Annotated in this window: 56 protein-coding genes (2 of these 56 running past the window's edge); 18 read left to right on the forward strand and 38 right to left on the reverse strand. The window is 57.5% G+C overall.

The features are described from left to right. On the forward strand, window positions 1–231 hold the 3' portion of the coding sequence (locus tag B3527_RS02395; RefSeq protein ID WP_290479560.1) for a hypothetical protein. It extends 375 nt beyond the left edge of the window; the window shows 231 of its 606 coding nt (coding positions 376–606); the start codon falls outside the window, past its left edge; its stop codon occupies window positions 229–231. A 59-nt stretch (window positions 232–290) separates the two neighbouring features. Beyond that, window positions 291–935, forward strand: coding sequence for a hypothetical protein (locus B3527_RS02400; protein WP_290479561.1), 645 nt, complete (start codon window positions 291–293; stop codon window positions 933–935). Window positions 936–957: 22 nt separating this feature from the next. Here the strand turns inward: B3527_RS02400 and B3527_RS02405 are convergent, their stop codons facing one another. The 9 genes from B3527_RS02405 to B3527_RS02445 all read right to left on the reverse strand — a co-directional run bounded on the left by B3527_RS02405 (window position 958) and on the right by B3527_RS02445 (window position 8914). Continuing rightward, window positions 958–1446 carry a DNA-deoxyinosine glycosylase gene (locus B3527_RS02405; RefSeq protein ID WP_206990636.1) on the reverse strand — a complete coding sequence of 163 codons (489 nt, stop codon included), beginning with the start codon at window positions 1444–1446 and terminating at the stop codon, window positions 958–960. 21 nt (window positions 1447–1467) lie between these two features. Continuing rightward, complete coding sequence (locus B3527_RS02410; protein WP_206990637.1) at window positions 1468–1824, reverse strand: HesB/IscA family protein; 357 nt, start codon at window positions 1822–1824, stop codon at window positions 1468–1470. A 35-nt stretch (window positions 1825–1859) separates the two neighbouring features. Next, entirely contained in the window at window positions 1860–2243 is a 384-nt protein-coding gene (locus B3527_RS02415; RefSeq protein WP_206990638.1) for an SUF system Fe-S cluster assembly protein, read from the reverse strand. 8 nt (window positions 2244–2251) lie between these two features. Next, the gene (locus B3527_RS02420; RefSeq protein WP_290479562.1) at window positions 2252–3475 is read right to left on the reverse strand and encodes an aminotransferase class V-fold PLP-dependent enzyme; all 1224 of its coding nucleotides are present in this window, start codon (window positions 3473–3475) and stop codon (window positions 2252–2254) included. Continuing rightward, the gene (locus tag B3527_RS02425; RefSeq protein ID WP_290479563.1) at window positions 3472–4698 is read right to left on the reverse strand and encodes a SufB/SufD family protein; all 1227 of its coding nucleotides are present in this window, start codon (window positions 4696–4698) and stop codon (window positions 3472–3474) included. Before B3527_RS02425 ends, B3527_RS02420 begins: the two co-directional genes overlap by 4 nt. Beyond that, on the reverse strand, window positions 4695–5456 hold the full coding sequence (gene sufC, locus B3527_RS02430) for a Fe-S cluster assembly ATPase SufC (protein WP_034815776.1): 762 nt from the start codon (window positions 5454–5456) through the stop codon (window positions 4695–4697). The genes B3527_RS02425 and sufC overlap by 4 nt, the downstream gene beginning before the upstream one ends. Before the next feature lie 125 nt (window positions 5457–5581). Next, entirely contained in the window at window positions 5582–5977 is a 396-nt protein-coding gene (locus B3527_RS02435; RefSeq protein ID WP_290479564.1) for a nuclear transport factor 2 family protein, read from the reverse strand. Beyond that, entirely contained in the window at window positions 5970–7514 is a 1545-nt protein-coding gene (gene sufB / locus B3527_RS02440) for a Fe-S cluster assembly protein SufB (RefSeq protein ID WP_290479565.1), read from the reverse strand. The genes B3527_RS02435 and sufB overlap by 8 nt, the downstream gene beginning before the upstream one ends. A gap of 254 nt (window positions 7515–7768) precedes the next feature. Then, window positions 7769–8914, reverse strand: coding sequence for a cysteine desulfurase family protein (locus tag B3527_RS02445; RefSeq protein WP_290479566.1), 1146 nt, complete (start codon window positions 8912–8914; stop codon window positions 7769–7771). Window positions 8915–9024: 110 nt separating this feature from the next. Here B3527_RS02445 and B3527_RS02450 point away from each other — a divergent pair, with 110 nt between their 5' ends. Further along, window positions 9025–9702 carry an alpha/beta hydrolase gene (locus tag B3527_RS02450; protein ID WP_034815576.1) on the forward strand — a complete coding sequence of 226 codons (678 nt, stop codon included), beginning with the start codon at window positions 9025–9027 and terminating at the stop codon, window positions 9700–9702. Here the strand turns inward: B3527_RS02450 and B3527_RS02455 are convergent. Beyond that, window positions 9699–10817: an anhydro-N-acetylmuramic acid kinase gene (locus B3527_RS02455; RefSeq protein ID WP_290479567.1), complete on the reverse strand. Its 1119-nt coding sequence runs from the start codon at window positions 10815–10817 to the stop codon at window positions 9699–9701. The genes B3527_RS02450 and B3527_RS02455 overlap by 4 nt on opposite strands. A gap of 59 nt (window positions 10818–10876) precedes the next feature. Between B3527_RS02455 and tyrS the strand changes: the two genes are divergently transcribed. Continuing rightward, entirely contained in the window at window positions 10877–12127 is a 1251-nt protein-coding gene (gene tyrS / locus B3527_RS02460; RefSeq protein ID WP_290479568.1) for a tyrosine--tRNA ligase, read from the forward strand. On the opposite strand, the gene B3527_RS02465 is transcribed toward tyrS, so the two are convergent. After that, window positions 12124–15504 (reverse strand): DUF3971 domain-containing protein, encoded by a 3381-nt coding sequence (locus B3527_RS02465; RefSeq protein WP_290479569.1) that lies wholly within the window; start codon window positions 15502–15504, stop codon window positions 12124–12126. The genes tyrS and B3527_RS02465 overlap by 4 nt on opposite strands. Before the next feature lie 86 nt (window positions 15505–15590). Between B3527_RS02465 and B3527_RS02470 the strand changes: the two genes are divergently transcribed. The 3 genes from B3527_RS02470 to B3527_RS02480 all read left to right on the forward strand — a co-directional run bounded on the left by B3527_RS02470 (window position 15591) and on the right by B3527_RS02480 (window position 17991). Then, window positions 15591–16082, forward strand: coding sequence for a peroxiredoxin (locus tag B3527_RS02470; protein ID WP_290479570.1), 492 nt, complete (start codon window positions 15591–15593; stop codon window positions 16080–16082). Between the two features lie 180 nt (window positions 16083–16262). Then, window positions 16263–17486, forward strand: a complete 1224-nt coding sequence (locus B3527_RS02475; RefSeq protein WP_034815582.1) for a peptidoglycan DD-metalloendopeptidase family protein — start codon at window positions 16263–16265, stop codon at window positions 17484–17486. Continuing rightward, the gene (locus tag B3527_RS02480; protein ID WP_034815584.1) at window positions 17470–17991 is read left to right on the forward strand and encodes a bactofilin family protein; all 522 of its coding nucleotides are present in this window, start codon (window positions 17470–17472) and stop codon (window positions 17989–17991) included. Before B3527_RS02475 ends, B3527_RS02480 begins: the two co-directional genes overlap by 17 nt. Before the next feature lie 75 nt (window positions 17992–18066). Here the strand turns inward: B3527_RS02480 and B3527_RS02485 are convergent, their stop codons facing one another. The 3 genes from B3527_RS02485 to B3527_RS02495 form a co-directional block, all read right to left on the reverse strand. Beyond that, window positions 18067–18537 (reverse strand): NfeD family protein, encoded by a 471-nt coding sequence (locus B3527_RS02485; RefSeq protein ID WP_290479572.1) that lies wholly within the window; start codon window positions 18535–18537, stop codon window positions 18067–18069. 4 nt (window positions 18538–18541) lie between these two features. Further along, window positions 18542–19453 (reverse strand): SPFH domain-containing protein, encoded by a 912-nt coding sequence (locus tag B3527_RS02490; protein WP_034815589.1) that lies wholly within the window; start codon window positions 19451–19453, stop codon window positions 18542–18544. A gap of 140 nt (window positions 19454–19593) precedes the next feature. Continuing rightward, window positions 19594–20076: a peroxiredoxin gene (locus B3527_RS02495; RefSeq protein WP_034815591.1), complete on the reverse strand. Its 483-nt coding sequence runs from the start codon at window positions 20074–20076 to the stop codon at window positions 19594–19596. A 119-nt stretch (window positions 20077–20195) separates the two neighbouring features. On the opposite strand from B3527_RS02495, the gene B3527_RS02500 reads away from it, so the two are divergent. Then, a complete protein-coding gene (locus B3527_RS02500) occupies window positions 20196–20756 on the forward strand; it encodes a YqgE/AlgH family protein (protein ID WP_206990649.1) in 561 nt (186 codons plus the stop codon). Here B3527_RS02500 and B3527_RS02505 read toward each other — a convergent pair whose 3' ends face one another. The 11 genes from B3527_RS02505 to coxB all read right to left on the reverse strand — a co-directional run bounded on the left by B3527_RS02505 (window position 20757) and on the right by coxB (window position 30711). After that, window positions 20757–21785, reverse strand: a complete 1029-nt coding sequence (locus B3527_RS02505) for an EAL domain-containing protein (RefSeq protein ID WP_206990650.1) — start codon at window positions 21783–21785, stop codon at window positions 20757–20759. A gap of 10 nt (window positions 21786–21795) precedes the next feature. Beyond that, the gene (locus B3527_RS02510) at window positions 21796–22365 is read right to left on the reverse strand and encodes a GNAT family N-acetyltransferase (RefSeq protein WP_290479573.1); all 570 of its coding nucleotides are present in this window, start codon (window positions 22363–22365) and stop codon (window positions 21796–21798) included. Window positions 22366–22368: 3 nt separating this feature from the next. Further along, the gene (gene thrC / locus B3527_RS02515; RefSeq protein WP_290479574.1) at window positions 22369–23748 is read right to left on the reverse strand and encodes a threonine synthase; all 1380 of its coding nucleotides are present in this window, start codon (window positions 23746–23748) and stop codon (window positions 22369–22371) included. After that, window positions 23745–24437, reverse strand: a complete 693-nt coding sequence (locus B3527_RS02520; protein ID WP_206990653.1) for an SURF1 family cytochrome oxidase biogenesis protein — start codon at window positions 24435–24437, stop codon at window positions 23745–23747. Before B3527_RS02520 ends, thrC begins: the two co-directional genes overlap by 4 nt. An 86-nt stretch (window positions 24438–24523) precedes the next feature. Then, window positions 24524–25396: a cytochrome c oxidase subunit 3 gene (locus tag B3527_RS02525; protein ID WP_206990654.1), complete on the reverse strand. Its 873-nt coding sequence runs from the start codon at window positions 25394–25396 to the stop codon at window positions 24524–24526. 77 nt (window positions 25397–25473) lie between these two features. Beyond that, window positions 25474–26052, reverse strand: coding sequence for a cytochrome c oxidase assembly protein (locus B3527_RS02530; RefSeq protein WP_206990655.1), 579 nt, complete (start codon window positions 26050–26052; stop codon window positions 25474–25476). Next, window positions 26049–26363, reverse strand: a complete 315-nt coding sequence (locus B3527_RS02535; RefSeq protein ID WP_290479575.1) for a hypothetical protein — start codon at window positions 26361–26363, stop codon at window positions 26049–26051. The genes B3527_RS02530 and B3527_RS02535 overlap by 4 nt, the downstream gene beginning before the upstream one ends. 1 nt (window position 26364) lies before the next feature. Then, complete coding sequence (locus B3527_RS02540; RefSeq protein WP_290479576.1) at window positions 26365–27327, reverse strand: heme o synthase; 963 nt, start codon at window positions 27325–27327, stop codon at window positions 26365–26367. Further along, window positions 27324–27926 (reverse strand): hypothetical protein, encoded by a 603-nt coding sequence (locus B3527_RS02545; RefSeq protein WP_290479577.1) that lies wholly within the window; start codon window positions 27924–27926, stop codon window positions 27324–27326. The genes B3527_RS02540 and B3527_RS02545 overlap by 4 nt, the downstream gene beginning before the upstream one ends. 101 nt (window positions 27927–28027) lie before the next feature. Further along, on the reverse strand, window positions 28028–29692 hold the full coding sequence (gene ctaD / locus B3527_RS02550; RefSeq protein ID WP_206990659.1) for a cytochrome c oxidase subunit I: 1665 nt from the start codon (window positions 29690–29692) through the stop codon (window positions 28028–28030). 20 nt (window positions 29693–29712) lie between these two features. Further along, window positions 29713–30711, reverse strand: a complete 999-nt coding sequence (gene coxB, locus B3527_RS02555) for a cytochrome c oxidase subunit II (RefSeq protein ID WP_206990660.1) — start codon at window positions 30709–30711, stop codon at window positions 29713–29715. Window positions 30712–30876: 165 nt separating this feature from the next. On the opposite strand from coxB, the gene B3527_RS02560 reads away from it, so the two are divergent. The 3 genes from B3527_RS02560 to B3527_RS02570 all read left to right on the forward strand — a co-directional run bounded on the left by B3527_RS02560 (window position 30877) and on the right by B3527_RS02570 (window position 33448). Continuing rightward, window positions 30877–31431: a tetratricopeptide repeat protein gene (locus B3527_RS02560; RefSeq protein WP_206990661.1), complete on the forward strand. Its 555-nt coding sequence runs from the start codon at window positions 30877–30879 to the stop codon at window positions 31429–31431. Between the two features lie 63 nt (window positions 31432–31494). Then, window positions 31495–32898, forward strand: coding sequence for a metalloprotease TldD (gene tldD / locus B3527_RS02565; protein ID WP_206990662.1), 1404 nt, complete (start codon window positions 31495–31497; stop codon window positions 32896–32898). Window positions 32899–33007: 109 nt separating this feature from the next. Further along, the gene (locus B3527_RS02570; protein WP_290479578.1) at window positions 33008–33448 is read left to right on the forward strand and encodes a rhodanese-like domain-containing protein; all 441 of its coding nucleotides are present in this window, start codon (window positions 33008–33010) and stop codon (window positions 33446–33448) included. A gap of 77 nt (window positions 33449–33525) precedes the next feature. On the opposite strand, the gene B3527_RS02575 is transcribed toward B3527_RS02570, so the two are convergent. Together B3527_RS02575 and B3527_RS02580 are read right to left on the reverse strand one after the other, a co-directional pair. Then, window positions 33526–35226: a peptide MFS transporter gene (locus tag B3527_RS02575; RefSeq protein ID WP_349677852.1), complete on the reverse strand. Its 1701-nt coding sequence runs from the start codon at window positions 35224–35226 to the stop codon at window positions 33526–33528. Between the two features lie 206 nt (window positions 35227–35432). Beyond that, the gene (locus B3527_RS02580; RefSeq protein ID WP_206990664.1) at window positions 35433–36812 is read right to left on the reverse strand and encodes a glutamate--cysteine ligase; all 1380 of its coding nucleotides are present in this window, start codon (window positions 36810–36812) and stop codon (window positions 35433–35435) included. A gap of 108 nt (window positions 36813–36920) precedes the next feature. On the opposite strand from B3527_RS02580, the gene B3527_RS02585 reads away from it, so the two are divergent. Then, the gene (locus B3527_RS02585; protein WP_206990665.1) at window positions 36921–37553 is read left to right on the forward strand and encodes a DUF6891 domain-containing protein; all 633 of its coding nucleotides are present in this window, start codon (window positions 36921–36923) and stop codon (window positions 37551–37553) included. Here B3527_RS02585 and B3527_RS02590 read toward each other — a convergent pair. Further along, window positions 37550–38320, reverse strand: coding sequence for a 16S rRNA (uracil(1498)-N(3))-methyltransferase (locus B3527_RS02590; protein WP_290479580.1), 771 nt, complete (start codon window positions 38318–38320; stop codon window positions 37550–37552). The genes B3527_RS02585 and B3527_RS02590 overlap by 4 nt on opposite strands. A 47-nt stretch (window positions 38321–38367) precedes the next feature. Here B3527_RS02590 and B3527_RS02595 point away from each other — a divergent pair, with 47 nt between their 5' ends. From B3527_RS02595 to B3527_RS02610, 4 genes are all read left to right on the forward strand, one after another. Beyond that, window positions 38368–39741 carry an NAD-dependent succinate-semialdehyde dehydrogenase gene (locus tag B3527_RS02595; RefSeq protein ID WP_290479581.1) on the forward strand — a complete coding sequence of 458 codons (1374 nt, stop codon included), beginning with the start codon at window positions 38368–38370 and terminating at the stop codon, window positions 39739–39741. Between the two features lie 98 nt (window positions 39742–39839). After that, window positions 39840–40970 (forward strand): 4-hydroxybenzoate octaprenyltransferase, encoded by a 1131-nt coding sequence (gene ubiA / locus B3527_RS02600; protein ID WP_206990668.1) that lies wholly within the window; start codon window positions 39840–39842, stop codon window positions 40968–40970. A 78-nt stretch (window positions 40971–41048) separates the two neighbouring features. After that, a complete protein-coding gene (locus B3527_RS02605; RefSeq protein WP_290479582.1) occupies window positions 41049–42515 on the forward strand; it encodes a pyridoxal phosphate-dependent decarboxylase family protein in 1467 nt (488 codons plus the stop codon). 43 nt (window positions 42516–42558) lie between these two features. Then, window positions 42559–43227 carry a DsbA family oxidoreductase gene (locus B3527_RS02610; protein ID WP_206990670.1) on the forward strand — a complete coding sequence of 223 codons (669 nt, stop codon included), beginning with the start codon at window positions 42559–42561 and terminating at the stop codon, window positions 43225–43227. 79 nt (window positions 43228–43306) lie between these two features. Here B3527_RS02610 and B3527_RS02615 read toward each other — a convergent pair whose 3' ends face one another. The 8 genes from B3527_RS02615 to B3527_RS02650 form a co-directional block, all read right to left on the reverse strand. Beyond that, window positions 43307–43714, reverse strand: a complete 408-nt coding sequence (locus B3527_RS02615) for a F0F1 ATP synthase subunit epsilon (RefSeq protein ID WP_206990671.1) — start codon at window positions 43712–43714, stop codon at window positions 43307–43309. 20 nt (window positions 43715–43734) lie between these two features. Next, on the reverse strand, window positions 43735–45159 hold the full coding sequence (gene atpD / locus B3527_RS02620) for a F0F1 ATP synthase subunit beta (protein ID WP_290479583.1): 1425 nt from the start codon (window positions 45157–45159) through the stop codon (window positions 43735–43737). A gap of 47 nt (window positions 45160–45206) precedes the next feature. After that, window positions 45207–46085, reverse strand: a complete 879-nt coding sequence (locus B3527_RS02625; protein WP_290479584.1) for a F0F1 ATP synthase subunit gamma — start codon at window positions 46083–46085, stop codon at window positions 45207–45209. A gap of 41 nt (window positions 46086–46126) precedes the next feature. Then, window positions 46127–47662 carry a F0F1 ATP synthase subunit alpha gene (gene atpA / locus B3527_RS02630; protein WP_206993225.1) on the reverse strand — a complete coding sequence of 512 codons (1536 nt, stop codon included), beginning with the start codon at window positions 47660–47662 and terminating at the stop codon, window positions 46127–46129. 8 nt (window positions 47663–47670) lie between these two features. Continuing rightward, the gene (gene atpH / locus B3527_RS02635; protein WP_034815795.1) at window positions 47671–48231 is read right to left on the reverse strand and encodes an ATP synthase F1 subunit delta; all 561 of its coding nucleotides are present in this window, start codon (window positions 48229–48231) and stop codon (window positions 47671–47673) included. A gap of 178 nt (window positions 48232–48409) precedes the next feature. Beyond that, the gene (locus B3527_RS02640; protein ID WP_290479585.1) at window positions 48410–50578 is read right to left on the reverse strand and encodes a primosomal protein N'; all 2169 of its coding nucleotides are present in this window, start codon (window positions 50576–50578) and stop codon (window positions 48410–48412) included. 59 nt (window positions 50579–50637) lie between these two features. Further along, entirely contained in the window at window positions 50638–52428 is a 1791-nt protein-coding gene (locus tag B3527_RS02645) for a flavin-containing monooxygenase (RefSeq protein WP_290479586.1), read from the reverse strand. Window positions 52429–52498: 70 nt separating this feature from the next. Next, a complete protein-coding gene (locus tag B3527_RS02650) occupies window positions 52499–53470 on the reverse strand; it encodes a hypothetical protein (protein WP_290479587.1) in 972 nt (323 codons plus the stop codon). Window positions 53471–53610: 140 nt separating this feature from the next. Here B3527_RS02650 and B3527_RS02655 point away from each other — a divergent pair, with 140 nt between their 5' ends. Together B3527_RS02655 and B3527_RS02660 are read left to right on the forward strand one after the other, a co-directional pair. Further along, complete coding sequence (locus B3527_RS02655; protein ID WP_206990677.1) at window positions 53611–54591, forward strand: AAA family ATPase; 981 nt, start codon at window positions 53611–53613, stop codon at window positions 54589–54591. Window positions 54592–54603: 12 nt separating this feature from the next. After that, window positions 54604–55941: a vWA domain-containing protein gene (locus tag B3527_RS02660; RefSeq protein WP_206990678.1), complete on the forward strand. Its 1338-nt coding sequence runs from the start codon at window positions 54604–54606 to the stop codon at window positions 55939–55941. A gap of 54 nt (window positions 55942–55995) precedes the next feature. On the opposite strand, the gene B3527_RS02665 is transcribed toward B3527_RS02660, so the two are convergent. Next, on the reverse strand, window positions 55996–57399 hold the full coding sequence (locus tag B3527_RS02665; RefSeq protein ID WP_206990679.1) for a tetratricopeptide repeat protein: 1404 nt from the start codon (window positions 57397–57399) through the stop codon (window positions 55996–55998). A 199-nt stretch (window positions 57400–57598) separates the two neighbouring features. After that, window positions 57599–57671, reverse strand: partial view of a TonB family protein gene (locus tag B3527_RS02670; RefSeq protein ID WP_290488424.1) — the end only. It continues 626 nt past the right edge of the window; 73 of the gene's 699 nt are visible here — the last part of the coding sequence; its start codon lies off the right edge, out of view — the gene reads right to left on this strand; its stop codon occupies window positions 57599–57601.

The following is a 57671-nucleotide window of genomic DNA, read 5'->3' on the forward strand; positions in this document are numbered from 1 at the left end:
ACCAAGCTGATCCCGCTTAGCCGTGAGGTGCCTTCGCGCATCTACAATTCCGTCGTGCGCGGAGACCAGGTGCAGCTGAAGGTAAAGGGCAAGAAGCGCGATCTTGCCTTGCCGGAAAAGAACGACGTATTCGTCGCCTTTGCCAAATTCTGCCCGGTGACCAATGGTGGCAAGTTTGATGTCTCGGTCTTTGAAATCCTGAAGGGCATGGATCTGAGTCCAAATCTCTGAGCGTGTAACTGTAACCTGCGCCTCACATTACTACGCTCCTTTCTGACGAGATAGATTCCATGACCCTGTCTTTGCCCAGGCTTTTTGCCTTGCTTTTTCTGAACGTTTTGTTGGTACAATCCGTGATGGCTGATGAGCCAAGAACCGCGGAACCCTCGGCAACACCCTCATGGGTGCCAGCATCTACGCTTAGTATTGAATATGATAGCAAAGATCCCGGTCGGTCACCTGACTTCACGATGACTACGCGGGCGATCCGCTCATCCGGCTCGGAAAACTCGCCGATTGTATTTTCATGTGCGGTTTTCTTGGATGGCCGGTCTCGGTTATACGCATCAATTCAGCTGAATCCGGGAGAACCCATACATAAGGACGTCAAACGTTTCGGGCAGGGTCGCACTCGCTTTGCGAAAATTGAAATCGATGGTGAGCGGTTTTCAACGTTGCTGATCTATCGCCGTCGGTCAAATACGGTTCATGTTAGTCCGCTCACTTCCACAGCACCGAAATTATACAATGCCGTTTTGAAGGATGCTGAAGCGACACTGATCATGGGTTCAAAAACCTATATGATCAATCTACCATCAAGGGATGATGTCTTCACTTATTTCGCAACGTCCTGTCCTGTCACGAACGGCGGAAACGTTGAGCGTTGGAACAGCGAACTCCTCAGAAAACCGCCGGTTCAATTACAAGCACGATAGTACATTTCAGAGCGGCCTTCATTCAGACCGCAGTCAATGCATCTCTCCAGCGTTCGCATTTCGCTTCGTATCGTATCGCCGCATAGGCCGGGCTGGTAGAAGGTGCGCTTCTGACAACTAGTTCTTGGAAAACTGGCGCAACATATCTCTCAAAGCTGCTTGACGCCTTTCCCCCATTAAGGACCACGCGCTGAATATGGGGATGATGCGCAAAGAACCTCTCGAAGTCGTTTGGCACCTCGTCCTTTATGTTTGAATCCAGACTGCCTTCGCGATGGCAAAGCTTCAGCACATCCCAGACTGCCACGCCCTGCTCTTTCAGGATCGTCGTGCGCTCGGCATAGGGCCGCTCCAACCCGGCCCCATAGACATCTCCCATTATGCGCCAGAAAGCGTTCCTGGGGTGTCCGTAATACTGATTGGCTTCCAGTGAGGCGATGCCTGGCATGCTGCCCAGGATCAGGATACGCGCATCTGAATCGGCTATGGGATCAAAGCCCTGAACAATCATCGGCCTTACCTGCCCCGCAGGCTATACCGTCGCCGGGATAATCGTCACGCTCTCTCCACAACCACAGGCATCGGTCTGGTTCGGGTTACGAAAGACAAATTTCTCATGCAGCGGCGTGACTTCATAGTCCACTTCGCTGCCGAGCAAAAACAGCACAGCCTTGGCGTCGATCAGGATGGTGACCCCATTATCCTCGACCACTTCGTCCAGCGGCTCGGGCGCCATGGCATAGTCCATGACATATTCCATGCCCGCACAGCCGCCATTCTTGACGCCGACACGCAGGAATCCTGCGCCGCGTTCCTGCATGATCTCCTTCACGCGCATTGCAGCAGCGTCGGAAAGCTTCACGGGCTTGGGTCTGGGTCTTCTGGCCATGACAATCACATAGGAACGAAAGCGTTCCGGTTCAATTAAAGCATGTTTAGCGCAAGACGGGCTTCGTCCGACATGCGCGACGGGTCCCAGGGCGGATCGAAGGTAAGGCGAACCTCCACATCCTGCACACCATCAACGGTGCGCGCGGCAGTTTCGATCCAGCCCGGCATATCGCCGGCAACTGGACAGCCCGGCGCCGTCAATGTCATGTCGATATCGACCTTGTAGTCGTCATCTATGTCGACCTTGTAGATCAGGCCGAGTTCGTAGATGTCGACTGGAATTTCCGGATCGAACACCGTTTTGAACGCTGTGATCAGATCATCGGTGATCCGGTTCAGCTCATCTTGCGGAATCTTCGACCCTGCTTCCTCGGAGGAAACATCAACCATGTCGCGAGATGTCATATCGTCTGCCATGCCGTCACCTATACCAGCATTTCCCGCGCCTTGGCGAGCGCTTCAATGAACGCGTCCACTTCGGCGAGAGTGTTGTAAACTGCGAAACTCGCCCGCGCCGTTGCGCTGACCCCCAGATGCTCCATCAGGGGCTGGGCGCAATGGTGGCCGGCGCGGACAGCGATACCGTACCGGTCGAGAATTTGAGCAATGTCATGAGGGTGCGCCCCTTCGAGGCTAAACGCCAGCACGGCACCCTTGTGCGGCGTCTCACCATGGATGGTCAGGCCATTTACGCCCCTGAGTCCCTCATAAGCGCGCGCGTACAGCGCATCTTCATGCGCCTTCACATCTGCATGATCGAACGCCGTCATCCAGTCCAGCGCTGCTCCCAGGCCGATAGCCTCGAGGATTGGCGGTGTACCTGCCTCGAATTTGTGAGGCGCCGTATTGTAGGTCACCCGGTCGCGGGACACGATTTCGATCATCTCGCCGCCCCCCTGATAGGGCCGCGCACGATCCAGCGCTTCTGCTGTCCCATAGAGCGCGCCGATGCCCGTCGGGCCATAGAGTTTGTGCCCGGTCATGACATACCAGTCACACCCGAGCGCCTGAACATCGACCTGCAAATGGACCGCAGCCTGGCTGCCATCGGCCAACACTTCAGCGCCAACTTCATGCGCGAGGCGGCAAATCTCGGCCATGTCCGTCACGCTGCCGAGCACATTGCTCATATGGGTAATCGCGACCATACGCGTTTTCGGACCAATTGCTTCCGCCAGGTCTGTCATGTCCAGCGAACCATCTTCGTTCAGGCCCACCCATTTCAGGACAGCGCCATGGCGCTCCCGCAAGAAATGCCACGGAACGATGTTGGAATGATGCTCCATGATGGAGAGGACAATCTCGTCGCCAGGCTCAATCCGGGCGGCGAGCGCAGAGGCGACAAGGTTGATGCCTTCCGTCGACCCCTTGGTGTATACGATATTTTCTGTCGACGGCGCGTTGAGGAATGCTCGGACTTTCTCACGCGCGGCCTCATAGGCCTCGGTGGTCTCGTTCGACAGGGTGTGAATGCCACGATGCACATTGGCATATGCCGTGCGCGACTGGTTTGCGATCTTGTCGATCACCGCATTCGGTTTTTGCGCACTGGCAGCATTGTCCAGATACACCAGCGGCTTGCCATTCACTTCACGTGACAGGATCGGGAATTCCGCGCGGATCGCATCGATGTCGAAGTAACGGCTCATACAGCGGCCAGCCAGGATTCGGCTTCCGCGCGCAGCACTTCCTCTAGCGCGCCAGCTTCAGCAAATGCTTCGGCGACGAAGGCTTGTGTCAGCAGGGCGCGGGCCGTCTTCTCCGGCAAGCCGCGCTGGCGCATGTAGAATAATTGGTCATCATCAAGCGCGCCGCTCGTATTGCCATGCGCGCACTCGACATCGTCCGCATAGATCTCAAGCTCGGGCTTCGCGAAGACAACCGCGCCGTCTTCCAGCAACAACGCCTTGTGCTGCATGTCGGCATCCGTGTACTGGCCTGCCGTACGGGGAACAAAGAATTTCCCCTGGAACACGCCGGTGCCGCCATTCAGGACAGCGCCCTTTGTCAGCTGCCGGGTTACACAGGAGTTGGCCCCGTGACGCACATGGGTGGTAAAGTCCGTATGCAGATCCTTTCCGACAAGATAGGCGGCATTCAGCGTCGCCTTTGCACTTGGCTCTTGGTGCGTAACGCGCGTTTCGAGCCGCGCAACCTTGGCGCCAAAGGCGAGTGAGGTCTGTGTATAGTGCGAATCCGCATCGAGATGGACGAGCGCCGTTGAAGCAATCGTCTCTTCTGACGTACCGCGCTGATAGACCGTCCGGTTGACCGCGCTGCCTTTCTGGAGACCAAACTCGATTACGGAGGATGTCAGCCCCGCCCCGCCCAGATGGCTCTCCGATACGGTGAGCGCCATATCGGAGCGAACCACGACAACAACACGCGCGAAATTCGCTTCTCCTTCGCCGCTGAACTGGAAATGGAGACGCGGAAGTTCTTTCGAGGTCACTTCCAGCAACAGGGTTGCGGGTCTGGCCTTGCCGCCAGACAGGGATGCTGCCAACGCACCGAGCGGCACGTCTTCGGCCGCTCCCAAGGCCTGAGCTTCGTCTTTCTCGAAAACGTTCAGCCCGTCCGGAATATGGTCTGGCGGGAAATAGCCATTTGGCGAGAACCGGAAGACCAGTGCGCCAGCATGCGGAATCGGATCGTGCGAGGGCGGCGTGGAGGGACGGTCGAGCCCCTGCAGCGCCACCTTGAAGTCGGTCCATTTCCACGCTTCCAGCCGGCGATGCGGCAATCCCGTCCTGGAGAACGCCTCAAACAGCCGCTCGCGGCGGGAATCTTCCGGTTGCATGCCATAGCGCGCGACCAGCTCCAGCTCCGCCGTCGTCGGATTGGCAATCATGTCCCGCAGGGCTGTGGTCACGCCACCTCCCCGAGGATGCCTTCATATCCTTCTTTTTCCAACCGATGCGCCAGTTCCGGGCCACCGGTTGCCACGATACGGCCTTTGGAGAGGACGTGCACCTTGTCCGGCTGGATGTGGTCCAGCAGGCGCTGGTAGTGCGTGATGACCAGCATGCCGCGATCTGGCGAGCGCATCGCATTCACGCCGTCAGCCACCGTCTTCAGCGCATCAATGTCGAGCCCGGAATCCGTTTCATCCAGGATCAGGAAGTTCGGTTCCAGCATCATCATCTGGTAGATTTCCAGGCGCTTCTTCTCGCCGCCAGAGAAACCGACATTGAGCGAGCGCTTCAGCATTTCTGCATCCAGCTTCAAGGCCTTGCCGATTTCGCGGGACTGTTTGATAAAGTCCGGCGCAGATATCTCGTCTTCGCCACGCGCCTTGCGCTGTGAATTCATGGCCGCCCGCACAAAGGTCATGACGGGGACGCCGGGAATCTCGACGGGATACTGGAAAGACAGGAAAAGGCCCTTGGCCGCCCGCTCTTCCGGATCCATATCCAGAATGTCTTCACCATTCAGCGTCGCGCTTCCGCCCGTCACCTCATAGCCGTCGCGACCGGTCAGCACATAGGACAGGGTCGATTTGCCGGCGCCATTCGGCCCCATGATTGCGTGGACCTCGCCTTTCGGCACGTCCAGCGTCAAGCCATTGATGATCGTCTTGGCGTCATCGTCTTCACCGACAGTCGCGGTCAGGTTTTCAATCTTCAACATGGTGCGCATGTAAGCTCCCTAGCCCGGTGCGAAAAGCCCCGGATGCAGGAAATGGCCCGTATAACCGCTTGAAACAGGCCTGGCGGTCCGATTCTTCGGTTTTGCCGCACCTGGCCTCGGGTTTTTCAGGCGTCACGCTGGGACAACATGTCAGATTCGCGGACCGAAAGGGTTTCGGTCCAGAGCGTCAGTGACGTGCATAGACCTGCGGCGTTCAGTTCGGCCTTGAGAATACCGTCAGTGCGGTACGGTTCATCCAGGGCCTCAATCAGTCCCCCGGCCTTCCAATGGGCCCAGTTATCCGCAATTTTTTCCACCTTGAACGACACGTCCACGATCCGCGCCCAATTCTCGGTAAACACAGCAACGATCTTCTCTACGCCGGTTACCGGAGCATTGAACGGCGTTTCGAACAATTTTGCGTCTTCACTCAACAGGGACTTGAGAAGCGCGACATCTCCGCCCTCCTGCGCCCGTGCATAGGCATTGAGCCAGTCTCCGAATGCGTCCGGATCAGCCAACGCTGCCCTCCAGGCTCACCTTGAGCAGGCTCTGGGCCTCGACCGCAAACTCCATTGGCAATTCCTGCAGCACTTCGCGGACAAAACCGTTCACCAGGAGCGCAACCGCCTCTTCTTCCCCGATGCCACGCTGGCGGACATAGAACATCTGGTCATCAGACAGTTTGGTCGTCGTCGCTTCGTGCTCCAGCTGGGCATCAGCCCGGCGGTTCTCGACGTAGGGCACAGTATGCGCGCCGCAGCGATCCCCGATCAGCAAACTGTCGCACTGGGTGAAGTTGCGCGCCTTGTCGGCCTTGCGGTTGATCGAGACGAGGCCGCGATACGTGTTGTTGGATTTGCCAGCCGAGATGCCCTTGGAGATGATTCGGCTGCGCGTGCGCTTGCCGAGATGGATCATTTTGGTGCCAGTATCGGCCTGCTGACGGCCATTTGTGACAGCGATGGAGTAGAATTCGCCCACACTGTCATCGCCGCGCAGAATACAGCTCGGATACTTCCAGGTCACAGCAGAGCCCGTCTCGACCTGCGTCCAGCTGATTTTGGAGCGATCGCCCCGGCAATCGCCGCGCTTGGTCACGAAATTGTAGATCCCGCCCTTGCCGTTCTCGTCACCCGGCCACCAGTTCTGGACCGTTGAATACTTGATCTCGGCGTCTTCCAGCGCGACCAGCTCGACCACGGCGGCATGAAGCTGGTTCTCGTCGCGCATCGGCGCGGTACACCCTTCGAGATAAGAGACGTAGGCACCCTCATCGCACACGATGAGCGTTCGCTCGAACTGGCCGGTGTTTTCGGCGTTCATGCGGAAATAGGTCGACAGTTCCATCGGGCAGCGGACGCCCTTGGGCACATAGACAAATGTTCCATCAGAAAAGACGGCGCTGTTCAGCGTCGCAAAGAAATTATCCGACTGGGGCACGACAGTGCCGAGATACTTCTTCACAAGATCTGGATATTCGTGAACCGCCTCGGAAATCGACATGAAGATCACGCCGGCCTTTTCCAGCTCCTTGCGGAAGGTCGTGGCAACAGAGACAGAATCGAACACCGCATCGACGGCAACGCGGGGCGTTTCGCGTGCGGTGGCTGCGGTTTCTGCCGCGCCTTCGACACCGAGCAGAACTTCAGCTTCGCGCAACGGGATACCGAGCTTTTCGTAGGTTTCGAGAATTTCCTTCGGAACGTCGTCAATCGACTCATACTTCGCGCCGGATTTGGGGGCGGCGTAGTAGTAGTAATCCTGATAATTGATGGTCGGATAATTGACCATCGCCCAGGTCGGCTCTTCCATGGTCAGCCAGCGCCGATAGGCCGCTAGGCGCCACTCGAGCAGCCATTCCGGCTCTTCCTTCTTGGCTGAGATGAAACGGATCGTATCTTCGGACAGGCCTTTTGGCGCCATGTCCATTTCGATGTCTGTGACAAACCCCGCAGAGTAATTCTCCGACTCGAGCGCCTTCGCGGCGTCGACCGTGCCCTGGTCAATGCTGTCCTTCACCTTCACTTCGGTGCAGTCCTCATCATGATCTTCCATACCGCCGCAGCAATCCATCCTATCCTACCTTCCCGGGTCCCGGAGCGCGATGCCCGCATCATACGGCCGGTTCGGTTCCTCAAGCCCGCGATGGCACATGCTGCGCGCGTCAACCGAACGAGCCTCCGCACAATCGCGGTGTGCGGCGCTACCAAGAGTGAATTTTCCGATCGGCTTGATCATCGCGCAGCCGGACAAGCCTACTGCGCAAGCCAGTATGCCAAAGGGAAGAGCGTGTCGTTTGAGTGAGACCATCAGGCCGTTTCCTTCAATACCGTCCGCCGGGCTGCGTCGAGCCAGGCATCTGCCACACCGGTGAAATCCTCCGGTGTGCTGTTCCATCCAAAGCTGGTGCGGATTGCCGATTCCGCAAGGGCGTCAGATGCGCCCATCGCCAGCAATACGAGCGAGCGCTTCACCTTGCCAGACGAACATGCAGATCCGGCCGAAATGCACACACCTGCCAGATCCATCGCCATGACCTGTGTTTCCGCCGCAAAGCCGGGCTTCGCGAAGTTCGATGTCCCAGCCAGCCGCTCGGCGGTCTTGCCCATAATCGTCACGCCTGCTTCGCGTTCCAATCGCGCTTCCATATCGTTTCGATACGAAGACAGCATAGCATATTTCGGCAGATCTCTCACGGCAGCCTCCACCGCCGCGCCAAAGCCCGCTTGCGCAGCAACATTCTCAGTGCCGGACCGCAATCCACGCTCCTGCCCGCCGCCATGGGTCACGGCCTTCAGCGGCGCACCCGCCCGGTGCCACAGCGCGCCTGCGCCCTGCGGGCCGCCAATCTTGTGCGCCGACAGGCTGAGATAGTCGACGCCGAGCAGGCCGACATTGACCGAACTCTTACCGAGCCCCTGCACCGCATCGCAAATCGTCAGACCGCCTGCCTCGCGCACGATACGAGCAGCTTCTCCCACTGGCTGGATCACGCCGGTCTCATTATTGGCGAGCATCAGGCACAGAACCGGTGTGCCCAATTTGGCGTGATCCCAATCCGAAAGCTGATCTTGCAACTGGTTCAGGTCCAACGTCCCGTCGGGCCTCACATAGGCGGTCCGCACTTGCACCCCAGAATGGGCGGCAGCCTTGGTGACGGCCTCATGCTCAATCGCTGAAACCAGGAAGGTGCAATGTCCATCGAGCGCTACGGCAACACCATGAATCGCCAAATTGTCCGCTTCGGTGCCACCACCCGTCAGAATGACGTCTTCCGCCCGGCTACCGATCGCGCCCCCAATGGCCAAGCGGGCCCGCTCCAATACGCCGCGCGCCGCCCTTCCGGCCGTATGGACGGACGACGGATTGGTCGCGCCCATGCCCCATACATCCAGCATCGCCTGGCGCGCTTCAGGCCTCAAAGGCGAGGTCGCATTGTGATCTGCATATATCATAGGACTGGATATACTCACTTATCGGCGATTTTGCAGGTGTAGAAAAATTTGCATTTCGCAGTTCAAATGGCTTATGACCGCGCCCTTCCCCCGAGACCAGCGAGTATAACATGGCAGAACTCATCATTCCGGGCCCTCAGGGCCGCATCGAAGCCCGTTACACCGAGCCGCCGCTTCCCGGCGCGCCGATTGCGCTAATCCTCCATCCTCACCCGAAAGCGGGCGGCACGATGCAGGATCCTATCTCCATCATGCTGTATCAAATGTTCGAGCGTCATGGGTTCGGCGTGCTTCGCTACAATTCGCGTGGCGTAGGCCGCAGCCAGGGTCAGTATGATCAGGGCATTGGTGAACTCGAAGATGCCGCCTTCGTTCTGGACTATGTCGAAAACCTCGCAGAGAGCCCGCGTTTTGTCTGGTGTGCCGGCTACAGCTTCGGGGCGTGGATCACGTTGCAGTTGCTGATGCGCCGCCCGGAGATTGACGGCTTCCTCGCCATCTCTCCCCCGGCCAACCACTATGACCTTTCCTTCCTGGCACCATGTCCGGCATCCGGCCTGATTGTATCCGGCGATTCCGATTCAATCTCATCGCCTGAAGATGTTGAGCGTGCGCTGACCAAAGTGCGCGTTCAGAAGGGCGAACAGATCGACCGCACGACGGTCAAAGGTGCGAACCACTTCTATCAGGACAAGCGCGACGAACTGATCGGGCTCTGCGAAGATTACCTGCTACAGCGCCTTGCCGCCGCAGAAGAAAAGCTCCGCCTCGAAGCCGAGGAAGACTAGAAAATCAGCTTCCCGCCCCGCGTCGGGGCGGGAACACCAGTGGTCGATGGCCAACTGATCGGCAATCCGCGCGCAGTTCGCGCGGCCAGGAAGGCAAATGCCTCCGCCTCGATCGAATCTCCCCGCCAACCAACCGCTTCTGCCGAATGCACTTCGCACCCAGCCGCGCGTGCCAACGCAGCCATAAGGACAGGATTGTGCCTGCCGCCACCGCACACGATCAGGCGCGCTGGATATTCCGGCAGCTGGGAAAGACCAATCGCGACGGCGCGCGCCGTAAACTCGGTCAGCGTAGCCGCGCCGTCCTCGACGGATAGACCGCGCACCATACTGGCGTTGAAGTCGTATCGGTCCAGAGATTTTGGCGGTGATTGGTCAAACCAATCATGATCCAGGAGCTGAACGAGTAAGCCGTCATGCACGCGGCCAGCCCCAGCAAAACGACCGCCCTCATCATGAGTCCCCAGGCCATGTCCCTCAATCCATTCATCGATGGGTCCGTTCGCCGGGCCTGTGTCAAACGCGACGAGGGAGCCATTACTCATACGAGCGGTAATGTTCGCAACACCGCCAAGATTGAGAACGCATGCCGCGTCGCCGCCGAGGCGCTCTAGCAGTGCGGCATGATACGCGGGTGCAAGGGGTGCGCCCTGCCCGCCGGCGGCCACATCATCAGACCGAAAGTCATAAGCGAGCGCGACACCAAGCGCAGCCTGCATAGCGGGGCCGTCGATGAGTTGAAGGGTCGCCCCGGCCTGATTTCCCTTGGGTGCGCGATGCAACACGGTCTGACCGTGGACACCCGCAAGACGGGGCGCAGGCCCCGTCCAAGTCGCGAGCAACTGCTCCCATGTCTCAAAATGGGTGCGGGTAACAACCAAACACGCCGCATTGAAAACACCGTCCGGCTGAGGGCCAACCCAATTCCACGCGCGTGCAGCATCGGTGGCGCGCTGCAGTGCGGCGCGCTCTTCAGGTGCGTATTTACGCTCCGCAGTCGCTCCGAATTCCAGAACCTTTTCACCATCAGTCAGGATCAGCGCTGCGTCGACGGCGTCCAGCGACGTGCCAGACATGAAGCCCGCCACCCAATACGGTTCAGATTTTTCACTCACAGAGTTCAAGATATCAGTTTTCCATGTTACGCGCGGCAGCTTCACGGAGACACGAGAAGATGAGCGAATACAAGTCAGAATTCCTGAAAACCCTGTCAGAGCGCGGTTACCTGAAACAGGTCACCCATCCGGCAGAGGTGGATGCCTATTGCGCCAAGGGGATTCCGACTGGCTATATCGGCTTTGATGCGACGGCTGACAGCCTGCATGTCGGCTCGCTCTTACAGATCATGATGCTTCGCCACCTCCAGAAGAGCGGCGGTAAACCCATCGTGCTGATGGGCGGCGGCACGACCAAGGTGGGCGACCCGACCGACAAGGAAAAGTCGCGCCCCTTGCTGACCGACGAGCAGATCGCGGCCAACATGGAAGGCATCAAGAAGGCCTTCCAGCCCTTCCTGACCTTCGGCGACGGGCCGACCGATGCGATCATGGTCAACAATGACGACTGGCTCGGCAAGCTTGGCTACCTCGAAATGTTGCGCGAAGTTGGCGTGCACTTCACCATCAATACAATGGTAAAACAGGACACGGTCGCCCGCCGCCTTGCGGCAGAGCAGCCCTACACCTTCCTCGAATTCAATTATCTCCTCATGCAATCCTACGACTTCCTCGAACTCTACCGCCGGCTGGACTGCCGGATGCAGATTGGCGGATCAGACCAATGGGGCAATATCGTTGGTGGCGTGGACCTGGTTCACAAGGCCGCCAGCGGCGACGCATTCGGAATTACGGCTCACCTCATCACAACCGCGTCCGGCGGAAAGATGGGCAAGACCGCAGATGGTGCAGTCTGGCTGAACGCGGACCGCAAGAGCCCCTACGAGTACTGGCAATTTTGGCGCAACACAGAAGACGCCGATGTCGGACGATTCATGCGGCTGTTCACAGAGCTACCGCTCGACGAGATTGCCCGTCTTGAAGCGCTCGAGGGCGCGGAGATCAATACGGCGAAGGTCGTTCTGGCCAATGAGGCCACGAAGCTGTTGCATGGCGAAGCGGCCGCGAAAGAGTCGGAAGCTGCAGCAGCCGCAGTATTTGCTGCGGGCGGCCAAGCTGACGCGCTGCCAACTGTTGAAATCGCAACATCCGATCTTGATGGTGGCATGCTCGTAGCCGCCGCATTCACAGCGGCGGGTCTCACAGAATCCAACGGCGCCGCGCGCCGCTTGATCAAGCAAGGCGCAGCAAAGGTGAATGATACTCCGGTATCAGATCAAAATGCATCCCTGTCAGCGGACGACCTTGTAGACGGGACAATCAAACTGTCCGCCGGCAAGAAGCGCCATGCGCTGGTCAAGGCAATTTAGAATTCCTCTTCGGGGATCGGTGGCAGCTCGGACGGGATAGGCTCATCTTCCGGTCGCGCTTTAGCCTCCGGAATATCCGTATCCGACGGGTTTTCAAATATCCGTCGGATGACACCAGGGGCGAGAGCAGACAGAGGATTGACCGACACGTTCGCCTTTTCGAGACTGCCGCGGATGCTATAGGTCAAAGAGAAGATGCCCTCACCATCCCGGCCCACCACAAGGTCCCCAATAATCGGAATACCCCCAAGGGCTGAATTCATGCCGAAACTTGGTACCAGCACGCCATCGACACTGATCTCGCTGTCGGCGCCAAGATAGCCGTTGGCGGTCAGGCCGAGCGCCGGGCCCTGCGCTTTCCCGCCAGTCACAACGTAACGATCCCCCGCCACGGTCAATGGAATGTCGATCCGCGAGAACAGAACGCCGTCACCTCCCAACGTATCTGCAAGTCCACGAAGAGAGGCGAGAGAGAGAATTTGAGTCAGGAACGGGGCATTGTGCAACCGCCCGTCCGTCACAACAATGTTGAACCGAGACGGCGCTCCATCGCGAGCAAGCGTGCCATCTATGTCCAGCCTCCCTCCTTCGATGAAGTCGAGATCGAGAAATGCGCTGGTAATGAAGCCGGCATCGCTGCTGACAACTTTGATCGCCGTGCCCTCCGGAGACGAGCCATCCAAATCGATATTGAAGGCTGACCCGTCATCCGTGTTTCCGGTCGCTGAGAGCTTCTGCATTCCGTTCACTGTTGACCGCCACGTGACGTCTGCGTTTCGCACATAAAGGCCAGCGCCAAGGGTAAGTGTGTCGACGTCGGCCCTGACGCTCAGCGGCGTACCATTGCTTTCACTCGCGTCGCCCAGCGCACCGATGCCTGGTAATGCGCCCGACAGATCAAGATAGCTGCCGGTCAAGGCAACTTGCAAACTGCCATTCGGACCTCGCGAAATCTGTCCGTTCACGTCTGCAGTGTCTGAGAGAAAGGCCCGCCTCAGATCCGCCGAGACCAAACGGGAATCTCCCCCCAGTGTAAACTTTCCATCCAGATAAGCTTCTTCGCTGGTAAAGAGTACGTCGGAGGAGAAGCCCTCTTCGGCGCGCTCATACAGGACGGTCACCTTCCCCTCCTTGCCTGCGGTCTTCACCCAGCCGATTTCGGACAGGTCGAGACGGGCATTGGTCAGATCCATTACAACGTTTGCAACCGACACATCCTCACCTTCAACGGTCGCCTGAACTTCTGTGGGTACTTCGCCAGTCAAGTACGCCCTCCCCGGAAGGCCGAACCGATTCAACACATCCGGCGTGATAATCGCTTGTGCCGACAGCGCCGACGGAGCCTCACCATCCTTGAAACCGTCGCGCCAACTGAACTGGACAGGTGACGGGCCAAGATCACCCAAGCCGGTAATGGTCATACCATCTTGGTCAACCTTGATGTCAGCCGTAGCGTTTGCCAGATTCAGGCCGAGCGCGGCGCGCTTGAGGCCACCATTGGTCAGCCGACCGATTGCCGTGTAGCGAACCGCTTCGTCTGGGACATTATCGAGTGCCGGTCGGAACAACTCGAATGTCGCCTCGGCATCGCCACTTAAACGCTCCTCATCAAAGCCTAGATCGAGCCGGGATTCATTCAACGTCGTAATAACGTTTGCTGCAGGGCCGTGCCCCTTTGCAAATACGCGGAAATCTTCCCCTTTCGGATTGAAGGCTGGAAAGTCGACCAGGGCCTCGTCAATGTCCCAACCACCATAGTCGCCCTGGTCAACAGTTACCCTGAAACTGTTGCCCGTCAGGCGCCCCTTGCCGACGGCATTCCGGGCGGCGGGCAAGTCATCGAGAAACTTAACGTCCGCCGAGTTGATATCGAAGGTAAGGTTCAGGTCTTCATCCCTCAGATAACCTTCCGCGAAACTATCGCGTTGAAGCGTCATCTGCGCACGTAAATTGTCTACGTCCGTATTGCTGATCCGTTTGGCCGTAAAGGATCGCGCTCCCGTGCCCAGCGATACGGGCCAAAAGGCGAGCACGGTGTCCTTCGTGACTGTTCCCTCAGTTTTCAGCTCGATGGCTCCGATAATCGGAGATTCATTCTTCTCACGATCTGGGGTCATCGCGATATCAGTGATGAACTGGAACTGTGCGTCATTGGATACGAACGAAATCCGGGTGTCTTTTAAGCTGCGATCCGGAAAATTCACTTCTCCATCAGCGCGGAGATCGCGCAAACCAAGTGGCTCTGCAAAGGATGGTGTGAAATCAAGCGTCGCAGCATTGCTTCGCAGTTTGAACGGGCGTGGTCCGGTCCCTTTCAGCGCGTTTTGCAGTGTTAAGTCTGCTGAACCAGCGAACGGGCCAAATCGTAGTGAATTCCCTGAGATGAGCAATTCATCGCCCGTCGCCGCATAGGTCATCTCGAGATCGAGATCCGTCACATTCATGCCGCTCTCACCGAACGGTAGTTTACCCTCAGCAAGGTTGGCCTTCACCACAATCTTCTCGACGCCCGCTGCGCTGGACGTGTCAAACTCAACGGTAATGTCTGCTGGCACACCGGACAGGAATTCGCTGTCGGTACCCAGCCTCGCAGCAAGGTCCGCAAGAGACCATTGAGCGACGGCGAGAGAGGCTTGCATACGGCTGCCCAAATCGCTCGTATCAATGTCCAGCGCCAACCCAGCCGGCAAACCGGCCCCCACGCCACTGCCGGACATGGACAAATCTACTCCGTCTTCCGTGACGGAGAGCAGCCCTTTCGACTCCGTCAAGGTAAACAGAGGCGATCTGTCAGAAGCGAAGACGCGCATTTCAAAGTCCTCGTAGGACAAGCGCTCGAGACTGATGTCAGCCTTCTCTTCTTGTAGCACCACAAGAATTTGGGGAAGTACGGCGTTTATCCGTTCCAGCCATTCGCTCGGATTTTGTGGCATTTCACCGACCGGAATTTCAGGCAGTGGATCGCCCGCGATGTGCCAAATGCCATCGTCAGCTTGAGCAACATTGATCCAGCCATCGACCAGGTCGAGCCCAAGGACCTCCACATCACCCATTACGAGCGCGGAGCTGGACAGCACGATGCGGGCACGCTCGGCCTCCGCAGCCACATTACCTTCACTATCCAGCATCTTGATGTCATTTCCGGTGACAAGAACGCGCTTGTCTTCCGACGACCATTCCAGGAACACATCGCCGACAGTTACCGGTCTGCCATTGCGCGAATTGGTCAGGCCCTGCTCGATATCGTCTCGGAACATCTCCAATTCGATCGGCCCACTGGACAAACGGAAGACGAGCAACCCCGCCAGAACCAGAACAACCAGGATAAGTCCGCCGAGTATTTCAAGAATTACAAGTGAGGCTCTCTGGCGGACCAAATCAGGGACTCCGAAAATCTACGTCTAAAAATTGCGTTCTATGGCGATATATGCACACCAAGCTGACCGCACCATAGGAGGAATACATGGCGAAAGTACTGCAAGACGGTGAAAAGGCTCCGGATTTCTCAATGCCCTCCACGACCGGGCAGATCAAACTCGAGGACTTCTCGGGCAGCTATCTGGTTCTTTACTTCTACCCCAAGGACGACACACCCGGTTGCACGAACGAAGCGAAAGACTTTTCAGCGTTGATCGACGCATTCGCAGACCGGAATGCCAAAGTCGTCGGCGTTTCGCGCGATCCGCTTTCCAAACACGAAAAGTTCTCGGCCAAGCACGACCTCAAAGTGATTCTTGCCAGCGATGAGTCGGGCGAAACCACGGAGATGTACGGCACCTGGATCGAGAAAAACATGTATGGAAAGACCTATATGGGCATCGCCAGACAGACCTTTCTGATCGGACCGGACGGTTCAATCATTAAATCTTGGAAAAAAGTCCGGGTGAAAGGCCACGCAGAGGATGTGTTGAGCCACCTGCCGGACGGAACAAAAACGAGCCAGGACAAGGTTTAAGCCCCTAAAAACGAGTATTAACGAGAGATTTACCCTAATGGGGGAATATTTTCAGGAATTATGCTCGCAAGGGGTTCCGTCCCTTAGTGATTTCGGTATTTATATTTCTACGGGTTTGGGAACTTGCTGTAGGTGTGATTGCAGTAGGCGGTGTGTGATTCCAGTCGACGGGTGGCGTTAATGGCGAAATGGAGTGCGAACCTCAAGGCGACGTTCGATCGTGCATTTCCTGAACGACAAATATATCACCGGAGCGGCGGTACCGTCCGGTACATTTCCATTTCTCCATGGCAACAGGCAATTTGCGCCCTCGGCGCCACGGCGCTTGCTGGATGGACAATTTTTCTGACCGGCACCTTCGCCCTTGGCGGCTCAACCGGCACGCTTACCGGCAGCTCCGATGATCGCGAACTCGCCAAGTATGAGCGCTGGGTTCAGGAGCTTCGCGCCAAGGATGCGCTGTCGCGTTCACTGCTGGAAGAGCGCACAGATGCCTTTCAGCGCGAAACGGCCGAATGGGAAGACCGCCAGAAAGCGCTCGAGGATTTGTTTGAGCAGCTGAAGGGCGATGAAACGCTCGATGTTTCGGCCCTTACAGGCGATGGCGCGGACCTGCTGGTTCAGGCGTCTATCGAAGAAGCCGACGACCGTCAGTCTCGTGACAGTTTCCGCATGACGGCCACACTCGACACGCGAGGCAATCGCGTCAGCGTCAAGAACCTAAAATACAATCAGGAACGCATGCTCGACGAGGCGGAAGACCTCGCCATTGAGCGCGCTGAACGCGCGCGCAGCGTGATCCAGCTGACCACGATTGGCAGCGACCGCATCATGGAAAGCGCAGAGATGGGCGGTCCGCTTGTCTCGATGGCAAACTTGACGGCTGGCGGCGAGACGCTGTCAGCGCAGGACGCCAGCTTCTACAACCGACTGACCGAGACCCAGGCTCGCGTCGCCGAGATGCAGTATTACGAACAGATTGTTGAAAGCCTGCCCCTTGGTGCCCCGGTTGGCGTGCCCTTCCGGTACACCAGCCCTTATGGCATTCGGGTAGATCCTTTCATCAAGAGACCGCGTTGGCATAACGGAATTGATGTCGCTGCCTATGGTGGGGCGCCGATCGTGGCGTCCGGGCCGGGCACCGTCAGCTTCGCAGGCGCACGGTCAGGGTATGGACGCGTGGTCGAAGTGGATCATGGATACGGCTTCAAGTCGCGCTATGGTCACCTCCGCTCGATTACTGTATCAAAGGGCGATACGGTCGAAGTGGGCGATCTCGTGGGGAAGATGGGCACGACCGGAAGAAGTACCGGATATCACCTTCACTTTGAGGTGTTTTTCAACGGTAAAGCATATGATCCAGTAAAGTTTTTGAAAGCAGGCCGTCATGTTCACGAAGAATAGCAAATCAAATGACACCCCTACCCCACCAGAACCCATGAAGACGGCGCCCGCGCAGGATGCGATCCGCGGCGCGTCTTCCAAGCCTGCCGCCCGTGCAGCTTCCATCATCTGCGCCGACATGAAGATCAATGGCTCGGTCTCTTCTGAAGGCGCCCTCCAAATCGACGGCACTGTCGATGGTGATGTCGCCGCGACAGACATTACGATTGGTGCCAGTGGCCACATAACCGGCGAAGTGAAAGCCGAAGTTGTACGCGTCAAAGGCCGCATCAAAGGCTCAATCCGAGCGCGTAAGGTTGAACTCGAAACCGGTGCCCACGTCAAAGGCGACATCGTTCATTCGTCGCTCCAGATCCAGTCGAACGCCGTATTCGAAGGTCAGGTCAAACATGCGGATGATCCGCTGAAGGACACCTCCCCCAAAGCAGCGGCGGCCGCCAATGAATCCAAGCCTGTCGCGTCTTCCGGCCCATCGGCATACGGAATTTCGACGTCCGCTTCCTGATCATTTCAGTACCCAATTGAATAAAAAGGCCAGCTCGATTGAGCTGGCCTTTTCCGTTTTGTTTTCAGCTATCAACTATGACATTACGCGACGCACAATCGCGGTCGTCATCTTGGCACCTTCGACCACTACAGTGTCGCCGGTTCGTACCAATTCGCCCTCCACGGCTTCGGCACGCCACACGGTATCACCTATCCGAACCTGCCCGGTCCCGGAAATGAAGTCACCCATTGCAAGCCCTCGCTGGCCGACCAGGGAAGCCATGCGTCGATTGAGCGTCGGATGCTCAGGAGACGTTTTTCGAATCCCGGACAGCACCGTGCGTCCAAGGATGACCAGCACGGTTGCGGCCATGCCGAATACGATCATCTGACCCTGCCAGCCCGACAATGAATCTGGGGCAAAATAGGTGAAAGCGGCCGTCAGCCAGGCGGCTATGGAAACCATGAGCAGGTCGAATGTCCCGCTCATCATCTCGATCCCGAAAAGGATCAGCCCCAAGGCCAGCCAGTGCCAGAATGTGAGTTCAGAGAAGACTTGTTCCATTGGATTAATCTCCCTTATTGCCGGTCAGCCCCTTGATGCCCTCAAGTGTTCCGATGAGGCTCGAGAATTCAGCCGGGATGATAACCGTCCGCTGCTGATCCGACTCCGCCAGTTTTGCGAACGCTTCGACATAAGCCTGACCAAGGAAGTAGTTGACCGCATTGACGTCGCCCCGCGCAATTGCTTCGGACACCATCGCTGTGGCCTTGGCTTCGGCTTCAGCCTCGCGCTCGCGAGCTTCAGCATCGCGAAAGGCAGCCTCCCGGCGTCCCTCGGCTTCGAGGATTTGCGCCTGTTTCTGACCTTCGGCCTTCAGGATAGCCGACTGCTTATCGCCTTCAGCGGTCAGGATTTCCGCCCGCTTCAGGCGCTCGGCCTTCATCTGGCGCGCCATGGCTTCGGTAATATCGGCTGGCGGGCTCAGGTCGGCAATCTCAATTCGGGTGACCTTCACGCCCCACGGATTGGTCGCCGCATCGATAACAGTCAGAAGGCGCGCATTGATGTCATCCCGGTTGGACAGGACTTCATCAAGATCCATTGAGCCGACAACAGTACGGATATTGGTGAGGGAGAGGTTCGTGATGGCGTGGTTGAGGTTGTTGACCTCATATGCCGCCGCCACTGCATCAACCACCTGGATGAACACAACCGCATCGCACGACACCATTGCGTTGTCTTTGGTGATGACTTCCTGCTGCGGCACATCGAGGACGGTTTCCATCATGTTCATCTTCCGGCCCACCCGCTCCAGGAAGGGTGTGATGATCGACATGCCCGGATTGAGTGTGCGAGTGTAGCGTCCAAACCGCTCCACCGTGTAATTGTAGCCTTGAGGCACGAACTTGAACGCAGATGTCAGGCCAATCAGGCCTACGACGGCCACCAGAACGACCACAGCAAAAAACGGATCCATGTATTCCTCTCCTTCTGTTACTCAGAATTAATGTGGGAGAGGTTTTCCGTTTTTCAATAAATATTTGACGAAAAACGGCGCGCCCAGCCCCACCAGACGCGCCGTTCTTCTCATAAGTTACTTAAGAAACCTTGTCTGATTTAGAGCTGGTTCAGCATGTAGTCCGCGCTGGAAACCTTGAACTCGCCGCCGTCTTCCACGTTGAGTTCGGCAACCGCGCCATCCTTGACGATCATGGAATAACGCTGCGAACGCTGTCCCATACCAAAACCGCTTGCATCCATTTCCAGGCCAAGGGCCTTGGCAAAGGCGCCGTTACCGTCAGCCAGCATGCGCACGGTCTCTCCTGCACCGGCATCCTTACCCCAGGCGCCCATGACGAACACATCATTCACCGAGGTACAGACGATTTCGTCCACGCCCTTGGATTTCAAATCTCCGGACTTGTCGACGAAGCCCGGCAGGTGGCGTGCGGAACAGGTTGGGGTGTACGCGCCAGGTACCGCAAACAGGGCGATCGTCTTGCCGCCAAACACTTGTTCGGTTGTGCGAGGCTGTGGGCCGTCTGCCGTCATTTCCATGAATGTGGCTTCCGGAAGCTTGTCTCCGACTTTGATGCTCATCAGCTGGTCTCCTTGATGCTGTGTTGCCCAGATAGGACGCCAACGCCTCCACGACAAGCGCACCACACCTTGCCAAAGCGATACAATTCGCCCAGCATCATCCTCGAAAGGGTCACCAGATGGACGCCGACCTCACAGGCAAACTGCTTATCGCCCTTCCCGGTATCGGCGATCCGCGTTTCGCGCGCTCGATTATTCTGGTCTGCGCCCACTCTCCCGAATTCGCCATGGGAATTGTACTCAACAAACCAATGGTCGGGCTGACGTTGCCGCAATTACTTGAACAGCTTGATGTCCCAGTGGAAATTGACGTTTCGGAAGATCTGGTGCTCGACGGAGGCCCGGTGAGCAGTGATCGCGGCTTTGTTCTTCACACTGATGACATCATCAGCGAGGGTGCTACGCTCGAGATCGACGGTACTTTCTGCATGACGGCAACCCGCGACATCCTGCACGCCATAGGAACTCGGGACGCGCCAAAGCGCTCCGTTCTCGCGCTGGGTTATTCAGGCTGGGGCGCTGGTCAGCTAGAATACGAGTTGGCCGAGAATGCATGGTTGATTGGCGAACCCGATACGGAACTGGTATTCGGCGAAAGCCATGAGGCTAAATGGGAAGCCGCACTTGGCCATCTGGGTATAGACAGCGGTCGATTGCAGATACTGCCTGGAAACGCCTGATCAATTGATCAGAAAGGCGATCGCTGCGGCTTCCTCCATCGGACGCGCAAAAGCAAAGCCTTGAGCGTAGTCAAAGCCCAGACTGCGCAGCTTTGCTGCATCGTCCTTGTGTTCAACGCCTTCCGCCGTTGTGGTCATGTCCAGTCGCGCCGCCAGCAAGGTTAGCGTGCCCAGTATCGTGTCGGTGCGGTGCTGGCCCAGACGGCGCGTGAGCCCGTGGTCCACTTTCAGACTGTCAGCTGGAAAATCCGCCAACCAGGCGAAAGACGAATGACCCGTCCCAAAATCATCCAGCACCAATCCCGCCCCCACGGCCTTCAAGGCCATGACAGCCGCAAGCGCGTGGCTTTCGTCGCGGAGTGCAGCTTGTTCCGTCAATTCGATGCGGATTGCCTTCTCTGGCAAGTCGTATCCTTGCATCAGCGCCTCTACGAGCGCTGGCAGCGTGCTGCGCGACAAATCCCGTGCCGTCAGATTCACGTGCATGAAAAGATCGGATCTGCCGGAAGACTCCCGTAACTTTGAAAGCGTCTCGGCAGAGCGTATCAACATGTTGGACGCGAGGGCTTCATCCTCGTACCGGCTCGGTGGATTGCGAACTTCACCATCATCCCATCGGGCCAGCGCTTCAAAACCGGCAATATGCCCGCTGCCAAGTGAGATAATGGGCTGGAAAACTGGGTAGAGATCGGGACCGGGCTGCAAGTCAGACGGATCAATCTCCGCAAACTCGTTCCCGGCCAACAGCATGCCGTGCGCGTCTTCTTCACTGATGAAAGCGCCGACCAGATGAATATCGGCCCCGCTGGACAGTCTCAAATCGCAACGAACGGGTCCGTCTGACGTGCTGAATGCCTGCGCCAGTCGCCCTCGGCTAAGCCCCTCGAACATCTGCTCAATGGCATCGATCGACCATTGTCCGGCCAGATCAGAATGATCGCTACCCTTTGGCGCCTCAATCAGGAGATGCCTGCTGGCGGCATTCCAGTGCCAACTACCTTGAGGCTGGGTCGACTGATCTGACATCATCTCGTGCAACCTATCGCGAAGCACTGGGCCTGACGAGTGCGAAAAGGACATGGTCGCGGCGTACGCCCGCGATCTCGAGATATTCTTTAGCATGTCCTTCTTCCCGAAAGCCGTTTGTTTCCAAGACTTTGCGGGAACGCAGGTTTGATGCCAGAATTCCGGCCTCGACGCGATAAAGATGTAATTCCCGGAACGCCCAGTCGCAGACCGCGCCTACGCCTTCCTGCATCAGTCCCTGCCCCTGATGATCCTGTCCAAGCCAGTAACCAAGACTGGCACTGTTGGCGGGCCAGCCACGGACATTGGTCAAGGATATTCCACCGACAAGCTTTCCGTCCTTCAATCGCCGGATCATGAACACGTAAGCGCGACCGGACTTCCACCCATTCTTCCAGGCTTGCAACCGACGCGCCCAATCTGCGCGGGAGTTTGCATCCTTTGGCCATGTCGGCTCCCAGGGTTGCAGGTGCTTACGGCTACGCTTGCGCAGGCCGGACCAATCCTCAAAATCCTTCTTGCGCGCAGGCTCGATGACCAGGCGGGCTGAAACAATGACCGTGTCCTTGCGGTGCGCGGCCATGACCTAGTCGGCCAATCGTTCCACGCGCGAGCGCACAGCACCGAGGGTCGGCTCTACCCGTTCGAACACTTCTTCATTGGACATCACGCCTGTGGCAAAATCTGGCAATTTCGCCTCGCGCCCTGTCGCTTCAAGTACCGTTTCCGGGAACTTGGCGGGTGATGCCGTTGCAAGAACCACCGTGGCGACGTCCGAATTGGGTGCGAGGCGGGCGACGCGCGTACCGACGGCGGTGTGAGGACAGATCAGCCAGCCTGTATCGGATTCGAATTGGCGCATCTCTTCCATCGTGTCTGCATTGCTGACACTTTGCACACGAATGCCTGAACAGCCCAGTCGACCCGTTGCGGTCTCTGGCAACTCCGCTTCACCCGCCTGTTTGAACCGCTCGTAGACGCTGCGCACCGCATCGCTGTCGCGACCCGACAGCTCGAACAGGATCCGCTCAAAATTGGACGGGATGGAGATATCCATGGCCGGGCTTGGCGTCGCCACAGTCGGTCGTTTGGACATGACGCCAGAATTGAACAACCGCATAAGCGCGTCGTTTTCGTTCACCGCGCAAACAATATCCAAGCCGCCCGGCAACAGTCCGCAACGCGCCGCTACGTATCCAGCCAGGGCGTCACCCATATTTCCACTTGGGACAACAAAGCGGATTTGCTGGCCTGCAAGGGCAGCTTGCGAAGTGGCATAGTACACCATCTGGGCTGCGATGCGCGCCCAGTTGATCGAGTTCACGCCCGACAGGCTGACGCGATCAACAAAATCGCGATCTGCGAACAGCGATTTCACAATCGTCTGGCACTCGTCAAAGTCGGTATCAAGGGCGAGGTTGAGAACATTGCCCGCACCGGTTGTCGTCATGAACAGACGCTGGATGGGAGAGACACGTTCGAATGGGTGCAAGATCACGAGATCGGCATGCTTGGCACCCGCGAAGGCCGCCGCGGCTGCGCCGCCTGTATCTCCAGAGGTCGCGCACATGATCGTCATACGCCGTCCTGTTTTGCCGAGCACAAGATCATACAGCTGACCAATCAGCTGCATGGCGACATCCTTGAAGGCGAGGGTCGGGCCGTGATGCAGTTCCAGGAGCCAGCTGCTCGGACCTGACTGGGTCAGCGGTGTCACCGATTGGTGAGCAAAGGTGGCATAGGCGCGTTCGCACAGGCCCAGTACTTCTTCCTGCGTCAGCGTATCGCCCGCAAAGGCCGAAATGACCCGCGCGGCGACCTGGGAATAGGGTTCTCCGGGTTTGGCTGGCGCGATGGCAGGATAGGATTCGGGGATGTAGAGGCCACCATCCGGCGCCAGCCCCGCAAGGCATGCACCGATGAAATCAACGGGCTCTGACTGCCCCCGAGTGGAAATATACTTCATTCCCCGTTCCTTCTGCGAAACCGCAACCGGCCCTTTTGATAATGGAAGGCCAGATACACACCCAACAGCGCCATGGCGAGCCCCCACCATGTGATCGCGTATCCGAAATGCCGCTGTGGCGGCAGATCATCATCCATGCGCAATCGCGCAAACGGATTTGGCCCTGCCATTGCGCGACCATTTTCAATCAGCCGCAATGTCTGGGGCTCGAATGCTTCCGGCACCACGCGCTCGGCGACATCCGCCGGCAAAAGATCTGCGAGATCATCAATACTGTAGGCGTAGAAAACACCTGCCTCCGGCGCATCGGGGCTCGCGAAGGCATTGCGGCTGCCTGGGGTCTTGTAGATGCCACGCGCCGAGAAATTCAGATTGGTCCCGCATTCGGGCCCCTGACATGGCGTTGGTGGCTCCACCTGATAGAGAAGTTCGATGGTCGTAAAGATGACTCGTTCGCCTTCATCAATCGCCACTACGCGTCGCCATGACGATGCGCCGTCGGCATAGGCATAGACCATGGCTTCACTACCCGGCACGACCCGACCGTCCAGGCTCACCCAGTTTGGCTCTGTTTCATCCAATGCCATCTTCGCGCTGAACCGACCATATTGCCAGTTCCCCAGCATGACGAGGATCGCAAGCGATACCACCGTAAACAGGGTCAAAACGGGATAGGGGCGAAAGCGCATGGGCGTGTCCGAAAGGTTTTGAAAAAAGGCCCGCCAGGCTGTGCGCCGGCGGGCCTGTTGATTACGCTACGATGGCCGGTGCCAGTCTATCCGCCATAGACAAGGAATGGCACGACATAGACGAAGGCGAACAGGAACAGCCAGACCACGTCAACGAAGTGCCAGTACCAAGCCGCAAATTCGAAGCCGAGATGCTTCTCTGCGCTCATGCCGCCCATCAACAGACGGATCAGGCAGATTGCAAGGAAGATCGTACCGATCACGACGTGCGCGCCGTGGAAGCCCGTCGCCATGAAGAAGGCCGAGCCATAAAGCGTGCCGTCAAAGGTGAAAGCCGCGTGGCTGTACTCGTAAGCCTGCAGCATTGTGAACACCATGCCGAGCAGCACGGTGAAGACGAGGCCAAGCTTGGCACCGGCGCGATCATTGTGCTGCAGCGCGTGGTGCGCCCAAGTGACTGTGGTGCCCGAAAGAAGCAGGATCAGCGTGTTGATCAGCGGCAGATGGAACGGGTCAAAGGTCTCGACGCCAACTGGCGGCCAGTCTGCAAAACGCGACAGGCCGTCTGCGTATAGCGCGTTGGCCGAATCCCATGTCTCACCGACGCGCGCACTTTCATAGATGGCGAACTCGAAGAAACTCCAGAACCAGCCGACAAAGAACATCACTTCAGACGCGATGAACAGGATCATGCCGTAACGCAGGCCAATCTGGACGACGGGCGTGTGATCGCCAATACCGCCTTCCTTGATGACTTCGCGCCACCAGCCGAACATTACCCATATGACCATCGCCAAGCCTACGGCCAGCAGCCACCAGGTTCCGGCTTCGAGGCCAAACAGGCCTTTCATATAGGTAACACCACCGAGTGCGGTAACGATTACCGCCAATGACCCCAGCAATGGCCAGGGAGACGGATTGACCAGATGGAAATCGTGTTTGACTTCGTCGTGAGCCATGGCCCTTTTGACCCCTCTAAAAAATCACATGAATCAGAGCGCTCTTTAGACCGCTCCGGCCTGTATGTGCAACTACATCAGCCGGCATTGGCTGAATTCGCCGCACCCTTCTGGGCGGCTTTTTTCTCGCCCGAATAGCTGGAACTGTCAAAAAACGTGTAGCTGAGCGTGATCGTCTCCAGGGATTTAGCTACCCGGTCCTCAAGCATGTCAGCAGAGACGAAATAGACGATCGGCAGTTTCTTTGTTTCGCCAGGTGCAACCACCCGTTCCTCAAAGCAGAAACACTCAAGCTTGTTAAAGTAGAGACCCGCATAGTGCGGCGTCACATTATAGCTCGCAATGACCCGGATTTCCTGATCAGTCGGGTTGGAAACCTCGTAAAAAGCGAGGCCATGCTGGCCGAGCTTCAAAGTCTGAGTTGTCTGGAGCGGATGGAAGGTCAGCGGCGTATCGGCGACATTGGCGTCAAAACGCACCATCACTTCCTGTTCGACCATCCTATCCGGTGCGGCCGTGGCAATACGTGTGGTGCCGCCAAATCCCGTCACTTTGCAAAACGTGTCGTAGAGTGGGTCCGCTGCGAAACCAAGCCCGAGCATGCCCGTGAAAACGCCCAGTGAAACAAGTGCAACCTTTGTGTTCGACAGCTTCATGGCTCGCCCTCTTCCGGCTGCGTTTCGTCGATCGGCGTCAGATTTGGGGGTGGTGCCGCCTGATCCGGCGTCATGCCCTCGGGCAGGTCATTGATGCGCTCACCCTTGTCATCGACAGAATAATAGAAACCACTCTGGCTCAAATCAGATGACGACAAGCGGATAAACGTGACAACGCCTACGAGAATCACAAAGCCTGCAAGCGCCAGTCCCAACCAGAGATTCCTGCTTTTGCGCGCCCGCAATTCCGCCTCTTGCGGCGTGTAGGCGTCAGTGAATTCACCGGCATATCTCTCTTTTTCGTCAGACAAATCAGGCCCCTCCTACAGGGAAGTGCAAACCTGCGGCATGCTCAACAATCAGCGCCGCAAAGACGAGGAACAGGTACAGGATGGAAAAGAAGAACATGCCGCGTGCGAGTTTCATGTCGGCAGCGCTAGCTCCAGCGTCGCCCGCCTTCGAGCGCCAAACACGGACTGCATAAGCCAGGAAGACGAGCCCCAGAGCCAACGTAACCAAGCCATAAATCCACCCGCCAAGACCGGTCGCAACCGGAAGTAATGCGATCGGCACGAGCAAGATCGTATAAAGCAGTATCTGGTTTCGCGTGGCTTTTGCCCCGTGCGTGACAGGCAACATGGGAACCCCCGCCTTCTCGTACTCACCATGTGCCAACAGGCTGAGCGCCCAGAAGTGCGGCGGCGTCCAGAAGAAGATAATCGCGAACAGTATCCACGCATCGACCGGTGTGTTGCCCGTGACCGCTGCCCATCCGATAACAGGCGGAAACGCGCCTGCACCACCACCAATGACGATGTTCTGAGGCGTCGAGCGCTTCAGCCACATTGTGTAGATGACGCCATAATAGAATATCGAGAATGCCAGGAGCGCAGCCGCCAACCAGTTGGAGGCCAGCCACATGAGCAGCACCGATACGCCGCTCATGATAAGACCCATTGCAAGGGCCTCTTCCTTCGGCACAGCGCCCGACGGAATCGGCCGTGTCGATGTGCGCGTCATGATCTGGTCGATATCAGCATCATACCACATATTGATGGCGCCAGCTGCGCCCGACCCGAGCGCGATGGCCAGTGTCGCAATCGCGGCCATGACAGGGTTTATCAAAACGCCGGTAACGCCGACTGCAGCGACGAGACCGGCAATTGCGGTGAACACAACCAGCATCATGATGCGCGGCTTCAGCAGCTGCACATAATCGCCGGCGGTGGCGTAGCGCTTGGGCGCCATGTCAGAAGTGGCGGACGGCTCGGTCATGCGTCTCCGTGGGGCTCCTTGCCCGATGTGATGCGGCGGTAGATAGCTTCTCCCAAGCATATGGCAAAGGCCAGCACTGAGATCAGCGTGACAAAATACCCGGCCATCTGCAGCATCCGGAGCCGGTCAAACACGTCACCATAGTCCACATAGCGCCGTGGCATGCCGGCCTCCAGCGACAGGCCCGGCCAGATCAGAAGCGCCATGCTGCCTGTCCAGGCAATCCAGTGGAGCCCGCCCAGTATCCGGTTGTACCTCACGCCCGTGATCGGCCTGAACCAGCGATACAGCGCCCAGAAGGCCAGGGTGATGCCCAGAAGGGCGGCGAGAAACCGGTAGCGCACGGCAATGTAATAGGTGTCGTGATAAAGGGTCGCGGAATCCATCGCCTGCCCCAGGCCGGCAATCATCAGCGCCCCTGTCACCGCCAGCACCAGGAACAGGACCGATACCGGGTCGCGCACGAACCGGCGGCGCGCCACAAGGAACAGGCTGGCCAGCAACAGGCCGGCCAGAACCATCATCACTTCCGGCTGTCCTGCCATCCAGATGGCATGCTGGGCCCAGAGCGGCAGGGCCGTATCGGATGGTCCGTTCATGATCGCCTCCCCTGATCAGCGCGCCGGATTTGACAGAGCCTGTACGAAAATGGCCCCGCGACACGTCGCAGGGCCATCATTCAGGTCAGACAGGGGCCAGTCTAGTGGCCGCCCTTGTTGGTGACATGCGGCAGCTCATTGAATTGGTGGAACGGTGGCGGCGAAGGCAACGTCCATTCCAGCGTCGTAGCGCCCTCGCCCCATGGATTGGCTTCACCCTTGCGGCGGCGGATCATGGCTTCGACGAGGCCGACGAAGAAGATCAGCGTCGCAACCAGCGTGATCGCGTAACCGATCGACGACCACATGTGCCAGGTGGCAAAGCCGTCAGCATAGTCGATGTAACGGCGCGGCATGCCCTGAAGGCCGAGGAAATGCTGCGGGAAGAACAGGACGTTCGATCCGATGAACATCAGCCAGAAGTGCAGGCCGCCGATCATGCCATTGTACTTGATGCCGAACATTTTCTCGAACCAATAGTACCAACCTGCGAACAGGCCGAACACGGCGCCGAGCGACAGCACGTAGTGGAAGTGCGCGACGACATAATAGGTGTCGTGCAGGGCATGGTCGATACCAGCGTTTGCGAGCACGACACCAGTAACACCCCCCACAGTGAAGAGGAAGATAAAGCCAATCGCCCAGAGCATCGGGACCGTGAAGTCGATGGACCCGCCCCACATGGTCGCGATCCAAGAGAATATCTTGATACCCGTCGGAACGGCGATCACCATCGTGGCCGCAACGAAGTAGGCTTTCAGATCCACATCCATACCAACTGTGTACATGTGGTGTGCCCACACAACGAAGCCGATCACCCCGATGGAGACCATGGCGTAGGCCATACCAAGGTAGCCGAAGATCGGTTTCTTGGAGAAGGTCGACACGATGTGGCTGACGATGCCGAAGGCCGGCAGGATCATGATGTAGACTTCAGGGTGACCAAAGAACCAGAACAGATGCTGGAACATGATCGGGTCACCACCACCCGCAGGTGCGAAGAATTGCGATCCGAAGTTACGGTCGGTCAGCAGCATGGTCAGCGCGGCAGCAAGCACCGGCAGCGACAGCAGCAACAGGACGGCCGTGATGAGCACGCCCCAAGCGAACAGCGGCATCTTGTGCATGGTCATGCCAGGCGCGCGCATGTTCAGAATGGTCACGATGAAGTTGATGGCGCCGAGGATCGACGCGATACCCGCCGTATGCAGCGACAGGATGAGCACATCCATTGCCGGGCCGGGATGGCCTGTGGTGGACGACAGCGGCGGATAAAGCACCCAGCCCCCTCCGAACCCGTCGCCGGGTCCGCCTGGAACCGTCATCGAGATACAGGCAAGCACAAAAGCTGCAACTGTAAGCCAGAACGAGATGTTGTTCATGCGTGGGAAGGCCATGTCTGGCGCGCCGATCATCAACGGAACGAACCAGTTTCCAAAGCCACCAATGAGCGCCGGCATCACCATGAAGAAGATCATGATCAGACCGTGATAGGTAATCACCGTATTGTAGAAATGCTTGGCATTCTGAATGGCCACGTCGCCTTCACCGGCAACGAATTGTGTCATCACCCCGATACCCGGCTCAGCAAGTTCCCAACGAATCAGGCCAGACAGCGTGTACCCTACAACCCCCGCGATCAGCGCGAAGATCAGGTACAGCGTACCGATGTCCTTGTGATTGGTCGAAAACAGCCAGCGCGTAAAGAAGCCGGGCTTGTGATCGTGTGAGTCGTGATGGTCGATGGCCACTTCATCCATAGGCATGGCGTGTCACTCTTCCCTAATTACTGTTTGGCGGCGAACTGGGTCGCCTGCTCAGTGGATGCAAAAACGTCGACGGTCGCATAGGCGGCTTCATAGTCACCCGCGAGCATAAACTCGGCCCAGCTGTCGAATTGCGCCTGGCTGACCACGCGCACTTCAATGGGCATGAAGGCATGGTTCACGCCGCAAAGCTCAGAGCACTGGCCGTAGTAGATGCCCGGCTCCTCGACGAGGAACCAGCCCTCGTTCAGGCGACCCGGAACGGCGTCCGTCTTCACACCGAAGGCTGGAACGGTCCAGGAGTGGATCACGTCAGCCGCGGCCGTGTAATAACGCACAAAACGATCTTCCGGGATAACCATCGGGTAATCGACGGCGAGATTTTTGGGCTTGGACGCGAAATCGGTACGGCCTGTTGCCGCGGCATAGTTGTCGCCATCTGTCGAAACACCAACATGAACCGGGTTGGAAACGAATTCCAGCGGGTAACCCGAATCATCAATCAGGTCCGGATAAGTGTAGGTCCAGTTCCACTGGTTGCCCTGCGCCTTGACGTTCACGAAGCCTTTTTCAGCTGCTTCCGGGAAATAGTCCTTGGCGAAGCGCTCATGCTGAGCCGTCTTGCCGTCAGCAATCATCGCATCCGACTTATCGGTAATTTGCTGAAGGTTGGGAACCACGTCCTGATAATACAGGTTCGGGAAAGACTGGCTCGCGATTGCAACGAGGATGAGCGCCGGAACAACCGTCCAGATGATTTCAATCAGCGTGTTATGGCTGAACTTCTTCGGCACCGGATTGGCCTTGCGATTGTGACGCAAGATGATCCACATCAGCAGGCCAAGCACCAGCAGAGTGATCAAGACGATGATGATCAGAACGAAGTGGTGGAAGGTGTGAATGCGCTCTGCAATGCGCGTTGCGGCAGGCTGGAAACCCAGCGCACCGTCTTGAGGAACGAATGCCAGCGCCGGACCGGCCATGACGGCAGCGCACAAGGCGGCAATAAGGTGTCGCACGAAGTTATCCTCGTCTCATTGGAATCTGTGTCCCTCTATCTACAATACGTGATAGCCGCAACCTACCACTTTACGCGCTCAATATTGTCGCAGGTTGTCGGCGATGCCTTCGATCTGTGGTATGTTCTCCCTACGACCGGCACGTGAAATGAAAGGTCAAAAACAATGAAAAACTCAATTCTTACCGCCTTCCTTCTGCTCGGACTGGGCGTCGGACCCGCCAACGCTCAGGTATTGGTACTCGGGGGAGGAATTGCCGAGGACTGCTATGAAGCCGCGAAGTTTGGATCCGTATCTCCACGAGAAGGCGCTGAAATCTGCACCCGGGCGATCCAGCATGAAGCGATGAAGCTAAGCAATCGCGCCGCCACATACACGAATCGCGGCGTGCTCTACATGCGCGCCGGGCTCTACGAGAAAGCGCTTTCCGACTATGAGAAGTCCAAGCGCATCAGCCCTGACACTGGCGAAACCTACCTTAATGAGGGCGCAGCCTATATATTCATCGAAGCGTATGACAAGGCGCTCCAATCCCTGGACCAGGCCATCGTATATGGTTCAAACGATTTGCACGCCGCCTACTACAATCGCGCGCTGGCAAAGGAAAAACTGGATGATGTGGAAGGCGCCTATTACGACTTTCGCAGAGCGTTGGAATTGAAGCCTGATTGGGAGTTGGCCGAATGGCAGCTGTCACGCTTCGAGGTCAGCACGAACTGATCAGGAACGGGTTTCTGCGCCTTTGCCCTTGCGACGCGCCGGGGTGTCACGCATCTATTCAAGATGACACAGACATCCCTGCCCTTCGACCTGACCAAGGCTTCTGAAATCCTGTCCGACGCCGCAAAAGGCGCCGACGATGGTGACCTTTTTGTTGAGCGCTCCCGATCAGAAAGCTTCGTATTTGATGACGGGCGGCTGAAGTCCGCCGCGTTTGATACCGATCAGGGCTTCGGTCTTCGAGTCGTCGCCGGTGAGACGACCGGCTCCGGCTATGCTTCCGAATTGTCGCTGGACGCGATTCGCCGCGCGGGCGAAACAGCCTCGCAAGCCAAGCGCGGCTATTCAGGCCATCTCGCGACTGGACCGACTCCAACAAATCGTCGGCTCTACGACCCGATTGATCCAACCTCTGCGCCAGACTTCTCCTTGAAAACCGGCCTGCTGGCTGAAATCGATGCTTGGGCACGCGCCTATGACCCGCGCGTGGTTCAGGTCTCAGTCTCGCTCGCGGGCAGTCACAAGGAAATCGACATTGTTCGCCCGGACGGTGCAGTCTTCTCGGAAGTCCGGCCGCTCGTTCGTTTGAACGTCTCGGTGACACTGGAAGAAAACGGACGCCGCGAATCGGCTGGCGCCGGTGCCGGTGGCCGTGCTGCTTATGAAGATTGGATCCAACCGGATCGCTGGAAGGCGATGGTCCAGCGCGCCGTGAAGAAGGCGTCTGTGAATCTCCAATCCATCCCCACGCCTGCCGGACAGATGGAAGTCGTGCTTGGGCCAGGCTGGCCGGCCGTTCTATTGCATGAAGCGGTAGGTCATGGCCTTGAGGGTGACTTCAATCGCAAAGGCACAAGCGTTTACTCCGGTCGCATTGGTGAGCAGGTCGCTGCCAAGGGTGTCACCATTATTGATGATGGCAGCATCGAACGCCGCCGGGGCTCACTCTCCTTTGATGATGAGGGTACGCCGACCCAGAAGACCGTTTTGATCGAAGACGGCATTTTGAAAGGCTATATGCAGGACCGGATGAATGCGCGCCTTATGGGTCAGGCCCCGACCGGCAATGGCCGCCGCGAAAGCTATGAATCCGCCACCATGCCGCGCATGACCAACACCGTGATGCTGGGCGGCGACAAGGACCCGGACGAAATCGTCGGCTCCATCAAACGCGGCCTGTGGGCCGTGGATTTCGGCGGCGGCCAGGTTGATATCACGTCCGGAAATTTCGTGTTCCAGTGCACCGAAGCCTATCTCGTCGAGAACGGAAAAGTCATTGCACCGGTCAAGAATGCGACCCTGATCGGCCACGGCCCGACTGTACTTCAGGATGTCACCATGATCGGCAACGACTTCGCCATGGATGATGGCGTGGGGGTCTGCGGCAAGGCCGGGCAGTCCGTACCTGTGGGTGTGGGCCAGCCAACGCTCAAAGTAGGTGCCCTGACTGTAGGCGGTGCTGGCTAAATTTGCCGTCATCTTGGGTAATCGGACTTGCGATGAACCGCGCCCTTTGACACTTTGCCGCCATAATTGAGTCTTGGCTCAATGCGGTGAAGTTAGAGTTGAGTTTCCTATGGCCCGTCCGGTTTCATTTATCCTGTCCGCAGCGTCAGCAGTTTTCGCGCTTGCCCTGCCCGCCTCCGCCGATGTGCAAACCCTGTCCGCAGACGCTGCCCACACCCTCGTCCAGCGCGGAGAACTTATTCTGCTGGACGTGCGCACTCCGTCCGAATGGGCGATGACCGGCATGCCGCGCGACAGCGTGGGCGCCAATGTGAAAGACGTGGATTTTCTGGCTCAGGCGCGCGGTGCGGTTCTGGGAGATCTCGACTACCCTGTCGCCGTCATCTGCCGGGCGGGCAACCGCTCCACTCTGGCGGCAGCACAACTGGAAGCGGCTGGATTTGCAGACATCTACAAGATTGCCGAAGGCATGGCCGGGTTGGAAGGAATTGGCGAGGGCTGGATCAAGCGCGGCCTGCCGACGGACCAGTTCCTGCCGCCGGATCGCTGATCCGCAAAACAGGACCACGAAAGAAAAGGGCGGCTCCCCACGGAAGCCGCCCTTTTTGTTTGCTCACAGAATAATGACTAGAACATCTCGTCAGAAACCATGGAAGATTCTGCCGGCAACTCGCTACCCTTCATCCAGCTTTTGATGATCGGCGAGATGAGCAGCATGAAGACGCCAATTCCCATCGCGACATAGCCGACATTCGCATAGACACTGACATAGGTGGCCTTCGCCGCCGCAACGTCCGTGATCTGGCCACCGATAGTCTCGGCGCCGGTTGTGCGGGCAATCACGCCCGCGAGATAATTCGACAGTCCGGAATAGAGGAACCATGCCCCCATCGTCATGCCGACCACACGCGCCGGTGCCAGCTTTGTTACCGCCGACAGGCCAACCGGCGACACCATCAATTCGCCCATCGTGTGGACCCAATAGATCAGGAAGATGAATCCAACAGCGGTCATCCCGGCGCCGGACATGCCGATGCCCCCAACCAGGGAAAGGAAACCAAGGCCTGCTAGGAACACACCAATCGCGAATTTCACCGGCGTCGACGGCTCCATTTTCCGCTTGGACAGGGCAATCCACATCCAGGCAAAGATCGGGGCGAAGATGACGATGTAGCCCGCGTTCAGGAACTGGAAGACCGGCGTCGGCACGTTGATCCCAAACATTTCCTTGTCGACCAGACGGTCCGTAAACAGGGTCAGCGATGAGCCAGCCTGCTCGAACAGGGCCCAGAATGGAATCTGCGCCAGCACGAAGTAGATCGCCGCAAACATGCGTTTCCGCTCGGTCCCCTGAAGCTGCATGAAGGAATACCCCACGAGACCAACGAAGATGGCAATACCAAGTGAGCCGACAAACCAGTCGGGAATCACTTCAGCATTCATGACGAGCAGCATGGCCACACCGATCACGAGGGCGCCGGCAAGATAGCAAGCCATCTCGACATTGATCGGGCCGAGGAAGGATTTCTTCAACGCTTCCGGGTTCGGCGGCTCAGCTTTTCCATCCAGGTATTTCTGGCCCCAAAGAAAAACGAGCAGACCCGCCAGCATACCGATACCAGCAAGTCCGAAGCCGTATTTCCAGCCCCAGAGGATGCCAATGATGCCGCAGCTCAGAGATGAGAGTAGCGAGCCGAGATTGATGCCCATATAGAAGAGGCTGAATCCGGAATCCCGCCGCGGATCGTCAAACTCATAGATCGCGCCCACAATCGTGGAGATGTTGGCCTTCAAATAGCCAACGCCTGCAATGATGAAAGCCAGCGAGAGAAACAGGATGTTTGTATAGAGTTCCTGCTGCTCGATCCGTGTCGTGTAGGCGTCTTTTGCGATCTGCTGATAGACCGCCGCAGTCGGCTCTTTGGCATCATCAGCGCTTTCCAGAATCTGCAGATCCCCACTGCCCTGCTCGAAAACGATCCGGCGGGTTTCTCCATCCATGTCCACAAACAGCTGGCGTTGGTCACCGCGGCCCTCATGCTGGATCTCGATCTCGGAGCCACCCGTGACCACATATTCCTTTGAGCCACTGCCCTCGAACGCCATGCCGAAATGACCGAGGCAGAGCAGGATCGCTCCAAAGGTCACCGCCTTGCGCTGGCCGAGGTATCGGTCGGCCAGTGTCCCGCCGATAATCGTCATGACATAAACGAGCGCCGTATAGGCCCCGTACATGATCGACGACTTCTCATCCGAGAAGAGGAAATGCTGGGTCAGGTACAAGACCAGCAGGCCGCGCATCCCGTAATAGGAAAAACGCTCCCACATCTCGGTAAAGAACAAAATGGCCAACCCCTTAGGATGGCCGAAAAATGAGGTATCGCGGGGTTTGCCCGCTGCACCATTCGCAGTGATGTCTGTCACGCGTTCAACTCCCCGGAAATTCTTACGAACCGGTAGTTTGACCACGCAAACGCCTAGCTCTCAAGGCAGCTTGTGCCAATTGAGAAGCCCGGATGAGGGAATTTATTCCCCTAATAGGCCTGATCGACGAAAATGCGGCTCAGATCGCCCTGCCACTCGCCATGATATTTTTCGAGAAGGCGCTCGGCGGGCGTGAGTCCTGTCCGCGCGATCTCATCAAGTTCACTGAGATAGCCCGTTTCATCATCGCCCGACACAGAAAGATTTGCGCGACGTTTCAGACCGGCCCGGGAAATGTCCAGCACGCCAAGCGCGAGGTCCTGCATGGTGCGGCCACCCGGCACAGGCGTACGCAGGCCTAGCGTACGTACTCCCTGCCGCATCGATTCGCGTTCCGCATCTGACCAAGACTTCACCAGGTCCCAGCAGGCATCCAGACTTTCTGAGCAATACAGCAATCCGGTCCAGAAGGCGGAAAATGCACATAGATGACTCCATGGACCTCCATCAGAACCGCGCATCTCCAGAAATTGCTTGAGACGGACTTCAGGGAAGATCGTCGAGAGATGGTCCGCGAAATCGTCCATCGCCGGCTTCTCGCCGGGCAGAATGGGCAGTTTCCCATCCATGAAGTCGCGGAAAGAGAGACCGCTTGCGTCTAGGTATTTGCCGCCGCGCCGGACGAAATACATCGGCACGTCCAACGCATAATCCACGTAACGTTCGAATCCGAACCCGTCCTCGAACACGAAGGGCAGCATGCCCGTACGGTCGGGATCTGTGTCAGTCCAGATTTGCGACCGGTAGGACAGGAAGCCGTTCGGGCGACCTTCCATGAAGGGCGAGTTCGCAAACAGCGCCGTGCCGAGCGGCTGTAGCGCCAGCGAGACGCGGAACTTCTTCACCATGTCCGCTTCGGAGGCAAAGTCGAGATTGGCCTGAACCGTACATGTGCGAAACATCATCTGCCGTCCTAGACGGCCGACCTTGTCCATATAGTCCATCATGATGCGGTAGCGGCCTTTGGGCATCACCGGCGTTTCGGCGAGACTCCAGACCGGGCTCGCACCGAGGCCCATGAAAGCAACGCCCAGCGGATCGGCAATGTCTCGGACTTCGCGCAAATGCGAGCCCACTTCATTACAGGTCTGGTGCATGGTTTCGAGTGGCGCACCCGACAGCTCGAACTGACCGCCCGGCTCCAAAGATACGCTTGCGCCATCCTTCTTCAGACCAATCAGCTTGCCGCCTTCGACGATTGGCTGCCAATCAAACCGGTCGCGCAGGCCTTCCAGAATTGCCAGAACGGAGGCCTCACCTTCGTAGGGAAGCGGGCGCAAACCATCGCGCAGAAAGCCGAACTTCTCATGTTCAGTCCCAATGCGCCAATCTGCTTTCGGCTTGTTGCCAGCCTCGAAATACTCGACCAGCTCGGATTTCCCCGAGATACGCTGGGAGTTTTCGTCGATATCCGACGTCGGCGTGGTCACAATGGAGGCCTCCCCTCAAACTCTTGCTGTGAGTGCACATAGGGATGTTTCGCTCGAGCGCCAACCGGGTTATTCTCACAAGTTCGTTTATTCCCGCAGGTGAGACTGATGACGCGATTTACCACAGAAGAACGCGATGACCTCAAAGTCTGGGCACGCATCCATGTGCGTGGTGGCTATGAACCCGTCGAGGAAATCGAGGAAATCCTTCTGGATCTGACCGAGGAGTTCGAGTCGCCTATTTCAGAGCGTGACCGGCAATCCGAGATTCGGTCCGCGCTGATTCAGGAAATCGAGGCCGTGCAGTCAGAGCAGACCAAGTGGCCGGTGCTGACAGACTTCGACCGTCTGGAACTCGCCTTCGACATGCTGGATGACAAGGATATTGTCGCCCGACAGAATTTCACGTGCTGCGGCACATGCGGAGCTGCGGAGATCAATCTCGAAATTGAGGAGTTCGAAGCCTATGGCCGTCGGGCACGCGGCTACGTCTTCTTTCACCAGCAGGACACGGAAAGCGCGGTCGAATCCGGCAATCTCTATCTCAGCTACGGAGCCTCAAATAATACGGCGGACGCGGTGTTCCTCCAGATTGGCCAGGAAATCTTCGATACGCTGAAGGCCGTTGGGCTGAACGCTCACTGGGACGGCAAGCTGGAACATCGCATCGGGATTACGCTTGAGTGGCAACGTCGATGGGAAAGTGCCGTACCGAAGCCCATGAAGCGGTGGCCCTTCTAGGTCCAGTCACCACACACCGCTTGCCAAAGGGTGAGCGCCGAGACGACCGCCGTTTCCGCCCTTAAAATTCTGGGGCCAAGGCTAATAGGATAAGTATCCGCACGCGCACGCAGGAATTGGCGTTCATCCTGGCTGAATCCACCTTCAGGGCCGATAAGGATCGCTGCACTGCGATCTTTCAGGGAGTCCAGCACCGAAAGAGCGGCGCCTGCCCGTCCGAACTCCCCGCCCCAAGGCTTGGACTCGTCCTCACCAGCTTCATCACAGAAGATTAGCGCCGTGTCGTCGTCCAGTTGAGCAAGCGCTTCTTCCAGAACCACGAGGTCAGAAATTTCCGGCAGATCAAGCCGTTCAGTTTGTTCCGCAGCCTCGAGGGCAATCTTGTTGAAGCGATCCAGCCGGACAGTTCGAGTTTGCGTGAACTGCGTGATCACAGGATGAATGGAGCGGGCACCAAGTTCGGTTGCTTTCTCGACGATGAAGTCAGTTTCCGCCTTTTTCACTGGCGCAAACAACAATGCGAGATGGGGTGTGTCTGCGCTCATCTGTTCGCGCGTTTGCTCGACCGGGATGATAATGGCCGTCTTGCCCTCAGGGGGCCCGAGCTCGCACAACCACTCTCCGTTGAGGCCATTGAATGTACGAAGCCGGTCACCCGGAGATAAACGCATGACCCGCATCAGATATTTTGACGCGTCCTCTTCCAACCGGAGTGGTACAGAAGGCTCGAGAAGGGCCGACACAAAAAGTCGCGGTATTGAACTCATATGTACGACATACCTTCTATCAGCAGGAAACTCAGCACGAGGTGATCATGGCGGACCAGACTATCAAATCCGTAAATCCGGCGAATGACACAGTCATCGAGGAATTTACACCCCACACTCCAGCACAAGTAGCAACCGCCATAAGAGACGCGGACGAGTGCTTTGCTGACTGGCGCAAGACGAGCTTCGAATATCGCGCCGGGCTGATGTTGAAGGCGGCGGACGTATTGGAAGCCAATGCTGACCGTTACGCCGCTGACATGACCGCCGAAATGGGCAAACCTCTCGGTCAGGCCAGAGCCGAGGTGAACAAGTGCGCCTGGGTGTGCCGGCACTATGCAGAACGGGCCGCCACCTACCTTGCCGACGAACCGATCGAGAGCAGCGGCACAAAAGCCTATGTCCGCCTCCTTCCGCTCGGTGTGATCCTCGCAGTCATGCCTTGGAATTTTCCCTTCTGGCAGGTGTTTCGCTTCGCTGCCCCGATCCTGATGGCGGGCAATACGGGCCTGCTGAAACATGCATCCAACGTGTTCCGCTCAGCCCTCAACATCGAAGAAGTCTTCGTGGAAGCAGGCTTTCCGCGAGGCGCGTTCCAGACGCTCCTGATCGGTTCAAAACACGTCGAAAGTGTTATCAAGGATGATCGCGTAAAAGGCGTTTCACTCACAGGCTCCGGCTCTGCAGGTGGAGCGGTTGCAGCAACTGCGGGCAAGGCCATCAAGCCCTCCCTTCTCGAACTTGGTGGATCCGACGCATTTATCGTCATGCCCTCCGCTGACCTCGAAAAAGCACTCGACACAGCCGTCAAAGCCCGGACCCAGAACAATGGTCAGTCCTGCATCGCCGCAAAGCGTTTTTTCGTCCACGCCGACGTTTATGACGCGTTCAAGAGCGGCTTTGAGGCTCGCTTCAAAAACCTCAAAGTCGGCGACCCAACCGAGGACGGGACCCATATTGGACCTCTTGCTACCGCGTCCATTCGCGATGAGCTCGTCGAACAGGTCGAAAAGTCGGTCAAGGCTGGGGCCACCGTTTTCCATGCGGGCAACACCCTGCCCGATACCGGAAACTGGTTTGATCCATGCATAGTTATCGGCGCTCCAGAGGGCAGCCCGTCAGCCGACGAGGAAATGTTCGGACCAGTCGCCAATCTCTGGAAAGTGAATGACCTGGACGAGGCCATCGGCCGCGCAAACCACAGTATTTTCGGACTTGGATCAGTCATTTTCACGCAAGATAAAGTCGAAATGGATCAGGCCGTCAGCGAATTGGAGGCTGGTGCCACGTTCGTCAACGCGATGGTCTCATCTGATCCTCGGATGCCGTTCGGGGGGATCAAACAGTCCGGCTATGGGCGAGAACTGGCCGCTGACGGCATCAAGGCCTTCGTAAACCGCAAGACCGTGTTCATCGCCTGAACCAGACTGCGTTAGCGCCAGAGGGATTTTCTGGCACTATTCGCCTCGTGCTTGTCTGTGGCTGTTTGAAACACAGAATTTCGGTATAAGCCGCTGCGATGGACGACACACGCACGATTCCAGCCGATAGCGCCCTGCCCGGATGGCTGTCTGGCCTGCCGCTTGGCTGGCAACCCTATGCCATGCTGGCCCGGTGGGACCGGCCGGTGGGCATCTGGTTGCTCTATCTGCCATGCTTGATTGGTCTGGCATTCCAGCGATTGATTACGGGCGTTTATGTTTTTGATCTCGTCTGGGCGATCCTGTTCCTGCTCGGCGCGGTAGCCATGCGTGGAGCAGGCTGCACATGGAACGACATAACGGATCGGAACTTTGACGCCAGCGTGAGCCGCACAGCACTACGACCACTTCCATCCGGCGCGGTCACGCTAAAACAAGCCTACTATTTTCTCGGAGCCCAACTTCTGATCGGATTTACTGTCTGGCTCCTGTTGCCATTGGACGCAAAATTCGTCGCGCTACTATCGATACCGCTGGTCGTCGCATACCCCTATATGAAGCGCGTGACCTGGTGGCCTCAAGCCTGGTTGGGCCTGACGTTCAATTGGGGGGTCCTGGTTGGCGCGGCCGTTGCATCCCATGTCAGCTTTCCCGTCATCGTGCTGTATGCTGGCCTGATACTGTGGACGATCGCTTATGATACCATCTACGCGCTTCAGGATCGTGAAGACGACGCCCTGATTGGTGTCCGGTCCACCGCGCGCCTCTTCGGCAAGCGGGCTGTACTGATCAGCTTCTGCTTCCACCTCGGCGCAGCGGCGCTTATCGCCCTCGCAGCTGCCATGAATGAGGCCGGTCGAATAGGCGCGCTGACCGCGTTGTTATTCCTCGCTCACGGCGTCTGGCAGTCAGTGCGACTGAAGTCGAGCCGTGAGCAAGCCGCGCTTGCCGTGTTCAAATCCAACGTCTGGGCGGGCGCCCTTGTTGCATTTGGCTTCGCCCTGTCCGCCATGGCACCGGAGCCGACACAGAGTTCGCTATTTGCTGACCATGAGCTTGTTCCAGACGGTCCTCCTTCCACGATGAGCCTGCCCTTCGGGTTCGAGATGAAACATGCACGCCCGTCTCCTTCAGAATCTGGTGAGACTTGGTTTGCGAGTGCAGCCCTCAGAGCCCTAAAGCGCGAAGGCGTGATTGGACCGGACGAAGACGCGCCCTCAGCACCTTGACCCCTTCAAGGTGCGACGCATGCGCTCGCCCCTGTCCGACCCCGTTGTCTCCGCAGCAAAAAGGCGAGATCGAAGAGTATGACCTCTTATGACCAAACGCCGCCGCCATTTTCCGAAGACAGCCTGGATCCATCTGACTGGAATACCTTTCGCAAGCGGTTGCATGCCATGGTCGACACTGCCGTCGATAAGATGGAGCATACGCGCGAAGGCAGAGTCTGGACGCCGCCTCCCGAGGATATGAAAGACGCTTTCAGTCTTTCGGAAACCGGCCTGCCGCCGGAAAGTGTAGACTCTATTATGCGGGAGTTGCTGCCATATGGTGTCGGAAACACGCATCCGCGCTTCTTCGGCTGGGTGCATGGGGCAGGCACACCGTCCAATCTGGTTGCAGATATTATCACAGCGGCGATCAACGCGAATACTGGCGGTCGCAATCATGGTGCGATTGAGGTGGAGCGCCAACTGATAGAGTGGTGCAAGCGTCTCTTCTCTTTTCCGCAGGATGCGAGCGGCCTGATCGTTTCAGGCACATCAATGGCGACCATCATTGCACTGAAGGCCGCACGTGATGCCCATCTCGACTTTCACAGTCGCGCCGAAGGCATGGGGACACACAGACTGGTCGGCTACACATCCAGTGAAGCCCATGCCTGCATTGCGCGGGCATTCGACTTGCTCGGCCTAGGCACCGCTGCATTGCGCAAGATCCCGGTTACGCCAGCACATCAAATCGATGTCTCGGCGTTGCAGGAGGCGATAACAGCAGATCGCGCAGCAGGATTCGAGCCCTTTCTGGTCGCAGGCACGTGCGGCTCGGTGAATGCAGGTACCGTCGACGACCTCGCCGCGCTGGCGGAAATGTCGGAAGCAGAAGACCTGTGGTTCCATGTTGATGGCGCATTCGGTGCACTCGGCATATTGAGCGACCGGTTGCGTCCGCATCTGAACGGGCTGGAGCGTGCGGACTCAATTGCTTTCGATTTTCATAAATGGCTTCACGTGAATTACGATGCAGGTTGCATCCTGATCCGCTCGGGCCAGACGCACTTGAAAACTTTCTCAGACCGTCCGGATTATCTCAAATCAGCAGACCGCGGGCTGGCCGCGGGTGGTACTTGGCCGGTTGAACTCGGGCCAGAATTATCGCGCGGGTTTCGGGCGCTTAAAGTCTGGGCGCAGATCGCCGAGCATGGTGAAGCCAAGCTTGGCAGGCTGATCACTCAGAACTGCGACCAAGCCGCTTATCTGGGCGAACTGGTTCGGACCACACCTGAACTGGAGTTGCTGCTTCCTGTCTCAATGCAGATTTGTTGCTTTCGATATCTGCGCGAAGACCTGTCCGATACAGAATTGGACGAGCTGAACGCGGAGATTGTCGTCCAGCTGCAACTGCAAGGTATAGCCGCACCTTCGACCACGAAGATAAATGGGCGCGTGGCGATCCGCGTGAACATCACAAACCACCGGACCCGGCGCTCTGACCTGGACCTGCTTGTTCGCGAAATCCTGCGAATTGCGCGGGAAGTTCTGAGTTCTGACTGACACGTTATTTGCGTCTGGGCAGATGCATACCTAGATTGGTCGCATGACACTTGTAATCGAAATGGTATCGGACCTGGTTTGCCCCTGGTGTTGGCTTGGCAAGCGCAGGATGGACGACGCAATCAAACTGGTCCCGGAACTGGACGTGGAACTGATCTTCCGTCCTTTTGAACTGGACCCGACAATTCCTGTCGAAGGCGTCGACTACAAGGCGCATATGAAGGAGAAGTTCGGCTCTGATTCCGGAAGGGATCGCGCCAACACCATGCGTGACGCCCTGATCCAATACGGACAGGAAGAAGGCATCCCTTACCAGTTCGACCGGATCACGCGCCGCCCGAACAGTTTCAATGCGCACCGCCTTGTGCGCTGGGCACAGGGTCAGCAGAAGGGTGCAGAAGCCAAGGAAGCGCTTTTCAAGGCATACTTCTCCGATGGACGTGACATTGGAGAGACCGAGGTACTGGTCGACATTGCGCGTGAGATCAATCTCGACCCATCCATTGTCGCTGAATTGATGCCCACCGATGCCGACGTCGAGAATGTCCGCAACGAAGAAGCCCTGTTCCAGCAAATGGGCATAAGCGGTGTGCCGACATACATCGCGCATCGACGTATCGCCGTTCAGGGGGCCGAGACCGCTGAAAAGTTGGCGAAGTTTCTCCAACACGCCGCAACGCAGTTACCGGAAGAACGCCCAGCCCAGGGCTGATCAGACGATCTACCACTCCCAAAACGCAGAACGCCGCCCCGAAAGGGCGGCGTTCCTGTTTGCCTAACTGTCGGTTCGGTTAGTGAACCATCGCCGCCTTGAGGCTTTCGAGATAATCGTAGTGCTCTTGCAATGCGAGCTTGGCGCTGTCGCCCTTATCCAGCGACTGGATTTTCAAAAGCGTCTCGTCGAGCTCCTTCTGGACATCCTCGACTTTCAGCTTGTCCAGCATGCGGGCTTCTTCCGCCAGAATGGTCAGGCCTTCGGCCGTCACATCGGCAAAACCACCACGCACAAAGATGCGCATCTTGACAGTGTCGCCTTCCAGAACACGAACAACGCCATTCTTGAGCGTGGTCATGAACGGAGCATGGTTTGCGAGCACGCCGAACTCACCTTCCGAGCCGGGGGCAATCACGTGATCCACCTCGCCGGAGAAAAGTTCTCTGGCGGGAGATACGAGTGAGAAGTGGAGTTTGTTGGCCATTCGTCCCTGTCCGTTATCGCTTAGGCGTCAGCCAGCATCTTTTCAGCTTTGGCTTTCGCCTCATCGATATTGCCGACCATGTAGAAGGCCTGCTCTGGCAGATGGTCATACTCGCCCGCGATCAGGCCTTTGAATGCCGTGATCGTGTCTTCGAGTTTCACCTGCACGCCCGGCGAACCGGTGAAGATTTCAGCCACATCGAACGGCTGCGACAGGAAGCGCTCAACCTTACGGGCGCGAGCCACGGCCAGTTTGTCGTCTTCCGACAGTTCGTCCATGCCGAGGATGGCGATGATGTCCTGCAGTTCCTTGTAGCGCTGCAGGATTTCCTGCACGCCGCGCGCCACGTTGTAGTGGTCTTCGCCGACGACCATCGGGTCAAGGATACGGCTGGTGGAGTCCAGCGGGTCCACAGCGGGGTAGATGCCCTTTTCAGAGATCGCGCGGTTTAGAACCGTGGTCGCATCAAGGTGGGCAAACGATGTGGCAGGCGCAGGGTCGGTAAGGTCATCGGCCGGCACGTACACGGCCTGAACCGAGGTGATCGACCCCTTGTTCGTCGAGGTAATGCGTTCCTGCAGCATACCCATGTCGGTTGCCAGCGTGGGCTGGTAGCCCACAGCGGACGGGATACGGCCCAGAAGTGCGGACACCTCAGCGCCGGCCTGGGTGAAGCGGAAGATGTTGTCGACGAAGAACAGAACGTCCTTGCCCTCTTCATCGCGGAAGTATTCAGCCTGGCAGAGGCCCGTGAGGGCGATACGGGCACGCGCGCCCGGAGGCTCGTTCATCTGACCGTAGACCAGTGCGATCCGGCTCTCGCCTTCCAGGTTGATAACCTTGGATTCGATCATCTCGTGGTACAGGTCGTTTCCTTCGCGGGTCCGTTCACCGACACCGGCGAACACCGAGTAGCCACCGAACAGTTTCGCGATGTTATTGATCAGTTCCATGATCAGAACCGTCTTGCCCACACCGGCACCGCCGAACAGGCCAATCTTGCCGCCCTTCACGTATGGGCAGAGCAGGTCGATGACCTTGATACCGGTGACGAGCACTTCGGATTCGGTCGATTGGTCGACGAATTCAGGCGCTTCTGCGTGGATCGAGCGGCGCATGTCTGTATCTACCGCGCCGCGTTCGTCGATCGGCTCACCGATCACGTTCATGATGCGGCCGAGTGTGGCCGGGCCGACGGGAACCATGATTGGAGCGCCGGTATCGGCAACTGCCTGACCGCGCACGAGCCCCTCAGAGGAGTCCATGGCGATGGTGCGGACCGTGTTCTGGCCGAGGTGCTGGGCAACCTCAAGCATCAGGCGGTTGCCATTATTGTCGGTTTCGAGCGCGTTGAGGATGGCGGGCAGTTCGCCGTCGAATTCGACGTCGACAACAGCACCGATAACCTGGGACACGCGGCCTTTAGCGTTTGCGGGAGTGCTCATGCGGGTCGTCTCCTTTGGAGCGGGTATATGGATACAGTCTTGGCCATTTAGAGTGCCTCAGCTCCGGAGATGATCTCAATCAACTCCTTCGTGATCTGGGCTTGGCGGGCGCGGTTATATTCCATCGACAGCGAGTCGATCATCTCGCCGGCATTGTTGGTAGCATTGTCCATCGCCGTCATGCGGCTGGCTTGTTCGCCAGCAGCGCTTTCCAGTATCGCAGACAGGATCTGCGTATTGATGTAGCGCGGCAACAGTGTCTCGAGAATGGCTTCTTCGGATGGCTCATAGATATAGAGTGCATTGCCGAGATCGACCGTTTCTGCATCCTCTGGCGCAGACGCCGGGATCAATTGTTGAGCCGTCGGAAGCTGGCTGAGCACGTTTACGAATTGGGAATAGACCAACGTGGCGACGTCGAACTCACCTGCTTCGAATTCATGGGTCAGCAACTTTCCGAGGCTAATGGCGGACTCCGAGAAGTCCCCGCCCTTAACGCCGGACAAATCAATATGGTTGACGATGAGGTCGCCATATTCGCGGGACAGCTGTTCGCGGCCCTTCTTGCCCACCGTGAGAATTTTCACGGTTTTACCCTCGGCGCGTAGCTCACCAATTTTTTGCTTGGCAAGTTTTACAACATAGGTGTTGAAGCCGCCGGCAAGGCCACGTTCCGCCGTCAGCACGACGATCAGGTGAGTCTTGTCCTCACCGGTTCCGGTCAGGAGTTTTGGTCCGCCCGCGCCAGCCGAAGCTGAGAGGTTGGCCAGAACCGAGGCCATGCGTTCGGCATAGGGCCGCGCAGCTGTCGCGGCGTCTTGCGCCCGCTTCAGCTTTGCTGCCGCGACCATCTGCATGGCCTTCGTGATCTTGCGCGTGGATTTCACGCTGCTGATCCGGTTCTTGAGGTCCTTCAAGCTGGGCATGTCAGGCCTTCTGGTTCTTCGTTCTCAATCTGCGGGTGATATCAGGCGAATTTCGCCGTGAAGTCGTCGAGCGTCTTTTTGATGCCGGCTTCGATGTCGTCCGTGAGGGCTTTCTCCTCACGAATTTTCGACAAGAGATCCGTCTTGGCACCGCGAATGTGAGCAAGCAGCTCTTTCTCGTACCGGGTGACGTCTTTCAGCTCGACCTTGTCGAGATAGCCGCGTGTACCGGCATAGATCACGAAGACCTGTTCTTCCATCAGCAACGGCGAGTATTGTGGCTGCTTCAGGAGCTCGGTCAGACGCGCACCACGGTTCAGCAGGCGCTGAGTTGCGGCGTCGAGGTCAGAGCCGAATTTCGCAAAGGCAGCCATTTCGCGATACTGGGCGAGTTCACCCTTCATCGAACCGGCGACCTTCTTCATCGCCTTGGTCTGAGCAGCGGACCCCACACGGGACACCGACAGGCCGACGTTCACAGCTGGGCGGATACCCTGATAGAATAGGTCCGTTTCAAGGAAGATCTGGCCATCGGTGATAGAGATCACGTTCGTCGGGATGTAGGCCGACACGTCGTTGGCCTGGGTTTCAATGATTGGCAGGGCCGTCAGGGAGCCGTTGCCAGCCGCATCGCCCATTTTGGCGGCGCGCTCAAGCAGGCGGCTGTGAAGGTAGAACACGTCGCCCGGATAAGCTTCGCGACCTGGAGGACGACGCAACAGCAGGGACATCTGGCGATACGCCACAGCCTGCTTGGACAGGTCATCATAAATGATCAGGGCATGCATGCCGTTGTCGCGGAACCACTCACCCATGGCGCAGCCGGTGAAGGGTGCAAGGTACTGGAGCGGAGCCGGCTCGGAAGCCGTTGCGGAGACGACGATCGTGTAGTCGAGGGCGCCGCGCTCTTCGAGTGTCTTGACGACCTGGGCCACGGTAGAACGCTTCTGACCGATAGCGACATACACACAGAACAGCTTTTCGCTTTCGCTCTTGGCGGCATCATTGGTCGGCTTCTGGTTCAGGATGGTGTCGATGCACACGGCGGTCTTGCCGGTCTGGCGATCACCAATGACGAGTTCGCGCTGACCGCGGCCAACCGGGATCATGGCATCAATAGCCTTGATACCCGTCATCATGGGCTCGTGAACGGATTTGCGCGGGATGATGCCCGGGGCCTTTACGTCAACACGTGCGCGCTCAGCAACGTCGGTCAGCGGGCCCTTGCCGTCGATTGGCTCACCCAGCGGGTTCACGACGCGACCGAGCAGGCCTTTGCCTACCGGCGCGGCCACGATCTCGTCGAGACGTTTGACGGTGTCGCCTTCCTTGATCGAGCGGTCGTCGCCGAAAATCACGACGCCGACATTGTCGCTTTCAAGGTTCAGCGCCATGCCTTTGATGCCGCCGTCGAATTCAACCATTTCGCCAGCCTGTACGCTGTCGAGACCGTAGATGCGGGCGATACCGTCGCCAACTGACAGAACCTGACCGACATCGGAAACTTCAGCTTCAACGCCAAAGTTTTCGATCTGCGATTTCAGGATGCCCGAAATTTCTGCTGGTGAGATGTCCATCGAGCTACTCATGCTCCCTTCATGGCGGTGTTCATGCGATCAAGTTTGGCAGCAAGGCTTGCGTCAACGAGCTGAGAGCCGATGCGCAGCTGAATGCCGCCGATCAGCGAGGGATCAACCTCACTGGACAATTCGACCTCGCCGCCAACGGCCTTTGCGAGGATAGATTCGATACGCTGGCGCTCGGCACCAGACATTTCCTTTGCGGTTCGAACAACGGCGCGCTTCACGCCGCGCTGTTTCGCATACAATTCGTCAAAGGCGATTTGGGCACCCAGAATATCCTGAGAACGGCCATTGCGTGCCATTACGCCCACGAAATTCACGAGAAGTCCGGAGAAGCCGGCCTTTTTCATGATTGCCGACAGGCCAGAAACTTTTTCATCTGCAGAAAAGGCCGGAGACGCCATCAGTGTGGCGAGGTCTTTAGCCTCTCCCGGGAGCTTTGCAAAAGCCTGAAAATCCTTGTGGACACTGGCGAGCTCACCCTTGTCCTGAGCAAGGTCGAACAGAGCGCTGGCATAGCGCCGGGCAGCTTCGCTCGCTTGTGTCACTTTAGATGCAGCCAAGGTTCTGTCGTCCGTGGTTGAGTCGGCCAAATCGACCGGAAATACAAAGCAAGGCACCGCACCCTTCGGCACGCGCCCATACAAACTGTGCGCCGCTTAGCATCAGTCTTTCAGCCTGACAACAGAGCCAAAGACGCAATGTATGCGGCGAAATGGCATTCACTGCAAAACCATGGGCTTACAGGAAAGAGTAAGGATCAATGTCGACTGACATCCTCACCGCATTTGGCAGCCTCAACCGAGCGATCCATGCTGCCATATAGGCTGAAAGGTCAATGTTCTTGGGCGATTTCACGAGAAAGCGCCGACGGTGACGGCCCCTGAGCACGGCGATTGGAGCGGGCGCTGGCCCGAAAACCTCAACGCCCTCACCATTGGGCGCTTGCTGTATGATTTGCAGCGCGATTTCATCCACTTGCTGCGCAGACGGCGCAGACAGAATCATTGCGGCGAGTCGTCCAAAAGGCGGGAGGCCAAGTTCCGCGCGAACTTCCCGCTCGATCTGCAAAAATCCGTCACGGTTATTGTCGGCCAGCGCCATCATGGCAGGATTGTCGGGCGCATAAGTCTGAACCAGTGCGCGCCCGGGGCGCTCGGCCCGCCCTGCCCTGCCCGCAACCTGGCTGAGCAATTGGTAGGTCCGCTCACCAGCGCGCAAGTCTCCGCCCTTCATGCCGCTGTCAGCATCTACAACACCAACCAGGGTAAGATTTGGGAAATTGTGTCCCTTGGCCACGATCTGCGTGCCGATCAGGACATCAATTTCACCTTGCTCCATTCGCTCCACGATCCCGCGCGTCGCCTCCCCACCCTGTGCAGTATCGGAAGAAAAGATTTCGATGCGGGCGTCCGGCAGCAGGGTTCTGACCTCTTCGGCCACGCGCTCGACGCCCGGCCCAACCCCCATCAGCGAGTCAGCGGCCCCGCAATGGGGACAGGCCTTTGGCTTGGGAATGGAATAGCCGGTAACATGACACACCAGACGCCCCGTATAACGGTGCTCGGTCAGCCAGTTCTCTGTACCGGGTGTCTTTAAACGTTCACCGCAGCTCTTGCAGAGTACCAAGGGTGCGTAACCCCGGCGGTTGAGAAACAAGAGAGTTTGTTCGCCCACCGCCAGCGTTTCCTGCATGGCATGTATCAGGTGAGGCGACAGCCAGTGATTTCGCTCCGGCGGCGCGCGGCGCAAATCAACCAGATCAACGTCCGGCAGTCGTGAAGCACCCGGACGCGCGGACAGTTGCAGGCGGTGATACCGGCCTGTCTCTGCGTTCACCACTGTCTCAAGCGCGGGCGTCGCAGAGGCAAGCACGACAATTGCGCCTTCGAGCTTCGCGCGCATCACCGCCATATCGCGCGCATGATAGGTGACTCCGTCTTCCTGTTTATAGCTGCCATCATGTTCTTCATCGATGATGATGAGTTTCAGCTTATGGAATGGCAGGAACAGGGCGGATCGCGCCCCGATTACAATGCGGGCACGACCATGCGCCACTTCCCGCCACGTCCGGCGGCGTTCCTTGTCGGACAAGCCGGAATGCCAAGGCGCCGGCTTGGCACCAAACCGCACTTCGAACCGAGACAGAATGGCCTGCGTCAGAGCAATTTCCGGCAATAGAACCAGTATCTGCGCCTCCGGGTCCGTTCGCAAAGACTCTGCGATGGCCTCAAAATAGACTTCGGTTTTTCCCGAGCCGGTGACACCATCAATCAGGAAGGTCGAAAAGCCGCGCGCGCTGACGGCCTGTTTCAACGCGTCAGCAGCCTCAGACTGTTCGTCTGTCAGCGTAGCGCCTGGCAAGTCAGGTGATGGCACATCAAACGGAAGATCTGTCTGCATGGATCGAGCCCGCAACACGCCCGCTTCAGCCAGTCCCTTCACGACGCTAGACGACACGCCTGCTGCCTCGGCAAGCGTCGAGGCAGTCTGAGCGCCCAGCTGCTCGGCTGCCTCGATCAGTTTGGTGCGGGCTTCGGTGACACGTGGGGGTGACTCACCGGTTAGGTGATAGACCGTCTCCGTAGGTGACGGCTCAAGACCGCCCCGCGAGCGCAGCGCCATACCCAATACATGTCCCGGATGAGAAACTGTGTAACGCGCAGCCCATTGGACGAATTCCCGCATGGCAGCCGTCATGGGTGGCGTTGGATAGACTCCACCCACGTCTTTCAGTTTCCGACCTTCGCCTGCACTGTCTGGCAATAACTCCAGTACAACGCCCAGCCGTTCATACTTGCCGAGCGGCGCCGCGACATAAGAGCCTTCCTGAACGTCGAGCCCGTCCGGAACCGCATAATCGAATGGTTCGGGCAACGGCAATGGAAAGAGAATCCGGGCGACAGGCATGGGCAATCCCCTAGCGCGTCCACCTTATAGTGTCGAACCCCTCACGACATTCGCAGGCGTCAGCGAAACTCCACACCTTCAAACTCACCACTCTGTCGCCAAGCGGAAATATGTGCAAAATAAGCGCGCGGGCCGCCCGGATGCCCAACCGCATACTTGTTCAGTTCCGTCAGGCCCTTGCCTTCATTGTTGTAGTAACCGGGCGTACAGTCGGGGGATCCGATCATCATGCCAGAACCACTCAGCACAAGGTCGACCCAGGCATCCTGAGCCGTGTCGGTCGGCTCGACTTCAGAAAATCCATTTTTCTCCGTGTGCGACACAATCGCGGAGATGGTGTTTGCATGGTCCACGATGTTATGCGGCACATTGGAGATCAGGTTCGCTGCCTGACTTGGCTGGACAATGAAGGCGTTTGGAAACCCGTGAACCTGATTGCCATGTAGCGTGCGCATACCGTCACGCCAACAGGCCGAAAGTGTCTGCCCGTCCCGACCGACAAGATCAAAGCCAGCGCGCGATGTATAGGTCGACCCCACCTCGAAGCCCGACGCATAGATGATGCAATCGACTTCATACTCCAAACCATTGGCGACCAAAGCCGTCTCGGTTATCCGCTCAACTCCCTGACCGTCTGTGTCGACGAGTTGCGTGCCCGGCTCGTTGAATGCTTGCAAATAGGAGTCGTGAAAGCACGGACGTTTGCAGAGTTGACGGTACCACGCTTTCAGCTTGCCTGCGGTTTCGGAATCTTCGACGATAGAATCCACGCGGCTACGGATTTCCTCCATCTTTTCAAAGTCGGCATCTTCGAAGGCAACCATCATGTTCTGGGGCGTCCACTCACTCGGGGGAAGCGCCATGACTTTCTCGCGGATGCGGCGCGATAATTCGGTCCAGCCGTCCATTACGAGATCTGTCTCCGGCAAGCCCTGCGACTGGTTTTCCACGAAATTGTCGTACCAGCGCTGTTGCCAGCCCGGCCCCGCGACTTCCTTGAACCAGTCCGGGTCAATAGGCGCATTGTTCCGAACGTCCACGGAGGATGGTGTACGCTGGAACACCAGCAATTGTTTCGCTGACCTGGCCAGGTGCGGTACGCACTGGATCGATGTGGCGCCCGTCCCGATCAGTGCGACCCGCTTGTCGGCAAGCTTGTCCATATGAGCACCGGACGGATCGCCGCCGGTATAGTCGTAGTCCCACCGACTGGTGTGAAACGCCTTTCCGCCGAACGATTCAATACCGGGGATGCCGGGCAGTTTCGCGACGTGCAGCGGCCCGGTCCCCATACCCACATATTTTGCCGTGAATGCATCGCCGCGAGAGGTGCGCACCAGCCAGTGACTCGCGGCATCATTCCATTCCAGCGCCGTTACTTCGGTATGGAATAGCGCCTTGTCGTAGAGATCGAACTGCGACGCGATGCGTTTGCAGTGGTCTCGGATTTCCGGGGCATGGGCGTATTTCTCGGTGGGCATATGCCCTGTCTCTTCGAGCAGGGGCATATAGATCATCGACGCTGTATCACATTGCGCACCCGGATAGCGGTTCCAATACCAGGTGCCGCCGACGTCGCCGCCTTTTTCAACAATTCGAACATCATCAATACCGGCCCGTTTGAGCCGAGCGCCGACAACGAGGCCGGCAAACCCACCACCAATAAAGGCAAACTTCACATGATCTGTTACAGGCGCCCGCTCGATCACGGGCATATGGGGATCATCGGACAGGTCTTCGAATTCGGCCAGTCGCTTGTACTGGGCGTTTCCCTCGGGCCTGATCCGCTTGTCACGCTCGGCGCGGTACTTCTGCTTGATCTTGTCCTTGTCCAGCGCGGTGATGCTCATTTCCTACCCCATAAGAATGCGGATTAGGTCCGCTTATAGGATCAACTTGCCTACCTTCCCCAAACGGAAATCAAGCAGGTTTCAAGTTCAAAATGGCGCGTTCTATTTCCTGCATGAGATCTGCCCTGGAGGGGCCTGTCATGCCTTCATCATCAGCCACTTCAAGCATCCTTACATCATAAGCCCAGCGATGCAGCAGTTCGAGCTTGATCTCGTCCGAACAGGGTATCCTCATGAGGTCACTGACTGAATGGAATACAGACGCGGGATCGAGCATTGTCGCGTCGAGGTCGATGTCCAGCGATCGACTGGATTGGTACAGTTTCTCAAGATATAGCTGCCGCGCCAGGTACGATTCTGCGGCGGCACGATCTGGGAATATCTTGCCTGATACATAGAAAACGCCGCTACCGTCGTCGACAATCGTCTCATCTTGTTGATCACTCGCCCGAACGGTAAGCACCGGCGCCTTTGGAGCATAGCCATGGTCTGGAAGGCCGTGCAGATGAACATCCTTGCCCGAATGAGCCTTTAGTATTTGCACTGCGCGACGCTCATCCCCCGCATTCCATGTTCGAACCCAGAGGGTCAGGCCACCGTGCTTGATCTGATCGGCAACATATTCGCCATGCTCTTTACCAATCAGCTTTGCCAATACAGCGCCAATAACGGCTCCGCTTCCGCCGCCGAGAACCAACGCCGCGAGCGCAGCAGCCATAGCACCACCGGACGCCACAACCGGAATGAGGCCTGCAACCGCACCAATGTAGATGAGGCCGCCAATCACCGCGCCCTCTGCGTTGCCAACATCCTCCTCTGCCACATAGGCGATCCGGGGCGTGGAAAAATCGTCCTCGATTTCAGCGACCCTCCGATAAGCGTGTCCAAGCTTCTTTTCCACACTATCTGTTGCTGCGAGCAGCGATATCTCGGCTCGATTGAACCCGTGGGACAGAAGGTCGTCGATCGCCCCTTGCAGTGCATCCTCGGATTCAAACACGCCCACGGCTTCGCGAACCTGCAGTTCTTGGGCGTCGCTCATCATCCAACCTCCTGTGCCTAGGCCGCAATCTATCGCAATACTGACCGCTGAAATAATCCGGCACACTACGTAGACGACCGAGTGCCTACCCCAGCGATACACCTTGCCAGTTTCAGCCAGCGCCCCTACCCCTTTCAGGGATGACAAATACAATCTCCACCGGCTATGAGCCCATGACGTCGATTGAGGCGATCACGTCTGGCCTCGAATCCGTCGGCTACATTTCGACCCAGCAGATCTCGACTGCTGTTTTCCTGGCACTTGGCCTGCGCAAACCGATCTTGATTGAAGGGCCTGCAGGCGTCGGCAAGACCGATCTCGCTGCCTCGCTTTCGCGTTGGCTGGACGTGCCACTGCTGCGCCTGCAATGCTATGAGGGCCTTGATGAAGGCAAAGCGCTGTATGAGTGGAAGTATGGCAAGCAGCTCCTCTACACTCAGTTGCTCAAGGAAAAGCTGAACGAGGTCGTCGGCGATGAGAAATCGCTCGAATCCTCGCTGGCCAAACTCGGTTCCTTTGAAGACCTTTTCTTTTCGGAACAGTTTCTCGAGGCTCGCCCCCTGCTGACCGCCATGCGCCAGTCCGCAGGCAGCGTTCTCCTGGTCGACGAGATCGACAAGTCTGATGAGGAATTTGAAGCCTTTTTGCTCGAAGTCCTGTCAGATTATCAGGTAACCGTACCGGAGATCGGCACGATCAAGGCCAATGTTCCGCCGATAGTTATTCTGACTTCGAATAATGTACGCGAATTGGGAGACGCCTTGAAGCGGCGCTGCCTGCACCTTCATATCGGCTTCCCGGACCACAAGCGCGAGCAGCGCATTGTGCAAGCGCGCGTGGAAGGCATCTCGGAAGACTTACTCAACCAGATGGTCAGCTTCGTTCAGTCGGTGCGAGACCTGGACATAAAGAAGCAGCCTTCGATTGCCGAGACCGTCGATTGGGCGAAAACATTGCTGTTGCTCCACGCAAATGCCCTCGATGAGCGCTTCGTCAAGGACACGCTGAATGTATTGCTCAAGCATGAGAGCGACATTGCCGCCGTGTCCGGAGATGTACCAAAACTTGTCCGTGAAGCGACCAATGGCAAACCTGCCTATGCGGGACAGATCACACGCTGATCCGGAACTGATATGGACCGTCAGATCACCAGCTTCATTCGGGCCCTGCGCGCATCAAATGTGCGGGTATCAACCGGTGAGGCATTGGACGCGGCACGCGCTGTATCCGTCGCGGGCTATGCTGACCGCACCCTCCTGAAGGATTCCCTCCGGTGCACGCTGGCCAAATCTCCGGATGAGGCCATTACGTTTGACGAGTTGTTCGATTCCTTTTTTGCCAAGCGAAATCTTTCGAGTGCGGACAAGTCTGACTCCGACGGCGATGCATCACGGGACTCACCCTCAGGCCAGCCTGACCCTGTCGAGTTGATGGATTCCGGAGATGAGGTCGCGATCGCCGCTGCACTTGAGCGCGCCGCCGAGGCAGTCGATGCGGACGATATCCGATTTTCAACGCAGATCGCCTACTACGCCCAACAAATGCTCAAGCAGATGGGGGGAGAGAAACTGCAGGAACGCATGATGCAGGCGTTCGATGAGCGCAGCGAGGAAGGCGAAGCTGAAGCTGAACGCCTGATCGAGATGCGACGCGAACTGACCAAGCGGGCGCGCGAGCGGGTCCAACGAAGCTATGATATTTTCGGCAAGGGCGAGACTGAACAGTTCCGCAATGAATTTGCGGAAAACAAGAAACTGTCGGCTATTGAGTTGAGCGACATGGCGAGAATGAAAGTGCTTGTCGCACGGATCGCCAAGCGGCTTGCTGTGAAACACTCACGCCGGCGGAGAAAGAAAAATCGTGGCCAGCTCGACATACGCCGCACCATGCGCGCAAATGCTGGCGTTGATGGCGTGCCATTCAACGTTGTGTGGCGCCAGAAGAAGCGGGAGCGGCCCAAGATCGTCGTGATTTGCGACGTTTCCGGTTCCGTGGCCCGCTATGTTCGCTTTTTGCTGTTGTTGTTATGGTCCATGAAGGACGTCGTTCCGGACATGCATGCCTTTGCCTTTTCTAACAAGCTGGTCGAGGTGGACGATATTCTGGAAGACAATCCCTTTGAGCACGCGATGGATATTATCATCCGTGTGGCCGGCATGGGGTCGACTGACTATGGCCAGGCCTGGTCTGATTTGAAGAAAGATCACGAAGCGCTGGTCGATCGGCGAACAACCATCATCGTTCTTGGCGACGGCCGGTCGAACTATGACGATCCACGAACAGATCTGTTCCGAGGCTTCGCCTCGCGCGCCAAGCGCACCATCTGGCTAAATCCAGAGCCGCTGGCTGCGTGGGGCACAGGGGATAGTGAAATCCCGCGCTACAGGCCCTATTGCTCGACCATGAGCCATGTCGCCACCCTCAAGGATCTTGAGCGCGCCGTAGATGACGTACTGAGCGCGTATTCCTGAATCAAAAAACCCCAGCGCGATGGCTGGGGTTCTTCGTTGGGCTCAAACGAACACCTAAGAACGCTGTGCGCGGCACTCCGGTGTGTTGTTGAACTTTTCCTGAGCTGCCGTAAGGCGCTCGGGCACCGTCTTGCAGTTTTCCGGGACATTCTCTTCACCCAGAACCGCGAGCCGCTTACAAATCTTCGCTTCGTTCTCGACATTGAGATAAGCCGACTGGACTTCAAAACAGACCAGCGCATCAGCGGTGGCTTCTTCAGAGTCCATGAACTGCAGCCAGCTGCGACCTGCGCGGTTACCTGCCTGGCGGAACGCTTCACGTGCACCAGACCGGTCCTCGCGCTCGTAGCGGGACTGGCCGATCATGACATAGGCCGTCGCACGATCCTTGAGGCCACCCATTTTGAGTGCTTGCTGGAGCGCGTCTTCGGTCTCTTCCCATTTCTGGAGGTCAGCATAAGACCGGCCGAGACGTTCGAGCATGGCACCGCCACCACCAGCATCAGCTGCCTGGCGGATGACCGGGATCGCCTTTTCGTGCTCACGAGCAACCTGATAAAGGTTCGCAAGCAATTCGAGGTTTTTGAGAGACTTCGTCACTCGGCCAGCATTCATTTCTTTCTCAAGAATTTGAGCGGCGTGGTAAGGCGCGTTGAAGCGGTTGTAAAAGTTCACAACCCGCATGATCTCGTCTTCCTTTGTCAGCAGGCCCGCCAGATACATGGCCTTCTGCACTTCAAAGGCTTTACGCTCTTCATCGGCCGCAAAATAGTTGCCGGCAATCGCGTCCCAATACTTCCGTTCTGTCGGGTTGCGAACCAGAACTTCTTCCAGAACCGCCGCGAGCTTCGCTTTGTCGTCTACCGCGTTGTAGAGATAGATCAGCAGGTCATAGACTTCCTGCTTGTAGTTATTGCCGTCATCACGCTTGACTTCTTCGGTCCATTTGATGGCCGTGCGGAAATCATCGACGCGCTGGTAGAGGACAGCAAGCTGCCACTTCTGCTGACGGTCTGGCTTGCCGCCAGCCTGTTGCCACTTCTGCATGTATTCGAGCGACTTCTCGACGTTCTCATCCTGCAGGTAGATCTGGGCAATATTGTAATAGGTTTGCGCGGCGTCTTTCGCCGGGATGTAGCCCTTGTCGAGCGCCGACATCAGGTCGCGAATGGCGCCCTGACGATCTCCGCGTTCGATGTTGATATAGGCGGACAGTTTGAGAACTGCGCCTTCCTCGTAGCAATTGAGCTCCATCGCCTTCAGCTGGCCGAGAGCCTGTGCCGCGGCATTGAAGTCCTTGTTCGTCATCGCGGCCTGTTCGGCCTTCAGATAGGTTTCCCCGGTCTTAGATGAAAACTGAGTCTCTTCACAAGCCGCCTGCGCCATAGCGGCGCCGGCACCAAATGCTGCCATCATGCCGGCAAGAACGGCACCTTTCAGGGTAGCTTTAAATCCCATAATTCCTCTCCTGTCCGCAGGGACCGCGGGGTTCAGCTCTTTCAACCGGAATTGACCGGTCGGATCAAGGACTTCCGCGCGCTTTATAAGGCTTTTTATGCTCGCGCGTCGTCCGAGTGTAAATCTGTTACGTTTCGTGCCGAATATGGGTGCAAGCGACACGGTGCGTCAACGATGTACTACAGGGTTTTAATGATTATCACTCCTCATTAAGGCGGAATTCGAGCGGGTAGGTCAGACCGCGCGATTCCTGTGCTTGTCCGTCAATAATT

The organism is Hyphomonas sp. UBA4505 (assembly GCF_002388685.1).
Classification (GTDB): domain Bacteria; phylum Pseudomonadota; class Alphaproteobacteria; order Caulobacterales; family Hyphomonadaceae; genus Hyphomonas.

Bases quoted from the DNA above. Each gene is read 5' to 3' on its own strand.
- B3527_RS02645 (WP_290479586.1), bottom strand. From the start codon at position 52,428: ATGAGCATCACCGCGCTGGACAAGGACAAGATCAAGCAGAAGTACCGC.
- B3527_RS02655 (WP_206990677.1), top strand. From the start codon at position 53,611: ATGACAAATACAATCTCCACCGGCTATGAGCCCATGACGTCGATTGAG.
- B3527_RS02640 (WP_290479585.1), bottom strand. From the start codon at position 50,578: ATGCCTGTCGCCCGGATTCTCTTTCCATTGCCGTTGCCCGAACCATTC.
- B3527_RS02480 (WP_034815584.1), top strand. From the start codon at position 17,470: ATGTTCACGAAGAATAGCAAATCAAATGACACCCCTACCCCACCAGAA.
- B3527_RS02470 (WP_290479570.1), top strand. From the start codon at position 15,591: ATGGCGAAAGTACTGCAAGACGGTGAAAAGGCTCCGGATTTCTCAATG.
- B3527_RS02570 (WP_290479578.1), top strand. From the start codon at position 33,008: ATGGCCCGTCCGGTTTCATTTATCCTGTCCGCAGCGTCAGCAGTTTTC.
- tldD (WP_206990662.1), top strand. From the start codon at position 31,495: ATGACACAGACATCCCTGCCCTTCGACCTGACCAAGGCTTCTGAAATC.
- B3527_RS02500 (WP_206990649.1), top strand. From the start codon at position 20,196: ATGGACGCCGACCTCACAGGCAAACTGCTTATCGCCCTTCCCGGTATC.
- thrC (WP_290479574.1), bottom strand. From the start codon at position 23,748: ATGAAGTATATTTCCACTCGGGGGCAGTCAGAGCCCGTTGATTTCATC.
- B3527_RS02475 (WP_034815582.1), top strand. From the start codon at position 16,263: ATGGCGAAATGGAGTGCGAACCTCAAGGCGACGTTCGATCGTGCATTT.
- B3527_RS02610 (WP_206990670.1), top strand. From the start codon at position 42,559: ATGACACTTGTAATCGAAATGGTATCGGACCTGGTTTGCCCCTGGTGT.
- atpD (WP_290479583.1), bottom strand. From the start codon at position 45,159: ATGAGCACTCCCGCAAACGCTAAAGGCCGCGTGTCCCAGGTTATCGGT.
- B3527_RS02490 (WP_034815589.1), bottom strand. From the start codon at position 19,453: ATGGATCCGTTTTTTGCTGTGGTCGTTCTGGTGGCCGTCGTAGGCCTG.
- B3527_RS02540 (WP_290479576.1), bottom strand. From the start codon at position 27,327: ATGACCGAGCCGTCCGCCACTTCTGACATGGCGCCCAAGCGCTACGCC.
- B3527_RS02445 (WP_290479566.1), bottom strand. From the start codon at position 8,914: ATGATATATGCAGATCACAATGCGACCTCGCCTTTGAGGCCTGAAGCG.
- B3527_RS02525 (WP_206990654.1), bottom strand. From the start codon at position 25,396: ATGGCTCACGACGAAGTCAAACACGATTTCCATCTGGTCAATCCGTCT.
- sufC (WP_034815776.1), bottom strand. From the start codon at position 5,456: ATGTTGAAGATTGAAAACCTGACCGCGACTGTCGGTGAAGACGATGAC.
- B3527_RS02560 (WP_206990661.1), top strand. From the start codon at position 30,877: ATGAAAAACTCAATTCTTACCGCCTTCCTTCTGCTCGGACTGGGCGTC.
- B3527_RS02615 (WP_206990671.1), bottom strand. From the start codon at position 43,714: ATGGCCAACAAACTCCACTTCTCACTCGTATCTCCCGCCAGAGAACTT.
- B3527_RS02505 (WP_206990650.1), bottom strand. From the start codon at position 21,785: ATGATGTCAGATCAGTCGACCCAGCCTCAAGGTAGTTGGCACTGGAAT.
- B3527_RS02530 (WP_206990655.1), bottom strand. From the start codon at position 26,052: ATGAAGCTGTCGAACACAAAGGTTGCACTTGTTTCACTGGGCGTTTTC.
- B3527_RS02415 (WP_206990638.1), bottom strand. From the start codon at position 2,243: ATGGCAGACGATATGACATCTCGCGACATGGTTGATGTTTCCTCCGAG.
- sufB (WP_290479565.1), bottom strand. From the start codon at position 7,514: ATGGAAGATCATGATGAGGACTGCACCGAAGTGAAGGTGAAGGACAGC.
- B3527_RS02420 (WP_290479562.1), bottom strand. From the start codon at position 3,475: ATGAGCCGTTACTTCGACATCGATGCGATCCGCGCGGAATTCCCGATC.
- B3527_RS02485 (WP_290479572.1), bottom strand. From the start codon at position 18,537: ATGGAACAAGTCTTCTCTGAACTCACATTCTGGCACTGGCTGGCCTTG.
- B3527_RS02510 (WP_290479573.1), bottom strand. From the start codon at position 22,365: ATGGCCGCGCACCGCAAGGACACGGTCATTGTTTCAGCCCGCCTGGTC.
- B3527_RS02495 (WP_034815591.1), bottom strand. From the start codon at position 20,076: ATGAGCATCAAAGTCGGAGACAAGCTTCCGGAAGCCACATTCATGGAA.
- B3527_RS02625 (WP_290479584.1), bottom strand. From the start codon at position 46,085: ATGCCCAGCTTGAAGGACCTCAAGAACCGGATCAGCAGCGTGAAATCC.
- B3527_RS02650 (WP_290479587.1), bottom strand. From the start codon at position 53,470: ATGAGCGACGCCCAAGAACTGCAGGTTCGCGAAGCCGTGGGCGTGTTT.
- B3527_RS02520 (WP_206990653.1), bottom strand. From the start codon at position 24,437: ATGCGCTTTCGCCCCTATCCCGTTTTGACCCTGTTTACGGTGGTATCG.
- B3527_RS02545 (WP_290479577.1), bottom strand. From the start codon at position 27,926: ATGAACGGACCATCCGATACGGCCCTGCCGCTCTGGGCCCAGCATGCC.
- B3527_RS02605 (WP_290479582.1), top strand. From the start codon at position 41,049: ATGACCTCTTATGACCAAACGCCGCCGCCATTTTCCGAAGACAGCCTG.
- B3527_RS02585 (WP_206990665.1), top strand. From the start codon at position 36,921: ATGACGCGATTTACCACAGAAGAACGCGATGACCTCAAAGTCTGGGCA.
- atpA (WP_206993225.1), bottom strand. From the start codon at position 47,662: ATGGACATCTCACCAGCAGAAATTTCGGGCATCCTGAAATCGCAGATC.
- B3527_RS02450 (WP_034815576.1), top strand. From the start codon at position 9,025: ATGGCAGAACTCATCATTCCGGGCCCTCAGGGCCGCATCGAAGCCCGT.
- B3527_RS02575 (WP_349677852.1), bottom strand. From the start codon at position 35,226: ATGTGGGAGCGTTTTTCCTATTACGGGATGCGCGGCCTGCTGGTCTTG.
- ctaD (WP_206990659.1), bottom strand. From the start codon at position 29,692: ATGCCTATGGATGAAGTGGCCATCGACCATCACGACTCACACGATCAC.
- ubiA (WP_206990668.1), top strand. From the start codon at position 39,840: ATGGACGACACACGCACGATTCCAGCCGATAGCGCCCTGCCCGGATGG.
- B3527_RS02660 (WP_206990678.1), top strand. From the start codon at position 54,604: ATGGACCGTCAGATCACCAGCTTCATTCGGGCCCTGCGCGCATCAAAT.
- B3527_RS02405 (WP_206990636.1), bottom strand. From the start codon at position 1,446: ATGATTGTTCAGGGCTTTGATCCCATAGCCGATTCAGATGCGCGTATC.
- B3527_RS02595 (WP_290479581.1), top strand. From the start codon at position 38,368: ATGGCGGACCAGACTATCAAATCCGTAAATCCGGCGAATGACACAGTC.
- tyrS (WP_290479568.1), top strand. From the start codon at position 10,877: ATGAGCGAATACAAGTCAGAATTCCTGAAAACCCTGTCAGAGCGCGGT.
- B3527_RS02665 (WP_206990679.1), bottom strand. From the start codon at position 57,399: ATGGGATTTAAAGCTACCCTGAAAGGTGCCGTTCTTGCCGGCATGATG.
- B3527_RS02410 (WP_206990637.1), bottom strand. From the start codon at position 1,824: ATGGCCAGAAGACCCAGACCCAAGCCCGTGAAGCTTTCCGACGCTGCT.
- B3527_RS02400 (WP_290479561.1), top strand. From the start codon at position 291: ATGACCCTGTCTTTGCCCAGGCTTTTTGCCTTGCTTTTTCTGAACGTT.
- B3527_RS02590 (WP_290479580.1), bottom strand. From the start codon at position 38,320: ATGAGTTCAATACCGCGACTTTTTGTGTCGGCCCTTCTCGAGCCTTCT.